Annotated in this window: 49 protein-coding genes and 1 other annotated feature (1 of these 50 running past the window's edge); of the genes, 20 read left to right on the plus strand and 29 right to left on the minus strand. The window is 45.0% G+C overall.

Going from position 1 to position 57671, the window contains the following annotated elements; translation table 11 throughout:
• Nucleotides 1–419: phage regulatory CII family protein (locus ACHA99_RS12880; protein WP_393943138.1), on the minus strand; the 419-nt coding region annotated here is incomplete at its 3' end.
• Nucleotides 420–454: 35 nt separating this feature from the next.
• Nucleotides 455–694 carry a DNA-binding protein gene (locus tag ACHA99_RS12885; protein ID WP_259578054.1) on the minus strand — a complete coding sequence of 80 codons (240 nt, stop codon included), beginning with the start codon at nt 692–694 and terminating at the stop codon, nt 455–457.
• A gap of 83 nt (nt 695–777) precedes the next feature.
• Here ACHA99_RS12885 and ACHA99_RS12890 point away from each other — a divergent pair, with 83 nt between their 5' ends.
• The 3 genes from ACHA99_RS12890 to ACHA99_RS12900 are packed head-to-tail and all read left to right on the plus strand — an operon-like array spanning nt 778 to nt 3120.
• Nucleotides 778–1479 (plus strand): helix-turn-helix transcriptional regulator, encoded by a 702-nt coding sequence (locus tag ACHA99_RS12890; RefSeq protein WP_393943140.1) that lies wholly within the window; start codon nt 778–780, stop codon nt 1477–1479.
• 25 nt (nt 1480–1504) lie between these two features.
• Complete coding sequence (locus tag ACHA99_RS12895) at nt 1505–2092, plus strand: hypothetical protein (protein ID WP_393943142.1); 588 nt, start codon at nt 1505–1507, stop codon at nt 2090–2092.
• Nucleotides 2092–3120 carry a tyrosine-type recombinase/integrase gene (locus tag ACHA99_RS12900; RefSeq protein ID WP_393943144.1) on the plus strand — a complete coding sequence of 343 codons (1029 nt, stop codon included), beginning with the start codon at nt 2092–2094 and terminating at the stop codon, nt 3118–3120. The genes ACHA99_RS12895 and ACHA99_RS12900 overlap by 1 nt, the downstream gene beginning before the upstream one ends.
• 335 nt (nt 3121–3455) lie before the next feature.
• On the opposite strand, the gene ACHA99_RS12905 is transcribed toward ACHA99_RS12900, so the two are convergent.
• Together ACHA99_RS12905 and ACHA99_RS12910 are read right to left on the minus strand one after the other, a co-directional pair.
• Nucleotides 3456–4694 carry a DEAD/DEAH box helicase gene (locus ACHA99_RS12905; protein ID WP_393943146.1) on the minus strand — a complete coding sequence of 413 codons (1239 nt, stop codon included), beginning with the start codon at nt 4692–4694 and terminating at the stop codon, nt 3456–3458.
• Between the two features lie 99 nt (nt 4695–4793).
• Nucleotides 4794–7514 carry a putative bifunctional diguanylate cyclase/phosphodiesterase gene (locus tag ACHA99_RS12910; RefSeq protein ID WP_393943148.1) on the minus strand — a complete coding sequence of 907 codons (2721 nt, stop codon included), beginning with the start codon at nt 7512–7514 and terminating at the stop codon, nt 4794–4796.
• Nucleotides 7515–8033: 519 nt separating this feature from the next.
• Between ACHA99_RS12910 and ACHA99_RS12915 the strand changes: the two genes are divergently transcribed.
• Nucleotides 8034–10451: a Lon protease family protein gene (locus ACHA99_RS12915; protein ID WP_393943150.1), complete on the plus strand. Its 2418-nt coding sequence runs from the start codon at nt 8034–8036 to the stop codon at nt 10449–10451.
• A gap of 72 nt (nt 10452–10523) precedes the next feature.
• Here the strand turns inward: ACHA99_RS12915 and ACHA99_RS12920 are convergent, their stop codons facing one another.
• The gene (locus tag ACHA99_RS12920) at nt 10524–11591 is read right to left on the minus strand and encodes an alkene reductase (protein ID WP_212600007.1); all 1068 of its coding nucleotides are present in this window, start codon (nt 11589–11591) and stop codon (nt 10524–10526) included.
• A gap of 133 nt (nt 11592–11724) precedes the next feature.
• Between ACHA99_RS12920 and ACHA99_RS12925 the strand changes: the two genes are divergently transcribed.
• Nucleotides 11725–12306: a TetR/AcrR family transcriptional regulator gene (locus ACHA99_RS12925; protein ID WP_263206050.1), complete on the plus strand. Its 582-nt coding sequence runs from the start codon at nt 11725–11727 to the stop codon at nt 12304–12306.
• 176 nt (nt 12307–12482) lie between these two features.
• Here the strand turns inward: ACHA99_RS12925 and ACHA99_RS12930 are convergent, their stop codons facing one another.
• Together ACHA99_RS12930 and ACHA99_RS12935 are read right to left on the minus strand one after the other, a co-directional pair.
• Nucleotides 12483–12707, minus strand: coding sequence for a TIGR02922 family protein (locus ACHA99_RS12930; protein WP_028760777.1), 225 nt, complete (start codon nt 12705–12707; stop codon nt 12483–12485).
• A 332-nt stretch (nt 12708–13039) separates the two neighbouring features.
• Nucleotides 13040–14608, minus strand: a complete 1569-nt coding sequence (locus ACHA99_RS12935) for a methyl-accepting chemotaxis protein (protein ID WP_393943153.1) — start codon at nt 14606–14608, stop codon at nt 13040–13042.
• A 435-nt stretch (nt 14609–15043) separates the two neighbouring features.
• Here ACHA99_RS12935 and ACHA99_RS12940 point away from each other — a divergent pair, with 435 nt between their 5' ends.
• Complete coding sequence (locus ACHA99_RS12940; protein ID WP_393943155.1) at nt 15044–15766, plus strand: YebC/PmpR family DNA-binding transcriptional regulator; 723 nt, start codon at nt 15044–15046, stop codon at nt 15764–15766.
• Nucleotides 15767–15831: 65 nt separating this feature from the next.
• On the opposite strand, the gene ACHA99_RS12945 is transcribed toward ACHA99_RS12940, so the two are convergent.
• Together ACHA99_RS12945 and ACHA99_RS12950 are read right to left on the minus strand one after the other, a co-directional pair.
• Nucleotides 15832–17508, minus strand: a complete 1677-nt coding sequence (locus tag ACHA99_RS12945) for a carotenoid oxygenase family protein (protein ID WP_393943157.1) — start codon at nt 17506–17508, stop codon at nt 15832–15834.
• Nucleotides 17509–17522: 14 nt separating this feature from the next.
• Nucleotides 17523–18029, minus strand: a complete 507-nt coding sequence (locus ACHA99_RS12950; protein ID WP_393943159.1) for a DUF2141 domain-containing protein — start codon at nt 18027–18029, stop codon at nt 17523–17525.
• Nucleotides 18030–18212: 183 nt separating this feature from the next.
• Between ACHA99_RS12950 and ACHA99_RS12955 the strand changes: the two genes are divergently transcribed.
• Both ACHA99_RS12955 and ACHA99_RS12960 read left to right on the plus strand, forming a co-directional pair.
• The gene (locus ACHA99_RS12955) at nt 18213–19406 is read left to right on the plus strand and encodes a sensor histidine kinase (RefSeq protein WP_393943161.1); all 1194 of its coding nucleotides are present in this window, start codon (nt 18213–18215) and stop codon (nt 19404–19406) included.
• Between the two features lie 29 nt (nt 19407–19435).
• Nucleotides 19436–20086 carry a response regulator transcription factor gene (locus ACHA99_RS12960; RefSeq protein WP_105249831.1) on the plus strand — a complete coding sequence of 217 codons (651 nt, stop codon included), beginning with the start codon at nt 19436–19438 and terminating at the stop codon, nt 20084–20086.
• 93 nt (nt 20087–20179) lie between these two features.
• Here ACHA99_RS12960 and hpf (ACHA99_RS12965) read toward each other — a convergent pair whose 3' ends face one another.
• Both hpf (ACHA99_RS12965) and ACHA99_RS12970 read right to left on the minus strand, forming a co-directional pair.
• Entirely contained in the window at nt 20180–20536 is a 357-nt protein-coding gene (gene hpf / locus ACHA99_RS12965) for a ribosome hibernation-promoting factor, HPF/YfiA family (protein WP_028760784.1), read from the minus strand.
• A 248-nt stretch (nt 20537–20784) separates the two neighbouring features.
• Nucleotides 20785–22353, minus strand: a complete 1569-nt coding sequence (locus ACHA99_RS12970) for a PAS domain-containing methyl-accepting chemotaxis protein (protein ID WP_263180822.1) — start codon at nt 22351–22353, stop codon at nt 20785–20787.
• Nucleotides 22354–22781: 428 nt separating this feature from the next.
• On the opposite strand from ACHA99_RS12970, the gene ACHA99_RS12975 reads away from it, so the two are divergent.
• The 5 genes from ACHA99_RS12975 to ACHA99_RS12995 all read left to right on the plus strand — a co-directional run bounded on the left by ACHA99_RS12975 (nt 22782) and on the right by ACHA99_RS12995 (nt 26365).
• A complete protein-coding gene (locus ACHA99_RS12975; RefSeq protein ID WP_212600001.1) occupies nt 22782–23156 on the plus strand; it encodes a DUF3649 domain-containing protein in 375 nt (124 codons plus the stop codon).
• 1 nt (nt 23157) lies between these two features.
• A complete protein-coding gene (locus ACHA99_RS12980) occupies nt 23158–24828 on the plus strand; it encodes a PepSY-associated TM helix domain-containing protein (protein WP_393943164.1) in 1671 nt (556 codons plus the stop codon).
• The gene (locus ACHA99_RS12985) at nt 24825–25175 is read left to right on the plus strand and encodes a DUF3325 domain-containing protein (protein ID WP_113940646.1); all 351 of its coding nucleotides are present in this window, start codon (nt 24825–24827) and stop codon (nt 25173–25175) included. The genes ACHA99_RS12980 and ACHA99_RS12985 overlap by 4 nt, the downstream gene beginning before the upstream one ends.
• An 87-nt stretch (nt 25176–25262) precedes the next feature.
• A complete protein-coding gene (locus ACHA99_RS12990) occupies nt 25263–25700 on the plus strand; it encodes an OsmC family protein (RefSeq protein ID WP_131523019.1) in 438 nt (145 codons plus the stop codon).
• 224 nt (nt 25701–25924) lie between these two features.
• Nucleotides 25925–26365, plus strand: coding sequence for a hypothetical protein (locus ACHA99_RS12995; protein WP_306682751.1), 441 nt, complete (start codon nt 25925–25927; stop codon nt 26363–26365).
• Between the two features lie 106 nt (nt 26366–26471).
• Here ACHA99_RS12995 and ACHA99_RS13000 read toward each other — a convergent pair whose 3' ends face one another.
• From ACHA99_RS13000 to thrA, 5 genes are all read right to left on the minus strand, one after another.
• Nucleotides 26472–29756: a S41 family peptidase gene (locus ACHA99_RS13000; RefSeq protein ID WP_393943167.1), complete on the minus strand. Its 3285-nt coding sequence runs from the start codon at nt 29754–29756 to the stop codon at nt 26472–26474.
• A gap of 345 nt (nt 29757–30101) precedes the next feature.
• Nucleotides 30102–30959, minus strand: a complete 858-nt coding sequence (locus ACHA99_RS13005; RefSeq protein ID WP_393943169.1) for a substrate-binding periplasmic protein — start codon at nt 30957–30959, stop codon at nt 30102–30104.
• A 240-nt stretch (nt 30960–31199) separates the two neighbouring features.
• Nucleotides 31200–32483, minus strand: a complete 1284-nt coding sequence (gene thrC / locus ACHA99_RS13010) for a threonine synthase (protein WP_198572120.1) — start codon at nt 32481–32483, stop codon at nt 31200–31202.
• Between the two features lie 71 nt (nt 32484–32554).
• Nucleotides 32555–33517, minus strand: a complete 963-nt coding sequence (thrB, locus tag ACHA99_RS13015; protein ID WP_393943171.1) for a homoserine kinase — start codon at nt 33515–33517, stop codon at nt 32555–32557.
• Complete coding sequence (gene thrA, locus ACHA99_RS13020) at nt 33514–35982, minus strand: bifunctional aspartate kinase/homoserine dehydrogenase I (RefSeq protein WP_393943173.1); 2469 nt, start codon at nt 35980–35982, stop codon at nt 33514–33516. The genes thrB and thrA overlap by 4 nt, the downstream gene beginning before the upstream one ends.
• A 638-nt stretch (nt 35983–36620) precedes the next feature.
• Here thrA and slyD point away from each other — a divergent pair.
• The gene (gene slyD / locus ACHA99_RS13025; protein WP_393943175.1) at nt 36621–37277 is read left to right on the plus strand and encodes a peptidylprolyl isomerase; all 657 of its coding nucleotides are present in this window, start codon (nt 36621–36623) and stop codon (nt 37275–37277) included.
• A gap of 225 nt (nt 37278–37502) precedes the next feature.
• Entirely contained in the window at nt 37503–37874 is a 372-nt protein-coding gene (locus tag ACHA99_RS13030; RefSeq protein WP_028760798.1) for a hypothetical protein, read from the plus strand.
• Between the two features lie 64 nt (nt 37875–37938).
• Here the strand turns inward: ACHA99_RS13030 and trpR are convergent, their stop codons facing one another.
• Nucleotides 37939–38214, minus strand: a complete 276-nt coding sequence (trpR, locus tag ACHA99_RS13035) for a trp operon repressor (RefSeq protein ID WP_028760799.1) — start codon at nt 38212–38214, stop codon at nt 37939–37941.
• 190 nt (nt 38215–38404) lie between these two features.
• On the opposite strand from trpR, the gene ACHA99_RS13040 reads away from it, so the two are divergent.
• Nucleotides 38405–38854, plus strand: coding sequence for a cytochrome c (locus ACHA99_RS13040; RefSeq protein WP_028760800.1), 450 nt, complete (start codon nt 38405–38407; stop codon nt 38852–38854).
• A 73-nt stretch (nt 38855–38927) separates the two neighbouring features.
• Here ACHA99_RS13040 and ACHA99_RS13045 read toward each other — a convergent pair whose 3' ends face one another.
• Nucleotides 38928–39620 carry a cytochrome b/b6 domain-containing protein gene (locus tag ACHA99_RS13045; RefSeq protein WP_113940655.1) on the minus strand — a complete coding sequence of 231 codons (693 nt, stop codon included), beginning with the start codon at nt 39618–39620 and terminating at the stop codon, nt 38928–38930.
• A 299-nt stretch (nt 39621–39919) separates the two neighbouring features.
• Between ACHA99_RS13045 and hpf (ACHA99_RS13050) the strand changes: the two genes are divergently transcribed.
• Both hpf (ACHA99_RS13050) and ACHA99_RS13055 read left to right on the plus strand, forming a co-directional pair.
• A complete protein-coding gene (hpf, locus tag ACHA99_RS13050) occupies nt 39920–40276 on the plus strand; it encodes a ribosome hibernation-promoting factor, HPF/YfiA family (protein WP_028760802.1) in 357 nt (118 codons plus the stop codon).
• Between the two features lie 1646 nt (nt 40277–41922).
• Nucleotides 41923–42039 (plus strand) — a sequence feature (Phe leader region).
• 41 nt (nt 42040–42080) lie between these two features.
• Nucleotides 42081–44075 carry a chorismate mutase gene (locus ACHA99_RS13055; protein WP_393943179.1) on the plus strand — a complete coding sequence of 665 codons (1995 nt, stop codon included), beginning with the start codon at nt 42081–42083 and terminating at the stop codon, nt 44073–44075.
• Between the two features lie 174 nt (nt 44076–44249).
• Here the strand turns inward: ACHA99_RS13055 and ACHA99_RS13060 are convergent, their stop codons facing one another.
• The 11 genes from ACHA99_RS13060 to ffh all read right to left on the minus strand — a co-directional run bounded on the left by ACHA99_RS13060 (nt 44250) and on the right by ffh (nt 55253).
• On the minus strand, nt 44250–45524 hold the full coding sequence (locus tag ACHA99_RS13060; protein WP_393943181.1) for a cation:proton antiporter: 1275 nt from the start codon (nt 45522–45524) through the stop codon (nt 44250–44252).
• A gap of 43 nt (nt 45525–45567) precedes the next feature.
• Complete coding sequence (locus ACHA99_RS13065) at nt 45568–45903, minus strand: hypothetical protein (protein WP_028760805.1); 336 nt, start codon at nt 45901–45903, stop codon at nt 45568–45570.
• Between the two features lie 156 nt (nt 45904–46059).
• Nucleotides 46060–47235 carry an FAD-binding oxidoreductase gene (locus ACHA99_RS13070; RefSeq protein WP_393943184.1) on the minus strand — a complete coding sequence of 392 codons (1176 nt, stop codon included), beginning with the start codon at nt 47233–47235 and terminating at the stop codon, nt 46060–46062.
• A 74-nt stretch (nt 47236–47309) separates the two neighbouring features.
• Nucleotides 47310–48974, minus strand: a complete 1665-nt coding sequence (gene hcp, locus ACHA99_RS13075; protein ID WP_393943187.1) for a hydroxylamine reductase — start codon at nt 48972–48974, stop codon at nt 47310–47312.
• Nucleotides 48975–49190: 216 nt separating this feature from the next.
• The gene (tyrA, locus tag ACHA99_RS13080) at nt 49191–50330 is read right to left on the minus strand and encodes a bifunctional chorismate mutase/prephenate dehydrogenase (protein WP_263160814.1); all 1140 of its coding nucleotides are present in this window, start codon (nt 50328–50330) and stop codon (nt 49191–49193) included.
• A 27-nt stretch (nt 50331–50357) separates the two neighbouring features.
• Nucleotides 50358–51449 (minus strand): 3-deoxy-7-phosphoheptulonate synthase, encoded by a 1092-nt coding sequence (locus ACHA99_RS13085; RefSeq protein WP_113940660.1) that lies wholly within the window; start codon nt 51447–51449, stop codon nt 50358–50360.
• Between the two features lie 260 nt (nt 51450–51709).
• Nucleotides 51710–52063 carry a 50S ribosomal protein L19 gene (gene rplS / locus ACHA99_RS13090; protein WP_006080791.1) on the minus strand — a complete coding sequence of 118 codons (354 nt, stop codon included), beginning with the start codon at nt 52061–52063 and terminating at the stop codon, nt 51710–51712.
• Nucleotides 52064–52097: 34 nt separating this feature from the next.
• Nucleotides 52098–52844, minus strand: coding sequence for a tRNA (guanosine(37)-N1)-methyltransferase TrmD (trmD, locus tag ACHA99_RS13095; RefSeq protein ID WP_028760810.1), 747 nt, complete (start codon nt 52842–52844; stop codon nt 52098–52100).
• A gap of 15 nt (nt 52845–52859) precedes the next feature.
• Nucleotides 52860–53390, minus strand: a complete 531-nt coding sequence (gene rimM / locus ACHA99_RS13100) for a ribosome maturation factor RimM (protein WP_006080789.1) — start codon at nt 53388–53390, stop codon at nt 52860–52862.
• 20 nt (nt 53391–53410) lie between these two features.
• Complete coding sequence (rpsP, locus tag ACHA99_RS13105; protein WP_006080788.1) at nt 53411–53662, minus strand: 30S ribosomal protein S16; 252 nt, start codon at nt 53660–53662, stop codon at nt 53411–53413.
• A 217-nt stretch (nt 53663–53879) separates the two neighbouring features.
• Nucleotides 53880–55253, minus strand: a complete 1374-nt coding sequence (ffh, locus tag ACHA99_RS13110) for a signal recognition particle protein (RefSeq protein WP_006080787.1) — start codon at nt 55251–55253, stop codon at nt 53880–53882.
• A gap of 289 nt (nt 55254–55542) precedes the next feature.
• On the opposite strand from ffh, the gene ACHA99_RS13115 reads away from it, so the two are divergent.
• Both ACHA99_RS13115 and ACHA99_RS13120 read left to right on the plus strand, forming a co-directional pair.
• Nucleotides 55543–56331, plus strand: a complete 789-nt coding sequence (locus tag ACHA99_RS13115; protein WP_028760813.1) for an inner membrane protein YpjD — start codon at nt 55543–55545, stop codon at nt 56329–56331.
• Nucleotides 56332–56430: 99 nt separating this feature from the next.
• Nucleotides 56431–57671, plus strand: the 5' portion of a protein-coding gene (locus tag ACHA99_RS13120; protein ID WP_113940661.1) for an HlyC/CorC family transporter. It continues 34 nt past the right edge of the window; 1241 of the gene's 1275 nt are visible here — the first part of the coding sequence; it begins with the start codon at nt 56431–56433; the stop codon falls past the right edge of the window.

Below are 57671 nucleotides of genomic sequence, written 5' to 3' on the forward strand. Positions count from 1 at the left end.
GCTTCATGGCGCATGCGTTCGGTGATGCCACCGCGCCGCGCTTTTACGTCTAATGCCATGTTGCCCAGCCATCCCGCGTTGGCGCTGATTTCTAGCGCGCGATCGGTCAGTGACATGCGCTCACACTGGTTTAAATCTTCAATTACCATTGATGGCGCGCAGCCCAGTTCAAGCAACATGCCGTCGATAATGCAGCGATTGCCGCTGGCTTTAGCGATGTCCACAGCTTCGTGGATGCTGAGTTGATGTGGCTGGCTCAGTAGCAATTTATTGCGCAGCATTTGCGGCTTATTGAAGTGCGCCGCTTTGGCGATTTCGCTCAATTGCTCGCCGTCGGCAAACTGCCTCAGCGCACCCGCGATATGTGGCTGGTGCGCTGCTTTGGCTGGGCTTTGTGTGCATGGGCTGGTGCTATACATGGCCGCAAATCTCCGTTTTGCTTATGCTCAAATCACTAAGCTGACTTAGCGTTATTTGGCATAGTGACCGCCGTCATATCTGCGGCCTGTTGTGCCATTTGGTGTAGCGCGACCATGTTGATGTATGGCGTGTGGCGGGCGTTGGTTTTTGGCATGCATGGCAAACGACCGTGGCGAACTAAATAGCGCACGTTATCAACGGTTGTGCCAGTTCTACGGGCGAACTCTTCGTAGCTTAAAACTGGTGTGTCAATATTTACGATTACTGTGCTCATTGTGGTAATCTCGCTCTTATCTTCGTTTCATGTAATTGGCGTTACATGGTGTTAAGTTTCAATGTCGAGACATAATTGATCATATGAAAAACTTTGTCAACATTCAAAATACACAATTTAGAATTCCTTTGAATTCTTTACCTGCTTACGACGGCGGCGATACTGTGATAGTGCGGTTATTAGCCATGTTTGGCGTGCGCAATAGGCTTGAGCTTGGAGACGTTCTAGGCATAAGTTCTGGTACGTTTGCGACATGGAAAACCCGCAATACAACTCCATTTGAATTGCTGATCAGAATCCATCTAGCCACTGGTGTTCCTATGGAATACCTATGTTTTGGCCATGAAGGTGAAGCAGTTGATTTAATGAAATATGGTGTGTCAAAGAAAAATGAATATATCGATGGGAAAGTCATTGGTATTGAAGATCGATTAGCTACTTATCGCTTGCCCTCGTTAAAGATTTTTTCAATTGAAAATGGTCATTTGAAACCTAAATCCGAGTTTTTTGCAGATAAATCATTTATGCAATTGGCTGGTTTAGTTGGTGTAGATGCTGATTTGACAGTGCTTGAATCCGGCAATCTTCTCTTTATTAACTCAAATGAAATTACCGTATCTAACGGTCGCTATCTTTTTTCGATTAATGAGATTTACCAAATCGGTAATTTACGCATGCTGCCAGATGGTCACGCCTATCTTTTCCATGAAGGTGATAAGTATCAAGTCGACCCGAACACCACCAAGATCCACGGTAAGGTAGTATCAGTTTTAGAAACGGTTTAATTAACGTTAAACAAGGAAGTGATATATGAACAACAAATTTAAAAATGATCATTACGACTCTCCAGCCCAAGCAAGAGCGCGCAAGTTAATGAAGCCCCTTTTTTATACCGCTATTGGTATTTTTGTGTTGCTATTTATTGTGATGATAATCGATATCAATAACGACCCTAAGCCTGTATCAAATGCTAATTTGCAGTCAGTTAGTAATACTGCTAACGATTCTAAATTTCAGGCTTTCAACGGTCTAAGTGATTGCCAAATGGCAGTCACCATACTTAAAGAATATCCTCCGATAATACAGTCTCTTAAGTCATTAATCGACACTCCAAATTTAACTTACGAAATGGCTAATAATTGGAAATCAAAAACTAATTTTGATGCCACATTAAGCAAGTTAGATGGTAAGTTTCCTGCAATTACACGTGCTGATATGTATAACTCACGTTTAGCTAAAGGTTTAAATTTTAGAATTGGGCAGGTTTGGAGAGATATTTTTTCTAGTCTTAGACAAACTAATAATCAAGGCCCAATAAAAACTGAACAAATGGATTTAATGCAAAATGAACTAAGTCAGATTCTATCTAACTGCAAAGCGGAGTTTGATAAAAAGTAATGTCAGTTCGCAATCTAAAAGACGGCAGTAATTTTCCTTGGCTTTGCGAGTGCTACCCGAACGGCCGTGAAGGTCGGCGTGTGCGCAAGAAATTTGCGACAAAGGGCGAGGCGACGGCGTTCGAGTTGCACACCATGAAAACCATCGACGAAAAACCATGGCTTGGTGAAAAGGTCGATAACAGGCGCTTATCTGAATTAATCCAGCTTTGGCATGATTTGCATGGGCGACAACTGGCCGAGCCCGAAAATCGTTTGCGTAAGTTGCAGCTGATTTGCATTGGCTTAGAGGATCCGATAGCCAGCAAGTTAACCGTGAATGATTTTGCACATTATCGCCAACAACGCCTAAGCGGTGAAATTGTCGATATGCAAGGTAATAAGACTGTGGTTAAACCTGTGACGGTTAACCATGAGCAAGCCTATTTGCATGCGGTGTTTTCTGAACTTAAAAAGTTAGGCGAGTGGCGGCACCCTAACCCGATGGAAGGGCTTTCGGCTTTTAAGATTGATGAAACTGAACTGTCTTATTTGTACCCCGAGGAAATACCGCGCTTATTAGATGAATGTCGCAATGCCAAATATGAACATTTAGTCACGATTGTGATGATTTGTTTGTCGACTGGTTGCCGCTGGTCTGAGGCTGAAGGATTGCGCGGTAGTCAGATTGCCAATAACCGCATCACCTTTGTAAAAACTAAAGGTAAGAAAAATCGCACTGTGCCGATTTCTGATGCACTGATTGAACTTATCCCGCGCATGCGAGGCCCATTGTTTAGGCCTTGTCGCCGTTCGTTTGACCAAGCCATCAAACGGGCAAAGATTGAGTTACCCGAAGGCCAGATGACCCATGTGTTACGCCATACTTTCGCCAGCCACTTTATGATGAACGGCGGAAACATTTTAGTGCTTAAGGAAATACTGGGGCATTCTGATATTAAAGATACGATGCGCTATGCCCACTTTGCGCCAACGCATCTTGAAGATGCGATCACAAAAAACCCGCTTGCTCAATTACGAATTACTTAGCCACAATGGCGACAAAGTGGCGGCATTGATTTACATCGGCTAACGCCATTTAACACAGATAATCATTTAACTTACTGTTTTTAATATAAATCATTGTTTTTATAATAGTATGAGTAAAATGTAGGTGTTCTGGACGCGGGTTCAAGTCCCGCCGCCTCCACCAATTTTACCAGAAGGGCTTAACCGCAAGGTTAAGCCCTTTTTGTTTGAGCTTTCAAGATTACTATCGATTCAAATGTGGCGGCGGGAACTGAACTGGCGTCGACAAATAAATCATCTAACCACTTGATCTAAAATTTATTATATTCAGCCATTCAGACGCCGCACCTAAAAAACTACCTTTTCCCCTTCCCACCTAAAGCGCGCTTTTTGGCACGTTGTTTTTGGGCCGCTTTGCCGTTACGTCTTGGTTCTGCGTCCATTTTATTAAAGTCGGGTTCAAAGCCGGGTAACCATTGCTGTGGTAAACGCTTGTCCAATACGACTTCGACTTCTTCCAATAATAGGGCGTCCTCTTGACTAAAGAGGGTGATGGCAAGCCCTGCACTACCCGCTCGACCTGTGCGACCAATACGATGAATATAATCTTCAGCGATAAAGGGTAGCTCAAAGTTGATCACATATTTAAGCTCGACGATATCTAGGCCTCTGGCGGCGACATCCGTTGCCACTAGCACTTGAATTTTGCCTTGTTTAAATTCCTGCAAAACTTTCTCGCGCGCGCCTTGAGACAAGTCACCGTGAAACGCCTGAGTGATAATATCGGCTTTATTGAGTTGCTGAACCAGTTTATCGACGCCTTGCTTAGTGCGGCTAAAAATCAACACTTGATGCCAGTTTTTACTGCGTACCAGATGGCTGACGAGTTCGATTTTACGGTCGGCGTCGACGGCATAAACCACTTGTTCAATTTCGGCAGCGGTCGTGTTGCGCTTGGCAACTTCAATCAACTTGGGATCGCGCAGTAAGGTTTTACTTAAGCTGAAGATAGCGGCATCTAAAGTGGCAGAAAATAACAGGGTTTGTCTGTCACTCGGTACTTGCTTGAGCACGGCTTGAATTTCATCCATAAACCCCATGTCGAGCATGCGGTCGGCTTCATCAAAAACAAGCACACTCAATTGCTTAAGATTTAATGCACCTTGCCTAAGGTGGTCAAGTAAGCGACCCGGTGTTGCGATTAACACATCAATCCCTGCATTAAACACAGCGACCTGCGCATCGATACTCACGCCGCCGTAGGCGATACCGATACGAATATCAGTCCCTTTAGCGTACTTAACAAAACTCTGCTGTACCTGCACCGCCAGTTCACGTGTCGGCACTAAGACTAATCCGCGTACGGGTCTCACAGCCGTTAACTCTTGCGAAGGGCTGAGTGTCATCAAATGATGCAAGATAGGCAAGGCGAACGCAGCGGTTTTGCCTGTACCCGTTTGGGCGCCAGCCATCACATCCCGTTTAGCTAAGATGGCAGGGATCGCTTCTAACTGGATAGGCGTTGGCGATTCATAGCCAAGAGCCGCTAAGGTATTCACTAACGTGGAGTTTAAGGATAAGGCACTAAAAGACATTGCGGTTAACCACTGAAAATAATGGCTAGAATTTTAGCAGACACAAACCCAAGCGACTAGCGGCATAGCGCTAGTCCTATTGTAATATGCAAACTTGTTTTACGATAAAAATGCGTCGAGATCTGCAGCTAGTTGCGGACGACTAAAAAGGTAACCTTGGGCTTGATCGCACTGGTTTTGTTGTAGGAAATCAGCTTGCTCTTTAGTTTCAACCCCTTCGGCGATAATTTCCAGCTTCAACGCATGTCCAAGCGCAATCACAGCCTTAGCGATAGCGGTATTGTTGGTATCGAAGGGAATGTCTCGCACAAAAGATTGATCAATTTTCAATTTATGAATAGGCAGTTTTTTCAAATAGTTGAGCGATGAATAGCCAGTACCAAAATCATCAACCGATAATTCGATACCCAGATCGCCAAGTCGCTTTAAGTCACGGATAGCAAGATCAGGATTCTGCATCATCACACTTTCGGTCACTTCAAGCTCTAAATGCTTGGCGGGCAAACCCGTTTCAGCTAAGACACGTTTCACATCATCCACAAAGGAACTGCGCTGTAACTGTTGTCCTGCCACGTTCACGGCAATGCGGCCAAAGTGTTTGCCTTCACTAAGCCAGCGCATTCCCTGGCGGCAAGCAGTTTCTAACACCCATAAGCCAATTTCATGGATAAGACCTATTTTTTCTGCCACAGGAATAAATATCGCGGGCGAAATCAAACCCAGTTGAGGATCGTGCCAACGCAGTAATGCTTCAAATCCCACGGTTTGTCGAGTCACTAAATCAAGTTTTGGCTGGTACATTAAGTACAAGGCATTTTGCTCAATCGCGCCATAGAGGGCACTTTGCAGCTTAAGATGCTCAAAAGACTGTTGAGTTAAGGACTCTGTATAAAAAGCATAATTATTGCGGCCATCATTTTTGGCGCGATACATGGCCGCATCGGCGTTACGCAGTAAAGTGTCCGCATCGGTTCCATCATTTGGATACAAAGAAACGCCCATACTCGCCGTTAAACGTAAGTGGTCGCCCGTGCTCACAATAAAAGGTTGCTCAAACACTTGGCGCAATTGATTTATGGCAACTGCGGCATCGGCACTATTGTCGATCCCTGAAATCAATGCCACAAACTCATCGCCACCAATCCGTGATAACACATCCTGATCGCCTACTTGGCTGCGTAAACGCTTGGCAAGCTCGACCAACATTTCATCGCCTATACTGTGGCCAAAACTGTCGTTGATATGCTTGAACAGATCGACATCAATCATCACAGTCGCTAATTGCAAATTCAGCCGCTTAGCTTGTCGCACTTCTTGCTTAAGCTGCATCATGAACTTCATGCGATTGGGCAAATGCGTTAGCGGGTCAAAATACGCTAAGTGCGTGAGTTGCGCTTCATTCTCTTTCTGGGCTGAAATATCGGCAAACACAGCGACAAAATAACGTACATCTCCAACGTCATCATAAATAGTGCTTATGGTGATATTTTGCGGAAAAATCGTGCCATTTTTACGCCGATTCCAGATTTCACCGTTCCATTTACCTTGAGTAAACAAGGTATTCCAGAGTTTATCGAAAAAATCTTTATCATGCCGGCCCGAACTAAAAATCCGAGGATTCTGGCCAAGTAACTCTTCCCTCACATAACCTGTGATCTCAAAAAATGCACCGTTAACGTCGGTAATATTGCCATGCCGGTCGGTCACAACCACACCTTCAACCGAGTTTTTAAACACATTGGTCGCCAGTGTCAGTTGTTCTTCAACTGCTTTATGCTTGGAGATGTTGCGAGTCATACCGATAACGCCCACGAGCTCACCCTGGGCATTGAGTGTTGGGAGTTTTAGCGTTTCTAGCCAAAGATGATTTTTAGCTTCACTGCCATCTAAACACTCAGCGACAATGATAGGTGTACCAGACTCGATAGCGAGCCTATCACCCTCTAGAAAAATCTCTGCAATATCAGCACCAAAGAGTTCAACATCGGATTTACCAACAATCTCACTACGGGGCATTTCCCACGCATTCTCAACACTACGATTGCAAAGAGTGTAAATGCCAGCGGCATTTTTCATCCAAATATGTTCGTCAAAACTATCGATAAAAGTTTGTAAATCGACCGTTTCGACACGACTCGGTGAACCTCGGCTTAATGTTTCAGCCGCATTATGTTGGCTCAACATCTCGCCTAACTGATGTTGAATGCTATCGCTGATAAGCTTAGCGAGTTGTAGCGTTTTTGAATCTACACCTTGAGCCTCGTTGTGATAGAAGCATAAAAAGCCAAAATTAGCCCCAGATGGCCAAGCGAGAGACAAACAAATCACGCTGCCGATTGCGCTACAAGTGTGCCAATCTGAGTGCTGCCGAGTATCCATAATTAACAGAGGCTCACGTACCTGCTCAGTTAGCTGTGATACAGATAATGCAGCCGTGATTTGATGACTGCCTAATCGCGGCAATGCTGAAATCGGCTCACTCAGGCTGGACAACTTAGCATTGCTTAGAGGGAAAATAGTAGATTTATCAATAACATCAAAGGGATTTGAAACGATTTCTGATGGTGTGAGCATTGAGGGCATCACAACGGACTGGCTTATAGCAGGCTGGAGGTTAGCCAAATGATTGCCACTTAAATGGCTGAGTATTACCTGTATTTCACTTTCAGCCGCAGAGTCTGAACTTAACATGCTGCTAAGTTCACCCGCAGCATTCCATGCTAATAACATTGCTTTACTGCTTGATATCTCAGCGACTAAATTTAAGTCACTCAACCAGTTATCCAGCTGTTGCTGCGTAATAGGTACATCTATCATCATCTTGCCAACTCAGATCTCGTTACTGCTCAATCGGCCTACGGCGAGAATACCGTAAGACCTTAAACACATGCCCAATATTGCTACAGAGGGAAAATGTTAACCAAGCAGTAAAATCTCATAAAATTTTACGTTTAACATCAAATCAATACATCTCAATTGGCACTATGGTTGGATCTAAAACTTACTCCATCATATCCACCTTTTAGGGTGGTAGAGGTCAAACCATCAAAATTCACACTAACTTACTCACACTCAGCAGACTGCTTGCACGGGTAAATCCAACTAACATTGCATTTGCTACTTTAGCACAAAATTTTAGTGTCAGTATCGCGATAAGTTTATTGAGTAACAATTAGTTAGACTTAATCAATTAAGTCTTCCCCCGATAATTCAGCACTTTCTTAGCGAGAGAAAACCATCCCTAGAGACATATATCAGCAATAACAGAGTTTTGATTGACAAAAATGCTATCTTATTGTCTACAATGGAAATAATAAGGCTGAAAAACCAAGGATATTTATGCCCACAGACGTCGTATCAAGCCAAGCTACCCTGCTCAACAGTAAACAATTATATCGCATTTGCGAACTCGACCAATTAAGCACAGATTGCCAATCGACAGCAGAACTCACACCTCTCAATGACATTGTCGGCCAAGAACGCGCCCAGCAAGCGGTAGAATTTGCAATGGGAATTAAAGAAAAGGGTTACAACATCTACGCCATAGGTCAGAACGGTCTCGGCAAACGGACCATGATGCTGCGTTACCTAAGCCGTCACGAGCCAAACGACCATACCCTGTACGATTGGTGCTATGTGGTCAATTTCGATGATACCCGTTGCCCTAAAGTGCTGAAACTGAGCGCAGGGACTGGGCTTGAATTTAAAAAAGCCGTCGAAAAGTTGATGCTTAAACTTGTCAAAGCTATGCCTTTAGCCTTTGATAATGAAATGTATTATGCCCGGACTGAAAAGCTCAAAAGCCAATTATCACAGAAGCAAGAAGTCGCACTCACTGAATTAACCGAAGAAGCAAAACAAAAAGGCATCAGCCTCAGTTTAACCATGCAGGGCGACTATCAAATGGTAGCGCTCAATGGTGAAGAACCCCATGACGAAGCTTCATTCGAAGCATTGACAGAGACTGAACGTAGTCAATTTGAAAGTAATATCAATGGCCTAGAAGTTAAACTGCGCGGTATTATTCGCCAAATCACTGAATGGGAAGAAGAATTCAGCGACAAGCAGCAAGAGCATGACGAACAAGTCGCCAAAGAAGTGTTAATTCATTTTATTAAGCCACTCAAAGATAAGTTCAAGCACCAGCCCGAAGCGCGGACTTTCTTAACCGGTATGCAGGCGGATATCTTAGACAATTTAGATATCTTTTTAGAAGAAAGTGAAGAACAACTGGGCCTAGCCTACGCTTCCCTTGAAAAGAAAATGCCCCGCCGCTACCAAGTTAACGTTTTGGTCGCTCAAGGGACTCAAAAATTCCCTATTGTCGTAGAAGAAAGCCCAAGTTATCACAGCCTATTTGGCTATGTGGAAAACGCTACCTTCAGGGGGACAGTGTTCACCGACTTCTCACTTATCCGCTCCGGCAGTCTGCACAAAGCTAACGGCGGCGTGTTATTGATGGATGCGGTAAAAGTGTTAGAACGCCCTTACGTGTGGGACGGACTAAAACGCGCCCTGCGTTCACGCAAACTCGATTTAAGTTCACTGGAGCGGGAAGTGTCACTGTCGGGCACGATTTCATTGGCGCCTGAGCCTATCCCCTTAGATGTGAAAATTATTCTGTTTGGCGATCATGAAACTTATCAGCTATTACAGCACTATGATCCTGACTTCAGTGAGTTATTCCGCGTTACCGCCGATTTTGAAGATGTGATGGACAGAACCTCAACTTCTGAGGCGCACTATGCCCGCTTTATTTCGAGCATAGTTCACGACAACAACATGCTACATTGCGACCGTGCGGCTATAGCACGCATCATCGAATACAGCTCGCGGGAGGCCGAAGATCAACAAAAACTGTCGCTACACTCAGCCAATATTGCCAACCTACTGCGGGAATCAAACTACTGTGCTAAATCGGCAGGCAGTCAGCAAATTTTAGTGCCGCACGTTGAGCAAGCACTGCGAAATCAAGAGCAAAGAGTCTCGCGTCTGCACGACAACATAATGCAAAGCTTTACCAACGGCACGACCTTGATTAGCACTCAGGGCAAAGTGGTTGGGCAAATCAATGCCTTATCCGTCATCTCGACCTCAGATCATCAGTTTGGTATGCCCAATCGCATCACAGCAACCACAGCGTTTGGTAAGGGTGAAGTGATGGATATCGAGCACAGAGTCAAACTTGGAGGCCGGATCCATTCTAAGGGCGTGTTGATCTTAACCGCTTATTTAGCCTCAGTTTTAGGTAAGACGGCGCAAATCCCGCTCACCACTTACCTTACCTTTGAGCAATCATACAGCGGTGTGGACGGTGACAGCGCGTCGATGGCCGAATGCTGCGCCATTATCTCGGCTATTAGCGAGCAAGCAATTAGGCAAGATATTGCCATCACAGGTTCGATGAACCAATTTGGTGAGGCTCAGCCCATTGGCGGCGTGAATGAAAAAATTGAAGGCTTCTTCGATGTCTGCAAAATAAAAGGCCGTACGCCGGAACAAGGGGTGATTATTCCTGCCTCGAACATGGCCAACCTTATGCTGCGCAAAGACATTGTCGATGCAGTGGCACAGGGGGAATTCCACATTTGGGCCATTACCCATGTGACTCAAGCCATGGAGTTACTGCTCGGTAAAACCGCAGGAAGTTTGCCGCAAACGGCCACACCTAGCCAAGGGCAATATTCTCCCGAGAGCATTTTTGGCATCGCTCAGCAAAAGCTCACCGCACTCAGATCCTTAGTTAAAGCGGATTAAGTAAAAACGAGAGAGACAAACGAAAAGGGTTAGCACATGCTAACCCTTTCTTTATAAAGCTATTAAGCGAAATTATACTAAGCTTGCAAGCATTTCGTCGCTGTAAGGAACAAGTTCAACGCCATCACGCACGCGAGCAACATAGTCAGGGTTAGCAATGAATGGACGACCGATAGCAATCAAATCAAACTTATTCGCCGCAATCGCTTCACTGGCGGTTTCAGCGCTGTAGCTTCCAACACCCACTAAGGTTTTGCCATAGTGTGCGCGCACATAGCTTGAAGCTCTGCCACCAAGATAATCGAATTCCATGCTGTCATCGAAAATCCCAATATGCACAAAAGCGATATCGCGGGATTCCAGCTCAGGCAAGAAGTAATCGAACACTTCGCGGTCACGACTATCTGCCGCCATATTGAAATAAGCCCCTGGAGAAATCCGTAAACCGGTTCTGTCTTTGCCGATACGAGCCACAACAGCATCGACAACCTCAAGCGCAAAGCGGGACATATTGGCTGGAGTGCCACCGTATTCATCGGTGCGGCGATTGCTGTCATGGTGTAAGAAAGTATCAATCAAATAACCATTTGCACCATGTATTTCGACGCCATCGAACCCCGCTTCAATGGCATTTTCCGCCGCTTTGGCGTAATCACGCACTAGGCCTTGAATATCCTCAAGTGTGGCAGGTTTTGGCGTGACATAAGTCAGTTCGCGCATTCTTGGCACGCTGCCTTCAATCTTCTGCGCTGATGCCGCAAGCACATCACCACCACCGAAAAAGTGTGGATGAGCGACGCGGCCCGTATGCCATAACTGCACAAAAATCTTACCGCCATTGGCATGTACCGCATCGGTCACTTTACGCCAGCCAGCAATTTGCGCTTGAGTAAAAATACCAGGGGTATTTGGGTAACCTTGAGCATCGGGACGAATAATCGTCGCCTCTGTGATGATCAAACCCGCTTCGGCGCGGCGTGCATAATAGGCAACCATATCATCGGTCGGCACTAAATCGGCATCCGCCATACAACGGGTTAAAGGTGCCATTAAGATACGATTATTTAAAGTAATAGTGTCATTAAGTGAGTAGGTATCGAACAGATTTACCAATGAATTTGGCGTGGTTTGTGTGGTCATTTTCTCAGTTCCATTCTTGAATATGCATTCAAGATATTATTATTTGAACGATCATTCAAGTTTATTTTTGAATGTTTGTTCAAATTTAGGTAGAATCTGGCCTAAGCGTTTCTATACAAGTGAATGAAATTCGATGCGTAATGCAGAGTTCGACCGAGAACAGGTACTTCGCGGCGCTATGGCCGCCTTCATGCACAAGGGTTACACCAAAACGAGCATGCAAGATCTTACTCAAGCCACGGGATTACATCCGGGGTCGATTTACTGTGCCTTCACTAATAAACGCGGGTTATTAATCGCGGCCATTGAGCAATATCAACTCGACAGAAACGAACAATTCAACAATCTATTCGGCAATGGCGAGAATGTGCTGACTAATTTGAAAACCTACTTAGATCATCTCGTTATTGAATGTCTGAGTTGCGATAGCGCCCAAGCTTGCTTACTGACAAAAGCGTTAAATGAAATTGCAGAGCAAGATGTTGAGATCCGGGACATCATCAATCAGTATCTACAATCTTGGCAGCAAGCACTCACGCTACAATTTGCCACTGCAACGTTGCAAGGACTACTCCAAGGCAATCGCAGCAGCGAGCAAAGAGCCCAATATTTAATGATGGGAATTTATGGTTTAAGAACCTTCGCCCACACCCATCCTAATGCCGAAACCTTACAGTACCTTGCAGACCAATTGCTGGTAGAAGTCTGCCATTAAAGTGCGTTAATTTGTGGGACAGTAAATATCTGAATGACTAACCGAATATGATTAGGCGCACAAGCGCTAACATTAATAGAAATAGATGGATTGAATAGAATTTTTGCAGAAGATGTCGGGACGATAATTTAGCAAAGCGAATTATTCGTCCCAAGAATGACGATTAGTTTAAAATGTTAACCTATATTAGCTTGAGCGAACACTCGCTCACCTAATGAATTCAATATCTTACACTCACCTTCAAGTACAGCAATGATAGATTTTCCCTTGCGGAAACTTGCAGGTATCATCACACGCCCAGCTTCACTCACTGGCAAATTACCTAATACGGCGTTGTGCATAATTAACCCTACGGGCGCATCATAATATAAAACAGTTACAGTCGCTTGATTTGCTTGCATCACATTTAACTCACATTAAGCAGCATCTACTGCGTTATATTTACGTCGCAAGAGAGCTCCCTGTCCTCAACATTTTAAAATATCCAAAAAGATATTTTAAACATTTTAAATCAATTGCTTAAGGTCTTATTCAAATTTTATGATTTTTTATTGGATACAATACTGTCTTATACTGTACACCTTGGGCTATTTAAGCACTTCGGCAAAAAGATGCCAATCTATTTCTATTATGTTAATCAATTACCCACTATCGATCACATATAAGACACAAATAAAGATGCGTTTTTATGCATTTTTTAGAGTAAATAACCTAAATTTGAGTTATCAGTAATCTACTTAGCTTTAAATCCCACTCGAAATCCGCCCCAATGTTTACCGTTTACAAAAATGGGCACAGACAAGTCGTGCATCACTTCGCCCGTATCGCGTTTATAAGTTTGCAATAGCACAGGTTCAGTATGGGCGCCGCAACGGATCCCTGTCGGATCATTAAACAAGCGTTTGGTTCGATTGTGCACCATATCAACCTCAACTTTGCCTGTCAGTGCTTGGCTAAAGCGTTTATTATGGGTCGGAAAATAACCTTTCCTATCAACGGCTCCCGCATAAATAATTTCGCTGTGTTTTGCCAGAATGGGCTCTTGAATTGTTGGAAAATGCTGATCGGTATAACGGTCGAAAGCCGTGCTGTATTTCTGTGGCTGAGTATTGGCAATAGGTTGATATTTAGGATTAAACAAATCCGCCTCGCTAAAACTGCCACTGGCTAAACCTTGTGCTAACTTGTCACCGCACGCTTTAGCGGCAACATTCGCCAATTGCAAAACCTGCTGATCGAAGGTTTGTGTATCCCATTTAGACAGCGCTTTAAAAATACCCTCAGTGGTCAAGGATAAAGTAAAGGCCTGCTCGGATACGCTATGACTCTGTTTACCCGTCGAATTTAACGAGTCACGTATTTGAGTCACCGAGCGGCTAATGTCGTTAGTAGTGTTGTTATATTGTTTGAGTGAATCTTCCATATCACCTAAGGCATGGGCCGATTGGGTCACAGAAGCCGAAATCTCAGTGAAGTGCGCGTCTAACTCGCCCATGGCGGCGACCACATCGGCGGTTTGCGTCACGACTCGCTCCATCAGCCCAGAAGTTTTATCCGTTTCGCTGCGGATTTCTAATAACATCTTGCCGATATCTTGGGTCGCACCTGCGGTTTTACCCGCAAGGCTGCGTACTTCGTCAGCCACTACCGCAAAACCTCGACCCTGCTCTCCCGCACGAGCCGCTTCGATGGCCGCATTTAACGCCAAAAGATTCGTTTGTTCGGCAACGGAGTTAATCACTTCGGTAATTTTTTGGATTTCTTCGGCTCTTGATTTAAGCGCCTGCACTTGCTCAGCGGCAGTATCAATATCCGTACTCAGTGAACGAATAGCCGCAACACCTTTCTGAGCTTGACTTCGTCCCTGCACGCTAACGCGCTCAGCCTCTTGAGCTTGGCCTAAAATATCGGCGGCATTATCGCCAAGTTGGGCCGTAGTGTGACTCAATTGCCCTGCAGCAACCGCAATGGCACTGGCATGCTCGCCATTTGATTCAATTGATTTATTCAATAAATCAATAAAATGCGACACCTCAGCCGAACCGATAGCCATTTTACTGGTTTGCACACTAATGTCGTGGGCGGGAATGCTTTGCTCTTGTAATGCCTTAATGTTTGCCTCATCGGTGTCGAGCTTAGCCTTAGATGCGCGCAAACACACCCACACCACTAAGCCACAGGCAAGAACGCCCAAGATCAACGCCTGCACAATACTCGGAAGATGCAGTCCCTCAAGTAATAAACTCCCCAGAGTGACCAGCGTGAAACTGATGAAAATTAAAATTTTGTGCTGTATTTCCATATACTTCCCGTAACTGCGCAAGGTAAAAATGAAAGGGAAATGCTAAGAGTCGAATCATTAGCCTTCGTTCAGCTGCTATCAATTACAGCGGCTATTGCTTACAACTGACGAGGGAGGGCTAACTATGATAGCGCTCAAGATTTATAGTTTTAGTCTATTTCTCTGAATAAGCTAGATAATTTATCTCGCTAAATAAACAAAGTAGAAGTTAGCTATCATCAACAGTCTCACGAGCGTATGGCATTAGACATTAGTATTAATCTATCGCGATATAGTCCTAGCCTATCTAAAAGCGGATCTTCCTTGATAAAACCAACTTTGCCCTGAAATGCGTGCCCCGTCGCCTTCTAGGTAATAAATCACATAGGGACGACTGCACTTATGCCAAGAAAACTGCTAATATCGGCGCAATTTTTTTGAGCTAACGAGATCAAGATGGGCAGAGCATATCAAAACAAGAAAGAATCCATGGCGAAAACAGCCGGTCAAAAAACCCGCATTTATTCACGCTACGGTAAAGAGATTTACGTTGTCGCTAAGCAAGGCGGCGTTGAGCCCGATGGAAACTTATCACTGCGTCGCTTAATTGAACGCGCTAAGAAAGACCAAGTGCCTGCGCATGTTATTGAACGCGCAATTGAAAAAGCCAAAGGCGGCGGTGGTGAAGATTACGATACCGCCCGTTACGAAGGTTTTGGTCCTGGCAACTGCATGGTCATTGTTGACTGCTTAACCGATAACGTAAAACGTACCTTCACCGAAGTGCGTCAAGCCTTCGTGAAAAACGATGCCAAACTCGGCAGCCCAGGTACAGTTGGCCACATGTTTGATCATCAAGCCGTGTTCGTGTTTGCGGGTGATGACGAAGATGCGATTTTAGAACTGCTGATGATGGCTGACGTTGATGTAAGCGATGTTGAGCTTGAAGATGGCTTAATCACAGTATACGCGCCACACACTGAATACTTTAAAGTCAAAACTGCGCTGACCGAAGCGATGCCAGAGGTTAACTTTGAATTTGACAATATCACCTTCGTACCGCAGGACATGACTAAAGTTGAAGGTGAAGATGTCGTTATGTTTGAAAAGTTTATTGCCGCACTTGAAGATTGTGACGACGTACAAAACGTCTATCACAATGCGGAAATTGATGACTAGACGTTTCTTTCGCCTGAAACAAAAACGCAGCTAATAGCTGCGTTTTTTATTTATAGATCAAAATATTAAGCTTCAATAAAGCAGCCATGAAACCCTAGTGGCAATACCCTGTTCATTTGAGCCGAAGCGATGGGGCCCGCACTGATATCACTGGCACGAAACAAAGACAAACCAGACTGTGCATTATGGTAATCGAGCCAAGTCATCAGTAAATAGGCTTCGTGCTGCTCAGTGGCGGGGATATAGAGCGGCTCTTCGGCAATTTTGCCTTTGCCAAGATAAAACTCGCTATAGCTCGCGTCGCCAAGTGTATCCGCACTGTGCTTGCTGCTGTCTTTTGCATTATGAATACAATACAGAGTGTTACTTAGCCCTGATTCAGATTCGGCTTCTGCTTCATATTTAAAGTTAGAGCTGGAGCCAGAGTTAACAGCTGAATCTGATCTTGCTCCAACGCCAAATAACGGAGCAAACGCCGAAGCCCCGCCTGTTTTCTCTGCAAACGTTTTTTCACCGCTAGTTTGTTTTTTACCCATAATGTGCTGCGAAAACTGGGGAAACTCCATCATCACGCCGCTGCGCTTAATACGTGCAGAGGAAGACAAGGTCTCCGCAAACTGCGTTTTGCTAGCTAGTGTAAATGCTGCTGTAAGTGGTGCTGTGAGCGGTACTGTAATTGTCACTAACTCGGCGTGGGGTGTCTTAGTTTTACGCTCCCCCGTCAGTAACCCCTTCATCCCTTGGGTTAAAATAGCTGAATTGGGATAGAGGCAAAGCTGCACAGAAAGTTCGTCATTCTTCTCAATGGCTTGACCAAAGTGAAACACAAATCCTGCAGGCAGTTGGTGTAACTGGCGCACGCTAAAATCGGCTTTGTCGATAACCAGTAATTGCGATGGCAATTCGGGGCGCCATTTAAAGGCATCAACATAGGTTTCGCCCTCTTCATACACGCAGGATGAAATGTAAAACACCAGCTTATTCTCACTCTGCGCGAAGGCATGTAAATAGCTAGCTTGAGGTAATTCAATCACTTCCATTCTGGCAATGCTGTCATCGGCTGCCACTTGATACACAAGTAATTGCTTATCACCACCGACATACCAGACGCCAAAATTCCATAGTCCACCTTGTCCGTCATCGAGTGGGTGAGCAGAAAAGGGCAAGCCCTTAAATTTGTCACCAAAGCTTTTCACGCCAAGCGTGGTTAAGGTCTGAGCATCAAGTCGATAGGGTGAACCCGCCTCCCATAAAGCGAGCAACTCGCCGTGGCGCGGCAATAAACTAGTATTGGCCACATTCAAATCGTCGTTATTTCGAATAGGTAAAGCATTGGGGATCACTGTGCCTGCAGTCGTGTACTTAAACGCGCCAGCGGCCTCTTCCACTTTAAACTTCTTTGTTTGGATAAACTTAGCCTGATGCTGAATTTGCCTATTGCTCACACTAAACTGTTGCACCATGCCATCGCCATCGAACCAATGCTGATATGCCTTACCTGCCCGAGACATTTTCGCTGGCCCATTACGATATAGATTGCCACTCAACTGCGCTGGCCACTCGCCCGAAACCTGCATAGTGAGTGGCTGATAGTCGCCTTCAGCCCCATTAAAACCTATGGCCCATGGCTCACGGGCGACCGCTTGTGCGTTATCCAGTGCCAGTAATTTATCCACCGAACTTGCCCAAACAGCAGTCGTCATTAGGGCGGCTGAGCCTGCTAGAAATTGACGTCTATCCATGGTGCAGCCCCCTCTTAGCGAATATGTATAGTGATTTGAGTATCGGCCTGCAAACTAATGCTGGCGTCTTTAAAGCTCGCAGGTCCAAAACTGCCGGCGTTATTGCTAAAACCATAGCCTTCACTCGGCACACCTAACATATTGGTATCTAAGCTGTGATTACCGTTTTCATCGTGAAAGACCTTGACCGCATATTGGCCATCGGCGAGATCGCTAAATACCAGCCTATGCTCTGTCTTAGTGACGGGCTTTATCATAGATGCGCAGGGATTGTGGCCTGCGGCGTAATCCTCGGCATTGGCGTAGAGCTCCACCATCAAGGCGCCGGTTTGTACTTGAATATTATCGATATCCACAGTCAAGGCATGTGTCTGGCTGCCTTTGGACATGGAGCCTGCCGACATACTTCCTGCAGACAAGAGTAAGCAAGCTAAGCCTGCGCCCCAAATCGCTGATAACGTCCTTTTCGTCTTATTAGCTTGGCGAACCTGTGTTGTCATAGCCGAGTTCATGTGTTTCATGTCTTACTCCTGTTATTTGCGCTGATAAGTAACTGCGATGGAGTTAGCTTAAAAAATCACAGGACGAAAAACAGGTGCCAAAAGTCATGAAACAAAAATTTAACAAGATGACTTTTGGCATAGTGACATCTGGCGGTGATACCCTAGAATGGTCGGTGGAATTGGATTAAGGAATCGTCATTCGTGCTAGAAAATCGATTAGCGAAAGAAGAGAGCATGTTAATTGCCGCAGGAGTGCTCACTTGGGCATTAGTCGCTTGGGTTGGGATAAACCAAGCCGCATTACATACATGGCAAGGCATTCTCAATGTAACACTTTATGGGCTGTATTTAGTGCAATTTATACTGATAGCTACCGATAAAGTTGCGCATAATAATATTCGACTTCGCCGCATAACCACGCTAGCAATGCCCTTGATCGTACTGAGCTTATTACTCACGGCAAACCATGCATTGCTGCCGATCCTCTTCGTCATTTGGGCGTCACTGTTGCCTGAGTTTTTCAATCGCCGCCAAGCCATTTCACAGCTAGTGTTGGTCAATGTTGTTTATTACCTACTGCAGCAATGGCAATTTCATGAACAATGCAATGTGTTCAATATTTTGATTTATCTTGGTTTTCAATTCTTTGCCTACAGCAGTAGCCAAGCAAGGCTTTCTGAACGTAAATCACGTTTGATACAAGAACAGCTAAACCAACAGCTTATTGCCACTCGCGCGCTGCTGAGCCAAGCCAGCGAACAGCAAGAAAGATTAAGGATATCACGCGATTTGCACGACATTCTCGGCCACCAACTCACAGCGCTTTCCCTGCAATTGGAAGTACTAAGCCATACAGCGCCAGAGGAGCTCAAACCTCAAGTTAACCAAAGTAAATCCTTAGCTAAAGAGCTACTTGAAAGTATTCGCGCCGTCGTCAGGGCGCAAAGAGTGCAAGTCGGATTGGATTTAGTCCCACCTTTAGAGGCACTGATGACCCGCTTACCCAACGTGACTCTTAACTGCAAAGGGATGAAGCCACTGCAATCAGCCGAACTGACTCAGGCACTACTGTTAGTGCTGCAGGAAGGCATCAGCAACGCCGTTCGTCACGGCAAGGCGAATCAACTGCAATTGAGCATGCAAGACTCCCAAAGCGCGCTGGTATTGCAACTAAGCGACAACGGCATGGGGCTAACACGGGGATCCGCGCGAAACGCATCAGCTAAAAGCGGCACTGGGCTAAACGGTACAGGACAGTTCGGCACTGGGCAGTTCGGTACTGGGCTCGGCGGCATGCAGGAAAGGCTACAACCCTTTAATGGCACCTTGGAGTTAAGGGCAAATGACTCGGCGTCCGGTTGCCAACTCACCTTCACACTCCCTGCACTCGCTTAACTTTTTATTAAAAACGCTTTGGGATCACTATGGATACGCAAAACAACATCATCAGTGTCGGTTTAGTGGAAGATCAGCAATTGGTTCGCCAAGGGATCGCCAGCCTGCTCGCTATTTCCGACAACATTCGCGTGTTATGGCAAGCCGAAGACGGTCAAGATGCACTCAAAAAGCTTGCCAGCAATCCCGTCGATGTGCTGCTCAGTGATATCCGTATGCCAAATCTTGATGGTATCGCCATGCTCAAACAGATACGGCAAAGTGCCAATCGCTTACCTGTCATCATGTTAACCACCTTCGACGACAGTGAGTTATTCCTCAATAGTTTACAGGCGGGAGCCAACGGCTTTTTGCTCAAGGACGTGTCACTCGACAAGTTACTGCACGCCATCGAAACCGTCGCCAAAGGCGGCTACTTGATAGAGCCTTCGGTGCTCAAACAGATGAGTGAGCCTAAACCTGCACCTAGCATTGGGGTAACTAGAAATGAATTATTGTCGGAACGGGAGCGGGAAATTCTCAGTTTTATGGCAGGCGGCTTCTCCAATAAAGAAATCGCCAATGCGGTATTTTTAGCCGAGGGCACAGTGAAGAATCATGTCTCTAACATACTCACTAAACTCGATTGCCGAGACCGTACCCAAGCTGTGCTCAAGGGATTGCAACTGGCATTGATTTAACCCATTAGCATTAAACCAAACCCTATTGCCAACAAAAAGGGCCATTTAAGGCCCTTTTTGTGCTCATCTAAAGCGATGAGTTATGGCTAAAACCTAACGAAGATCCATCTCTTGGATAATTTCATGGGCAATAGCGGGCGTTGTACAGCTCGGGGTTTCATGCAAATCCGCTTTTAACTGACCTTTACGGTGCTTAAGTGCTGCATCTAATTTTTTCGATGCGGCTTTGATTGCTGGGTACATAACCTCATCGGTACCTGAAGCAGAAATACGGCTTCCTTCATAATTCGTACGAAGCTCAACCTGATACTCGCCATGCTCTTTCGCAATAATAATGTCCAGTGCGATCAGAGAGGGGAAATGGGTGGCGATTTTTGCAAATTTTTCGTTAACATCTTCTCTAATAGAATCAGTAACATCGACGTGGTGACCAGAAATATTTATTTTCATAGGTTGTCCCTTTTAGTGTCATTACTTTTATTTTTGCTTCACTAATAGAGCTTGGGGCATGCAGGATAAAACACAAGGGTTATTGGCAAATATTTCGGTCAACTCAGGTATTAGCATCTCCTAAATGTGACCTCCATCAAGAAGTCAAAAATAAAACAGCGAGAAAAACATGATTAAGTGATTGATTTATAAACAGGCATTAATAATAAATCAATCACAAAATGCAATACGACATAAGGTAAATACGCTTAATATTTACGTTGCACACTCTGCTGCCAAAACTGTTGGGACAAATGATGCGTCTTGGTCGATAAACGCGACACTTGATCACCCCGCGCTGCCGCATCGAGCGTCTGCTCTAAACTCTGCTGAGCCAAGTCGCTGATCACATGGATAGCTCGGCTAATTTCTGCGGCCACGGAAGTCTGCTGCGTCATCGCCGCCGCATTATCATCGCTCAAAGAGTTAATTCGCGAAATAGATGAAAGCAACTCGCCAAAAGCCACACTCGCATCTTGCGCTAAGCTTACCGAACGTTTTACCTGTTCCTGCCCCGCCATCATGGTCGAGGTAGCCCTTTGAGTGCTTTCCCTAAAACGGCTAACAATTAACTCAATTTGCGAGGTGGATTGGCTAGTACGGCTCGATAACTGCCTGACCTCATCGGCCACCACGGCAAAACCACGACCACTCTCCCCAGCCCGCGCCGCTTCAATTGCCGCATTTAAGGCTAATAAGTTAGTTTGGTCGGCAATGGCACGTATGACTTCGAGCACTTGGTGAATCGCACTGCTATCTTGTTCAATAGCTTGTACAACATCGGAAAAGTGGCTCACTTGCACACTTAACTGATGTATCGCATCAATAACCGTTTCTAAACGAGAATGCCCGCGTTGAGCCGCCTCATGGCTCGACACCATTTCCGAGGCTGTGCGATGAATGTTTCCCGTCACTTCAGCAAAACTGGCACTCATCTGCTCCATCGCAGTCGCAGCTTGCGTGGTTTGTTCACTCTGACTATCGGCATGCTCCCAAGTGTTTGTAATGGTTTGTTTAAGGCTGACACTTTGTGCTTGGATCTCACTGGCAGAATCAGCCATACGGCCAACAACGCCACCAATTTCAGTGATCAAAAAACGTAGGGCGAGGTCTAATTTACCGATCTCATCTTGGCGGCCGGTGTACACGCCCGTAGCAACGGGATCGTCAATAATGTTGGTTGCCATAGACACAAGCTTTTGCAGCGGCTGCATCAGGTAATACCATGCTAGGCACGCGAGACTCATCCCTACCATCGCGGCAACTATAGGGGAATAACTGGCAATCATCGCCGTAGCCGTAATCGAAACCAACATGGCCAGCAGTATTTTGCCACTGAAACCTAACCTATCTTTACGCAATACTTTAGGTTGCTTGCCCTGATTAATATCACGGTAAATACTCTCAGCGGCTTTAATCTGCTCAGGGGTAGCTTGGCGACGAACAGATTGATACTCATGAACTTTACCATCTTCATACACAGGCGCGACGTAGGCATTCACCCAATAATAGCCGCCCGTTTTGGTGCGATTTTTAACTATCCCCATCCAAGGTTTTCCCTGCTTAATTCGCTCCCAGAGGATCTTAAATGCAGCCGCAGGCATATCTTGATGGCGCACTATGTTATGTGGATTCCCTTGCAACTCAGCAACACTAAACCCACTGATCTGCGAAAAGGTCTGATTCACATATTTAATGTTTCCCTTCAGATCCGTCGTTGATAGTAAAATCGCATTATCTGACAGGTGTGTTTCACCATTTGTAGAATTTTTATGCATAGGGTTATCAGGCTAGGTCTCGGTAAAAAAGATAACGCATTCTGCCAAAACCGTCGTCTATCAAAATTGATAAAGCTCACATTGGCAGCATAAAAATTAACCTAACGCTAAACAAGCAGTAACCACTAAACACATATCAACAAATAAAAACAAACAATTGTGACAGGGCGCTCGTTACGCTACATACGTTAAACTCGTCACCCTACACTCGCTAAAGCAGATCAGCTTAAGATCACAAATTCACATTCGAATCTAAATGATATCGTTTATCATTTGAATTAACTAAGTTATACTTCTCGCGGTTAGCTATCTACTGCTATAGAAATGCATTTGTCGTTAAGCCAAAAAGCTCAAGCACACTTTGCAGAATCAACAGTAACGGATAGCCATAACAGACCCATATTGGCTCGAAATGAGAAGTGGCACTTATGTCTAATACACCCGCGTTTGAAACCTCAACGCAATCTTCTACAACCCAAATGCGCTCGTTCTCGCTGATTTCGCGGGGAATTGTGCAATGGTTTAAACAAGAGCAATCGCAGTTTGCCTTCAAAGTCTTTGCCCGTGCGAGTGCCGCTCTAGTGGCGGGTTATGTTGCGGCAGCAACCTTGGCTTGCCTGCTGACATTAGTGCTACCTATGCCGCGCTTTGAAAGCACGATAACAGCCAATATGTTAGCTTTCCTGTTTTATGCCATTGCTATTATTTATGCCTTTTGTGTGCGTAAAACCTGGCATGCGTGGCGAGATTTAGGCTTAGTGAGTTTGTTATGTTTTGGATTGATCAAGGTATGTGGGCAATAAGATGAAAGAGACATTTTTTAGAACTTTATCTTGGCTACATACCTGGGCAGGCTTGCTCGTATGTTGGGTATTATTGTTGATCTTTTTTGCGGGTAGCTTGAGCTATTTTCGCCATGAGATCAGCCTTTGGAATGAACCCGAATTACATAAAGGGGTTTATCAAGACTACCGAGCCGATACCCTCGAAAACCAATTAGATAAAGGTCAAAGTTACATAGAAGCGCATTCGCCGGCAACAGCGCAGCGCTGGATGATAGGTTTTCCAACTGAACGAACCCCCTTTCAAAGCGTTAGCTGGCAACTGCCACCAGAAAAAGGTCAGCGTCGTGGCAAGACTGAAGAACATGTAGCCTTAGCAGATGGCAGCGGCATGATCTCTGAAGTGCGTGAGAGTCGCGGCGGTGATTTCTTCTATCGTCTGCACTTTGACTTGCACTATATGTCCGCTATTACAGCGCGTTATATCGTCGGCGTTTGCACTATGTTTATGCTGATCGCCCTTATCAGTGGCATAGTGATCCACAAACGGATCTTCAAAGATTTGTTCAGTTTTAGACGGGATAAAGGCGCTCGCTCTTGGCTAGACGCGCACAATGTGAGCTCTGTCATCGCCCTGCCCTACCATTTGATGATCACTTATACAGGGCTTATTACCCTAATGCTTATCTATATCCCATGGACGGTTAATACCGCCTATTCGGGTGATAACCAAGCTTTTTTAAAAGAACTTAATCCCGCCAGACAAACCGAGAAAGCCGCGGGGATTAGTGCGCCACAGGTGCAACTGAGCCAATTACTACCTCAAGTGAAAGCCGCATGGGGCGATGCGCCAATTAAGCAAGTGATAGTGTCATACCCTAAAGATCAAAATAGCCAAGTGACCTTTTACCAAAACACAGGTAAAGATGTGACCGATGAAGCCAATATTTTGATATTCAACGGGATAAATGGTGAGCTTAAATATGCCAGCCCGCACGAAGCCTCAGGAGCCTCCGCGACTTACGATACGATGATGTCGCTGCACACGGCACGTTTTGCCGCCCCGCTGCTAAGATTTTTATTCTTTTTCTGCGGTTTATTAGGCTGCGCTATGATCGCGACAGGCACTTTGATGTGGGCCATTCGTCTACGTCAAAAACAGCAAAAATTGATCGATAAAGGCGAGAAACCAAGCTTTGGATTACGTTTAGTTGAAGGGTTAAACTTCATGTTTATCTTAGGACTACCCTTAGGCACTGTAGCCTTCTTTTATGCCAATCGTCTCTTATCGACAAGTTTTGCAAGCCGCTCTGAATGGGAAGTTCACAGTTTCTTTATCGCGTTAGCGGCAATGGGAGTTTGGGCTTTCTTGGGTCGTTCACGTCGCCAGTGGCAAACCGCATTACGACTCACAGGGATTTTGTGCTGTGCGCTGCCCGTGCTCAATGCCTTCACATCACCAAGCAATATCATCGACAATATCCAATCCCATCAATGGGCTTTAGTCGGATTTGACGTGCTCGCAGTGCTACTTGGTGGCGCTATGCTATTTGCCAGTAAAAGAGTGACTTTGATTGCTAAGGCCCCCACTAAACACCCAGAAAAAGCAAAAAATGCACGTAGAAGCGAATCCCAAACATCCCTTGCCAGCGACCTTAGCTCGTCATCTTCATTGGAGGAAGCCAAATCATGATGCCAGAATTTATTCCCCTACTTGGGATCTTAGGTTTGAGTTATCTTTCCCTCGCCCTGTTTGCCTTAGCTAAATTTGGTCACTTCAAGGATGTGTTCAATCGTCCACCAGCACAATGGCAAAGTCGTTTGCTAACCTTGTTTGCTTGGTTACTACTAGCATTTAGCTTAAGTGCCTGCGCGAGCGATCAAGGCTGGGCTTACGGGAGCATTTTGTTTATGGGAATAATTTCCCTCGCGGCAATGCTGGTCATCCTAACGTTAAGCTACAGCCCGCGCCATTTACCGATAGGAATCGTCACTGGCAGCGTGCTCACTGGCACTCTATTACTGAGTGCTGGGATCTAATGTCCAGCTAACACTGGCATGGCGATCATGGCTAAGTGAGCACCGCTAGGCTATAGTGCCCTGATGTCCTTCAGATAGGAGAAAATAATGGGCTTTAACTTAACGGTTAACTGGCAAACCTCGCCCGCCGAAGAAGGCGAATTTTGTCGAGACCACAGTATTACCTTTGGCAGCGGCCAGACGATTCAAGCCTCGTCGGCACCGGAATACAAAGGCAATGGGCAAAATGTCAATCCAGAGGAAAGCCTGTTGGCTGCATTATCCTCATGCCATATGTTGACCTTTCTAGCGATTGCGCATCTTAAGCGCTTACCTGTAACCTCCTATGTGGATAATGCCACTGCAGAGCTGGGTAAAAACGATGCGGGCAAGTTGGCCGTGACAAAGATGGTGCTCAATCCTAAGGTCATTTTCGCTGAAGGGGTCGAAGTCAGCCAAGAAACCCTTGAGAAAATTCACGAGAAAGCACATGCAAATTGCTTTATCGCTAATAGTTTAGCAACAGATATTCAAATCAAGTTTTAGGATTTGAGTAGATCTTTATGGCCCGCTGATGGTTTTCCTAAGCGGGCTTTTTTATTGCCGCACCGTAACTCAATACCTGTCCGAATCATTGCTATCACCGAATTATCCGCGCCACCTAATCATCCACAGAGTCCAACTTTTCACCATTATTCAGCTCAGGTCCAGCTTTTAAACAGTACGATATAAGCCAATCTTAGCTTGGTATCATCTGTTGGAGTTAAAAGATGCACATTCAACCACTGCGAAATTCCCCGTCTGTCAGCCCACAAAAAAATGTCTCTACTGCTGAATTTGCACAGGTTAAAAATCCAGTTCAAACCAGCGCACCAGCATCAACTGATACAGTAACGCTTTCTAGCGATGCAAAACAATTGCCGGCAAATGCGCAAAAACCAGCAGAAATGCCAGCACTGAGGGATAACATAGAAACCTTAGTCGAATTGAAACACGCGAAGATGAAGTATCAAGTGATCGCCGACATGACCAATTTAGCGACAGGAACGAGCCAAGGGATTTCAGCGCCAACGGCCTATTATCTAAGCCATAACGAAGATGCGAGAGCAATGACAGTTAATCACCTTGCCCAACAACAGCAAGTGAACACTATGCAAACCTATGCGGAAACAAGTAAAAATGGGAATAGAAGTATTAATGAATGGGCATAAAAATGGGTGTTGTCTCGGGAACCAAGAGACAACACCCTAACTTTGTACGCGGACATGCTAGCCGAGATACCTTAAAATTCGGTTAAATACTGAATTTAAATATCAATTACTTAGCTTTAATATCCTGTGCCATACCTTTTACAGGCAAAGGTTGCACTTTTAAGGCTGGGATTGGCTGTTTAACCAACTCATCCTTCAAATAACTTATTGCAGTTTCAAGCTGCGCATCTTTGCCATTAAAGGTAGCGAAAGGTAAGTTATCAACTTCAATATCCGGCGTTACGCCATGGCCTTCAAGCACCCAGCGGCCATCCATTGCATACTGTGGATACTCGGCCACCCGCGCCATCCCTTTATCGGTCAACGCATTTCGCCCAGATAACCACACACCCGCCCCTGCCGTTTGTTTACCAATTAAGGGCGCAATACCGAGTGCTTTAATCCCTGCGGAGAAGGTTTCGCCGTCGGAATAGGTCAGTTCATCGGTTAACACCACTAAATGACCACGGAAAGTTTGTTGCATATTGGTGTTTGGCGTGCCGTGGGTCGGTTGCCAAAACGCCCAAGCGCGGCGTAGTAACTTCTCAATAATCCAACTGTCAATATTGCCACCACGGTTACGGCGAACATCGATAATCAAACCTTCTTTATCGTAGTTGGCATAAAACTCACGGGCGAAACTTTCAATATCACCACCGCCCATGGCATATAAGTGCAAATAACCCATCTTGCCCTGACTTGCATCTTCGACCACTGCCGCGTTATGGCTCACCCAATCTAAGTAACGTAATTGACTGTCCACCACAGCGCTAACGGGCATGACGATGGTTTTATGGGTTTGGCTACCACGCTTAAGCTGTAGTAATACTTGCTTATCCTGTTGATTGCGTAAATGACGCGTGACGTCGGCCACATTTGCCACTGGCGTGCCATTGATAGCCAGTAACATATCACCTTCTTTAGCATCGACTTCGATACGATTTAACGGTGAAGCATTAGCAGGTAGCTCAGGATCGTTACTGTAAATGTGCGCGATTTTAACGCCATCTACCGTTTGTTGTAGGCGCGCGCCAAGGCTTGCCGCTTTAGCCGCATCGGGATCTTGAGGTATGTCACCACCGCGCACCTGTGAGTGCAAAGAATCTAACTCGCCCATCATTTGCATGAAGATGTCATTCAGTTCGTTACGATCGGTCAGGCGGTCGAGCAAAGGTTGATACTTAGCTTTGGTCGCTTGCCAATCGAGGCCGCGCATTTTTTTGTCGAAGAAAGATTCTCGGTGCATCAACCACGCATCTTCAAACATTTGCTGCCATTCAAGCTGCGGAGAAATCGCTAGCTGCCATTGTTCCGTTTGCACTTTGGCATTATCCGTATCGCCTAATTTATCGCCGCCATCAACAATCAGGAGTGATTTCTCATTACTGTGCTTACGTAGCATCAGCTTTTTACCATCGGCAGAAACCTCATATTGGCCAATGTCCTCGGCAAAAACCTCGGCTTTGGGGCTTAATCGGTCAAATTTGATGGTCATTAAATTAGGAGCGACATCGTCGCCAATAGCTTGATCTAACAAATAAAGTCTATCATCGACGACGCGCAGCTTACTGTAATTGCCTGAATCGACAGGCACTTGCCATAAACGCTGAGAGATCCCTGCCCAATCGATTTTTACTGGACTCGGTTTATCCTTAGCATCGGTTTCTTCAACTTGATTCGATTCGAGTTCATTGGGTTTACTAAAGGGGAATTTGGCATTTTTGACCAGTGCGATGGCAAAAATTTGGCTGCGTTTATCAAACACTGGGCCCATATTTCTATCGCCCCAAGGTGAACTTGGTGTTGCGCTGAATTGGCGATTCGATAGGAAATATAGCCACTGGCCGTCACTGCTAAAGGTTGGCGAATAGGACTCGTATTTGTCACTGGTGAGCGTCTCGGCCTTATTTTCATCCACAGAATACAGGACGATTTGCGGACGTTGTTTACCGATTTCCGACTTAGTTAATGCAATAAAACGGCTGTCACTGGACCAGCGGATATCGGCGTAAGGCCCAAGTCCCTCACCGTTAGTGATGATTTTTTTATTGGTATTTTTCTTTAAGTCGAGCAGCCACACGTTACCATCGTTATCGTCATGGGCGATAAATCGACCGTCACTGGACAAATTAAGACTCATTCTTAAAGTATGGCCGTCTTTGGTTAACTGTTTAGCGCCACTGCTGCCATCAGCAGGGAATTGCCAAATTTCTTGCTGACCTGTCATGTCGCTAATTGCATAAACCGACTTGCCATCTTGGCTCAACACAGCTTCCCTTACGCGATAAGTCCCCGGCAGTGCAACTTGAACTAAACGCGAGCCATCAATACCCGCGATCGCCACGTGGCTGCGGGCGGTGATCACTACTTTATCGCCAGCGGGGGCCAAATTAGTTGAAGAAGCGTAATCCATAGGATCTTTTACCCAATGCTCGCGGCGCTCGGCAAAATCGGAAATGAGTTCAATATTGAGTAACGAGTCTTTAGCGGCCGCAATATCAAACACATGGATATCCGCACCCAACTGGAATACCACTTTGCCTTGGTCCATCCGCGCACCGCGGACCTGCCAATCTTTAAATTGAGTTAACTGTTTTGCATCTGAACCATCGAGCGCACTCGACCAGAGGTTGTCGTTGCCATCGCTGTCGCTAATAAAATAGAGTCTGTCCTGCCATAGCATAGGTTGGCGCACTGAGCCGTCGTGTTGGCCGCTGAGCAACTGTGCTTCGGTTTTGCTGCCGAGTTTAAAGCGCCATAATTCACCTTTTGCGCCGCCACGGTACACTTTGGCATTATCGCCAGTCACTTGCAGACCAAAGCGGGTGAAGTACACGTATTCGTTGCGATCATCAATCACACCTTCAACTGCATCGGCTAAGGGTAAATCTGTGGTGGTGAGGGTTTGAGGATCGACGCTGCGCAGCATCCAATTATTAGCAGGACCAAAGCCCGTGTCGGTGGAATATAAAATCTCGCCTTTGGCAGTCCAGCCCTGAACTCGTACACGGCTATTCTCAAAACTCACCCGTTTAGCCACACCGCCCGTAATGGGGATCACATACACTTCGCTCGCGCCTTCATAGTTGGCAACATAAGCAACCCACTTACCGTCGGCCGAAATAGTCGCCCCTAGCTCTTCCGCAGGTAAACTCGTTAAGCGAGTCGCCGCTTTTTGACCTAAGGTCTGAGTCCATAAATCCCCTTCTGCAGTAAAGACTAAGGTTTGATCGTGCAACACTGGCGCACGGTAATACCCTTGATTGCTCACCGCATCGGCAGCGATGGTTTGGAACGCTGTTAATGTGCCAAGGGCAAGCATGCAGCAGGCGACAGAATGGCGAAGTTTCATGTATGACCTCTATCCTATTGTTATTTTTAGCAATAGACTCTTTACTACGAGATTTTGCTAGCAGATTTAGCGAAGAAATTCTTGCCATGGGCTTTTGTAAAAACCACAATCAAGTCCAAAGCATGACAATTGAGCCCAACAAGCTAGCAGAATTTGATAGAGAGTTCAGTAACTTCAAGTCAGAGAAGTTTTAGCAAATGTGTCACATCTTAAATCGCGGAGGAGCAACTGAATAAAAGACAAGATTCTTTAGAGGAAAACATCAAAGATCATAGCGTTACCATATTGCACTAGGATAAAAATATACCAGAGTCGGACATGAGTGGCTAACGTGAAGGGCTAATGTTAAGGGCTGACATACAGCGTCTTTAGCGGACTGTTTAGGCGGCTCATATTAGACTGTTTCGCCAGTGTCATTTGTTGCCATTTATTGATCACTCGTGCAATTTCACCGCTATCTATCAATGCCTTAATCGCATGATTAAACTGCTCTAACTGGCTTGTCTTGATACTCGCTTTACTGAACATTAAATGAATATGGTTTTGATCTAACACTAACTTAAGTGGTACTAGCTTGATGCGTTGATGCTGGCTGGCAATATAGGGCATGGCTAAGGTATCTCCGACTATCATATCTCCCCTACCGTAGATAAGCATTTGCACAGACTTATTTGAGTCGGGACTTAATACTAACAAGTGCTCCTGCTCTAATCGATATTGAGATTCTTGATAATCTGCACCATACCAACCGCTAGAAGGGACAAGTAGACGCAATTTTTGGGTAAAAATGTCCTCCCATTTATCGATATTAATCTGATCTTTTTGCTCATCGAGTACAAATAAGCGCAGCTCTTCATCCCGGTAATAGGTTGAAAAAAGAGCATAGTTTTGACGTTCATCCGTCATAGTCGCTCCCATCAACACATCTAACTGTCCTGCTCGCAACATCTGATGCGAGCGCTTAGCGGGCACATTAATAAAATGAACTTCACAACCAAGATACACTGCAAATGCCCGCATCAGATCCACATCTAAGCCTTGGGCTTCTCCTTGAGGATCTTGCCAAGCATAGGGAGGCCAATCGTTGTAACCGACTTTAATCGTGTTCTTACAAGGTAAAGGGCTATTGACCTGCGACGCACTTACAGCGGGCAAGACTAAAAAAAGCATAAATAAGACAGGAACGTATTTAAACCATGGCATAGGCTAAGTTACTTGCCTCTTAAGTTGATGATCCTCTCTTGATTAAGATGAAGTATAACGATTCAGCGTCAGACTTCCGCGAGGGAGTTCTACCTCAGTAAGCGTAGTTGTCACTTAGATAGCGCGCCATAAACACCGACGAGATCACAGTAATTAGCCTAAAAAAGGGAGCCAAGCTCCCTTCCTGCTTTTACGCCATGTTATTCCACTGCTAGGCAGACATCAGTAGGGCTAAAGCCCTTAAGCTAATATTTTGAATAAATGCACTTTTAATGCAGCAAAATCTGCCGCTAATTCCGCGGATAAGATGGGCTTACTCGCAACAGCTTCAAGCTCAGGCGGCAAGGGTAAGTTAAGCGTTAATTCTCTATCCACAACATCCTTAAATTTAGCGGGATGCGCCGTCCCCAAGAATATGCCCACTTCATCGGGCACTAAGGTTAAAGATAAGGCCTTAGCTGCAATCGCCGCATGGGGCTCAGACACATAACCCTGTGCATGCAACTCAGCTAATGCCTGTGACGTTTGTTCCTCCGATAAGCGAATACCCACTAAGCTACTCAGTGGCCAGCCTAATTTCTCACAAATGGCTTCCACACGCGGCCAGTTACTGGGTTCACTCACATCCATGGCATTGGACATAGTCGCTTGAGTCGGATTGGGCTGCCATTGGCCATTGTCTAAATAACGCGGCACAGTATCGTTGGCATTGGTCGCGGCAATAAAGCGTTTAACTGGTAATCCCATCGCTTTAGCGAATAAACCTGCGGTGAGGTTGCCAAAGTTACCACTTGGCACTGAAATCACAGGATCGGCTTCATGGCGTTGTTTAGACTGGGCAACCGCTTCAAAGTAATAGCAAATTTGCGCGAGTAAGCGGCTGATGTTGATAGAATTTGCCGAGTTTAAGCTCAACCCATCGCGGACTTCGGGATCATCAAAGGCGCGCTTAACCAGATCTTGGCAGGCATCGAAATCGGACGAGACGGCAACTGTATGGATATTCTTGCCCAAAGTCGTGAACATCTTTTCCTGTAGTTCACTGATCTTGCCCTTAGGATAGAGCACCACCACATTGACTTTCTCAAGCCCATAAAAAGCATCGGCAACCGCGGCGCCAGTGTCGCCCGAGGTCGCAGTCAAAATGGTTAAGCGCGTGTCGCCCACAAAGGTATTAACGCATTGCGCCATAAAACGCGCCCCAAAATCTTTAAACGCCAGTGTTGGACCGTGGAATAATTCGAGGCAGGCACGCTGCTCATCGACGGCAACCAAAGGTAAATCAAAGTTAAAGGCACGCTCAACTAATTCATCGACCGCATCTTGGCCTAACTCAGAGGCAAGCCATGCGCCGAGTACTTTTTTACTGCGCTCAACGAATGGCAACGCCAGCAGCCCTTCAATATCGTCTAGTACGGGTATTTGACTAGGAAAGAACAAACCTCTGTCTTTACCTAACCCCAGTTGTACCGCTTCTTTAAAGCTCACTTTCTGCGAAGGGTGTTTTAAATTATATAGTTCCATGCTCAACTCAACCTTTTGATGCTAAACCTTAAATGCTAATTTGGGGTACTTAGTCTTAGCTAAATTAACTATTAATCGACTCTACGCGTGCCTTGCTCATCGAGGCGACACACGTGGGCAAAGCCACCCACCTCGGTGAGATAATGCTGTTCTAACCAGGCTTTAGCGGTATTTGCCGTGGCTAAATCATCGGTAATCGAAAACAACGTTGGGCCGCTGCCAGAAATCCCCGTAGTCAACATGCCTAAATCGGCTAAAGCGGCTCTGGCCTTGTCGTAACCCGGAATCGCGGCGGCGCGATAGGGCTCGGCTAACACATCCTTTAATACGCTGATAGCAAGCTTGGCATTCTGCTGGTAAGACGCATGAACAAAGGCGCTTAAATAACGGCCAAAATCGATAGTGACACTTTTATCATATTGATCTGGCATGAGTTTGCGCATCATTGCCGTTGAAAGTGAAATCCCTGGATAGGCCACAACCCAATACCATTCTTTAAAACTCGGTATCGCTTCACAGACAGTGCCCGGCACATTGAGCATCAATTGCATGCCGCCCAAATAACAGGGGGCAACGTTGTCATAGTGCACACTACCGCTGATCTTCCCTTCAAACTCGCCCATCAGTTCCAGCAGTGCTTGCTCGTTATAGGGTCTATCAAAATGTTCATTCAGGGCATATAACGCCGCCACGACAGAGCTGGCACTCGACCCTAACCCACTACCGACTGGCAGGTTCTTTTCCAATGTCAGCGCTACGCCTTCATCTGCTTTACCAAGCGCTTCTAAATACTCCTTACTCATGGCTGTTAAGAAGAATTCGGCACATTGGTACACAATATTGTCTTGCGGATTATCAGGCAGTTTATGGGCCCAGGCGCCAGTCTGCATAAGACTCACACCCGACGCTGCCGCGGCGATAGTCACTCTATCGCCCAGTAAACTACCATCAATCGGCGCTAATGCTGCACCGAGTAAATCAAATCCGACGCCCACGTTACCCATAGAGGCTGGAGCGTAAACGGTCAAACTCATACACTCACCTCACGAGTCCAATTCAAGGTTCTTAATACATCGGCAAAGGCACCAGCAGCGGTCACTTCAGTCCCTGCGCCATAGCCGCGTAGCACAAAGGGAATGGGCTGATAATAGCGGCTATAGAACGCCAAGGCATTTTCACCGCCTTTAACGCTATAAAGCGGATCCTGTGCATCCACTTCGGCGATACGCACACGGCACACACCATCCTCAATTTGCCCAACATAACGCAGCACTTTACCTTGGGCTTTGGCCTGCGCCACTTTTGCGGCAATTGCAGCATCAACTTGCGGTAATCGTGCCATAAAGCTTTCAACATCACCTGAATCATCAAACTCGGCTGGCAATACAGATTCAACCTGCACGTCACTGAGCTCTAACTTTAGTCCCACTTCACGGGCAAGAATGAGCACCTTACGCGCCACATCCATACCACTCAAATCATCACGGGGATCGGGCTCAGTAAAACATTTTTCCCGTGCCAGACCAGTCGCTTCAGAAAGCGTCATACCTTCATCGAGCATGCCGAAGATAAAGGATAAAGAGCCCGATAAAATACCGTTAAATTTATGCAGTTTGTCACCCGCAAATAACAGTTTTTTCAGGTTATCGATCACAGGTAAACCCGCACCGACTGTGGTTTCGTATAAGAATTGGCGACGCTGTTTTAAGGCTGTTTGACGCAGTGCTTGATAATAAGCATAATCGCGAGTGTTCGACTTTTTATTGGGCGTGACCACATGCAAACCAGAGTTCATCACATCCAAATACAGATCCGATACTTGCTCGCTCGAAGTGCAATCCACCAGCACAGGATTCAGTAATTGTTGCTCTTTCACCCATGCAAGTAACGCTGGAATATCACAGGCTTGCTGACTATCGGAAAGCAAACTAGACCAGTTGCTTAAATCGATGCCTGCGCTGTCGAGTAACATCTTGTTCGAATTCACTATGCCGCAAACACGGATACTGATGTGCTGCTCTTTGAGCATGGCAGACTGTTGTTTTATCTGTTCGAGCAGGCCTGCCCCTACATTGCCGCAACCCACTAAAAACACATCTAAATATTGCTGCACATCGAAAAAGCCTTGATGACAAGCCGCCACCGCATGCTTAGTCTTACGCTGCTCGATCACTGTCGAAATCGAGCGCTCGGACGAACCTTGGGCGATGGCGATAATGTTCACGCTTGCCTGTGCTAACGCTTGGAAGAAACGCGCCGCCACCCCTTTATGGGTGCGCATGCCATCACCAATCAAGGACACAATTGCCAGTTCATGGCGCATAGCGATAGGTTCAAGCAAGTCACTTTTTATTTCTAATTCGAACTCTTGCTCTAAGGCCCATTTCACTTTGGCCGAGTCAGACGTCGCCACACAGAAACTAATACTATATTCAGAAGAACTTTGAGTGATTAAAGACACAGACACGCCGCTGCGGGAAATCGCAGCTAAAGTACGGCTCGCCATGCCAACCATGCCCTTCATGCCTGGGCCTGAAATATCGAACATGGTTTGGTTATCTAAATTGGAGATAGCTTTAACCTGCAAGCCGGTTTCATCGGCTTGGTTTGATACCAGAGTGCCGGGCGCATCGGGGTTAAAACTGTTTTTGATATAACAGGGAATATGGAACTGGGCGATAGGCGCAATCGTCTTAGGATGCAGCACCTTAGCGCCAAAATAGGAGAGTTCCATCGCCTCTTGATAGCTGAGTTGTGATAACAGCTTAGCATCGGCAACTACCCTAGGATCGGTATTATAAACACCGTCAACATCGGTCCAGATTTCGCAGCTCGAAGCATCCAAACAGGCGGCGAGCACGGCAGCAGAATAGTCAGAACCATTACGGCCTAACGTCACCACTTTGCCCTGTTCATCGGCGGCGGTGAATCCCGGCATCACCCATACGCGTTTTTCACCTAATGCCAACGCGCGAAACCTTGGCTTACTCACAGCGATATCAACGACAGATTCTAACGGACGACCACGACCTAAAAATAAGGCGCGTGGGTCAAGCTGAGCCGAAGTGATCCCCTTTGATATCATCACTTGTTCCATCAAGGCTGCAGATAAACGCTCACCTGCGACCACGATTTCGGCGCGGATGCCATCGGGACACTCTTGCAGTAATCCGATACCACGTAATCTATCCTGCCAGATCACTAGCTGGGCATTGAGTCCAGAAAAAAGCTGTTCGCTTTGCTCACTCGACAACACTGAGTTAACGGCGTCTTGGTACAGCGAAGTAAATACCCGCTCAACGTGCTGCAGCACAGGTAAATATTCTTCACCTTTAACGGCTACGTCGACCATTTCTAATAAAGCATTCGTCACAGTTGCAGGGGCCGATAGCACTGTGGCTACGGGTTCTAGCTTAGATGACTTGGCAACGATATCCGCAGCCATCGAGAATCGCTGCCAATTTGCAAGCGAGGTACCACCAAATTTCATTACTTTCATCTTGTTCTCCTGTACCGCGCCCGACTTAGAAATAAGAGCTATAAACAAAAAAGCCCGCTTCTTTGTGGGAAGCGGGCTCATTGTTAAAATTCTTTAGGGTGTATCAGCCCGCCCCCACTGTTGTAGTGGTGGTTGTAATAATGGTAGTTACTACGAAACCTAGGCTATGCATGTGTTTGGGCTAATCCATGTTAATTTCTTGATAAACAGAATTGCTTTTTTTACCCGCGCTTGTCAACCCCTAAAATGGATTATTTATCCGCAAATCTTCACACTCAATAAAATACTGTATCAAGATTAGTTAATATAAAGTTTTCTAGGGGTAAAAATGCGATTTATGCAATAGATAACTGTTGACGTTAACGTAATAAAGCGAGAAAGCTATTGGATAATCACTTATTTTTCAGATAATTATTTATAGTTCACTTTTAACTAATGCGTTATTTGTTCTACCTCATCACTCAGGCCAAATTGACAGGCTAATGAGCAAAAATCACATTACACATGCTGCACCGCGTAAAACAGGCTTTAATCTGCCGAAAAAAAAGCTGTGCGATATCTAACATAAGCCACTTCAAATTATCGCCAGCACTAAAAAAGCACGTTATTATGCGCGCACATTCCGAACCGGAGGCGATATGAAGATCACTCAACACAGCGCGGTAACCATTCATTACCGTTTATCAGATCAAGAAGGCAGACTATTAGAAGACTCTTTCGACTCTGAACCTATGCTATATCTACACGGCACTGAAAACCTGATCCCAGGTTTAGAAGCCGCATTAGATGGTAAAACCAAAGGCGAAAAACTCGATGTCACTATTAGTGCCGAAGAAGCCTATGGCCCTTATCATGATGGCCTACGTCAAGCCGTGCCATTAGAAGCCTTTGGTGATATCGAAGATATCGTCCCAGGTATGCGCTTCATCGCTGAAACTGAAATGGGTCAGCGCCCAGTTCAAGTCATGGAAGTGAAAGACGATGTGGTTATCGTCGATGGCAACCATCCTTTAGCGGGCCAATCGCTCAATTTCAGCGTCGAAATCGTTGACGTTCGTGAAGCCTCAGCCGAAGAAATCGCTCATGGCCACATTCATGCCCAAGGTGGTTGTGGAAGCCATGGACATGATCACGACCACGGCGGTGGATGCTGTGGCGGTTCAGGCAAACAAGAAGCGGGCGGCTGTTGTGGTGGTTCAGACCACGATCATGGACACCACCATGAAGAGCACGAAGCCTGTGACACACCTAAAACAGGCTGTGACGGCAATGGCGGCTGTGGTTGCCGCGGCTAAACAAAGCCTGATACGAGAAGTTGTTTATCCGTAAGTGATTAAACTGCCATGGTTTAACCTTTTAAAATGCACGCCCTTAATTTAAGGTCGTGCATTTTTTATACACAAGCGTTTATAATATTCGTAATAGATAAATAACTGACTGGTAAATTGAAATATTCAAATTTTATATGAATATTTTCAATTAGATATTGATATCAACCTAAGTTAAGCGACGGAGTGCTTATGTTAACCAAACCACTTTACGAAATTTTGCCTTTTGGCTACATGGCGCTCGGTAGTTCGAGTTTTATTGCACTCGACATCAACTATGCCTTGATAGCGGCAACTGTGGTATTTGTATTAGGTGCGAGGATCTACGTTATGCGTTCTCAAAACCGTCGAACAGACTCGGCTAAGCGGCGTAAATCGGGTTATCTTCCCGAGATAATTTATAACTTTCTACCTTTTATCTATCTCTTAGCGGCGCTGGCTATCTTTAAATTCCTTCCCAAGGATCTTTACCCAATTCTGGCTATCTGTTTACTCAGCTACGGCTTATACATTCTGGTTCGTCGTTCCCTCTATCGTCGTCATAAGCTTCCCATCACGCCTTAAGGCTTAGTTCTATTCACCACAGTAGGAGCAGATGATATTCACAAGAGTTGTATCCACATGAACACTAACCAATTAATTTTTGAACTTTCGCCCTATGCTCAGAAGACATATTCTTCAAATAATTAGAACAACGTGTAATCGTTGCAATACTGACTTCATATTCCGCAGCGATATGCCTTTGACTCATTTCCCCGTCTAGCAGCAATTGAAAGACCTTCAAACGTCCGGCAACGGCACTACGTTCTTCTTCGGTTAACAGTAAATGAAACAACACAGAAAGATCTTCATAATTGCTGTGGCTCAAAATTTTTTCTAATACTAGATCCCAGTTAGCTCGCATAATCACCCTCATAAGTACTGTTCAAGCATTACATTAGCAGTCTAACAGATTTAGCCTACTTACAAATAAATTGTTACGTTTAGCCGTCTTATCCAGACAAAAACTGACAAAATTGCTTCTAGTACATCAAGTTAATTTGTGTACAATAGGAGTGCGATGTCACACTTCGACGCTAATTTGTGAGAATACGATGAAAAAATTACTACTTACTCTCGTTGCCAGTACCTTATTGGCTTCAACTGCTCAAGCACACAATTTCGAAGACTCTAAAGATGCAATTGAATACCGCCAATCTGCATTTGGTCTTATTGCTTATAACTTCGGCGATATGGCTGCCATGATGAAAGGTAAAAAACCTTTCGAAGCAGAAACCTTCGCAATGCGCGCAACGAATGTTGCTGCATTATCCAAAATTCCTTTCGAAGGTTTTATTGATGGCTCAGACAAAGGTGATACCGAAGCCCTAGCCAAAGTTTGGCAAGACAGAGCTGATTTTGATGCAAAAATGAAAACCTTCCAAGAGAATGCTGCCATTCTGGCTACTGTAGCTCAAAAAGGTAATCAAGCTGAAATCAAACAAGCCTTTATGGACACAGGAAAAAGCTGTAAAAGTTGTCACGACATTTATAAGAAAGATTAATTTGACGTTGTTTTTCCCATCAAAAAGCCTGCTAAATAGCAGGCTTTTTGATGTTCCCAAACTAAGTATAAATCTACAGAACCTGCACTATTGGCCACATTAAATAGCCAAAGACCACAGCCGCGCATACTGTGAACAGCACTAAAGCAAGCCACTCAGACTTGAATCGAAGCTCGCTCTTCGCACTTGATGAAAAAGCAACCTTCGAGACTTTCTTGTAGCCACTGATCATAGCACCAACTAACTTATCCCCTTTCATGGCATGAATAATCACAGCCAGTACATGAATGGCACTCAGCAAGAGAATAAGGTTAAAGTTCGTTTTGTGTAACCAAGTCAAAAACCCACTGGTATCTGAACTGACATAGCTATATAGCGGACCTTCGGTAAAAATATCATCGGTCGCAAAAAGGCCTGTAACTAATTGAAGGCTAATGATCCCAATCAACGCGATGACCATATAGCCACCGATAGGATTGTGTCCAAGTACCACAGACATCCCTTTAGTTCGAATCGATCTCAAGTAATCGAGTACAACTTTGGGGTGATGAACAAAGTGACTAAACCTTGCCGTATCGCTACCAATGAGCCCCCAGAGGATCCTAAATCCAATAAGGATCAGCAAACTATAAGCAAAAATTTGATGCCACTGCATTTCGCCCGCATCGGCACTCCACCATAAAAGCGCTAACAGACACACCATACCCCAATGGAAAATTCGCGTGGGTAAATCCCAGACCTTAATTTTAACGTGTTCAGTATTCATAAAATGGGCAAACTCAAAGTGACCGAATGGAATAAGTAGAGGTATTTTATCGGGATTCGGGATGAAACTTAAAGTAAATATAAGTAAATAAGGACAAAGATTGCGGAGTTATCCCATCGAATATGGCCTCATTTAGCTGGCAATACAAGGCTTTTCGGCCAAGAATTATTGATATTTGTCTAAGTGATCAAATATCCAACGAACAGTATCTAATGGACATAAAAACGTGATCTACATCTCGTTTTATAGTTCGAACCTTGGTAATCTGAAATCCAAGGAAACAACAGAAGGTTCGAAATATGCTAAAGATTACTAGCAAGCAACTTGAAGTCACATCTCCTATTCGCGAACGCATTGAAAGCCGTTTTGAAAAACTTTCAAGGCATGATGTGCAAATGATAAATCCCCATGTAATCATTACGGAGGAGAAACCTGGTTTCAAAATTGAAGCATCGGTTGGCATCCCAAATGGAGAACTCTTCGCTCAAGCAAAACATGAAAATTTATATACTGCGATTAACGCTATGGGCCAAAAATTAGAGAAGCAGCTCAATCGCATAACACACAAACCTGAAGCTCAACGCTCCACATCACTAACACCGACTAATAATGTTATTGAAATTGACGACGAGTACGAGGAGGAAGATGCGGCATAATTTAAATCTGGTGAGTGCGAGAAACGCATCACTTTGAGAGCAATAAAGTAGAAATATTTAATCAGATCACAGTTTTTACAAAAGCTTAGTGCAATCATTTTAATGATGAAAAAAACAGTTCTTTTGACTAAATACCTACTACACTTTACAAAGTGACAGCAAGAATCGAAGTGGTGCGGATTTAAATCGTTTCAAATGTTGATTTACTTTAAATTTTGATTTACAAATATTGATTAACAGAACTTAAGTTCTAAGTAACGTTACTGGATATAACTAAGGAGCACGACCAATCTAAGCCTTATAGTTTTAAGCACTAAGGTTTTAAGTACTAAGGTTTACTATTAATGATTAATTTTACTTATAATTTCTACGTTTAAAAGTTCAATTTTTATTTTCAACTAGGTTCCACTTTCAATAGCAAGTTTGGGAAGGAGGCAACACAAGAGCGAACAATTTGATTTTAGAAACAATCAAGTATGTTGGCATTCACTAAAAGCAGTACTCAATTTTGACCCAATATCAGGATGACCACCAGAAACAGGCGGCATTGCTGAATACCAGAGTTTACATAAGGAGCCGAGTACAGTACAACGAGTACATTAGCAAAACCTTTAACTATCAAATTTTTTATATCCACAATGGAGGCTCAGGTAAACATAAATCACATTAACAAAAGCTACATGAATAAAAGCGTTTATTGTAAAACGGGTCAGCACCAATACGTGCTAAACACTGAGATAAATGAGGTAACAACTGTCACGTTTAGTTAGATGTAGATTAGTTTGAAGAGAGTCATATTTACACTGATATGTTAGTTAGCGTTTTTAGCGTGTGATTTAATGTAAGTGCAATACGTTGGTTTGATTAAAAGTCATTAGTTTACTTAGTGTTATTTGTATAGTAAAAACTGTAAATCGTATAAATGTTTATTTATGTAATGTGTTAACGTTTACCATTAGTTGAGTTTTGATATTTATAGACACCTTAAATAATGTTTACTTATCAATTAAAAAGGAGGAAATCTAGACTTGACGAAAATTGTAATAACAGTAAATGAGAGCTTTTTATACGTTCCATGTATTAACATGTTAGATTTTAAAGTAAAAAGTAATAATGGTAATAATGGTAATAATGGTAATAATGGTAAAAATGTAAGTAGCAAGACCTAAACGCGTGACAAGGCTAAGCTGTTCTTACAGCAAAATGTACCTAGTACAACCAATGAGCCGTAAATCGTTTATTTTTAAATGTTCGTTTTGTTAGTGTTATTTTTTAATGTTATAGCTCCATGCAAGTGTTAATTGTTAAAATATAAGTGCAAGACATGTCAACGTAAGTTCGCTGGTACTGCAAACTGCATAGTTTCAAGGTTATACGCTATGCTGCATAAAGTACTTGTTAATGTTCATTATAAATGCAAGTCGTTATCTAGTGAGTTGTCAACGTTTTACTGTTACACGTAAATGTAAGATAAACGAATGTGTTACCTTGTCCCACACTGACCATAAGGAGGATAAACTCGCTTGACCATATATACATACTTGAACCAAACCAGCGCACCCTCGGGTGCGCTTTCTTTTTAGATTACCTTTAAGAAAGTTTTGATTGACAGCTAAGCCCTAGCCCTTTAGTTTTAAGGCCATGAAAATGATAACAGCAGCTTTTTTTACTTTCTTTTTTACACCCCCACTCTAGGAGGCGGATTTACTGTGTAAAAACGAAAGTAAAAATCCAAAGCCTCCCAACTGGGAGGCTTTTTTGTCTTAAACGATTGATAAAATACATGGCGGCAATTGAGGTCAGAATGCATACACCACAGCCTTTAAATCAAACCCGAGAGCAGATCACCCATCTGGATAATGAACTGCTGGCATTACTCGCAGAGCGCCGTCGCTTAAGTTTAGAAGTAGCCCGTAGCAAAGAAGTGGATGTTAGACCCATCAGAGATACCCAAAGGGAAAAAGAACTGCTCGCTCGACTCGTGAAAGAAGGCAGAGAGAAAGGATTAGATGCCCACTATGTTATCTCCCTTTACCAGAGCATCATTGAAGATTCAGTATTGAATCAACAAGCTTACCTTCACGGCCGCGCCAATCCAGAGACACAAAAACAACAGTATTGTATCGCTTACCTCGGTGCTAGAGGTTCATACTCTTATCTCGCAGCTACACGCTATTGCCAACGTCGCCAAGTTGAAATGCTGGACTTAGGTTGCCAAAGTTTCGATGAAATAGTGCAAGCCGTTGAGTCTGGACATGCTGATTATGGTTTCCTGCCGATTGAGAACACATCTTCAGGTTCAATCAACGAAGTCTACGACGTGCTACAGCACACCAGTCTGTCGATTGTTGGCGAAACGACGATTGAAGTCAGCCATTGCCTACTAGGAAAAGCTGGCAGTAAATTAGCTGATATCAAAACTGTCTATGCCCACCCTCAACCTATTAGCCAATGCAGCAGATATTTAACTCAACACAAAGACTTGAGACTGGAATACTGCTCAAGCAGCGCAGAAGCAATGGAAAAGGTAAACCAAAGTCCAGATAACAGTGCAGCAGCGATTGGCAGCGCCGAAGGTGGTGCACTCTATCAACTTGAGTCCATAGAAGCAGGTTTAGCTAATCAGAAGATCAACCAAAGTCGCTTTATCGTTGTTGCTCGCAAAGCCGTTGCCGTACCAGAGCAGTTACCCGCTAAGACTACATTGATCATGGCAACAGGCCAAAAAGCCGGTGCTTTAGTGGAAGCCTTACTGGTTCTAAAAGCGCATCAGTTAAACATGAGCAAATTAGAGTCACGCCCGATTCCAGGGACTCCTTGGGAAGAGATGTTCTATTTGGATATCGACGCGAATATCTCCAGTGAATCTATGCAGGCGGGTTTAAAGCAACTCGAGCGGATCACCCGTTTTATCAAAGTATTAGGCTGTTATCCTTGTGAAACAGTCAAGCCCACACAGCTGAGCAACAGCCAGCTACTGATTGAGCCCAGCACCTCTAAGGATCAAGTCATCAGCGAAAATGGTGCTAATGCCAGTCCAGTTCGATATAGCAAAGCCTATAAAGAGCAAGCCAGTGAAATCAACTGTGGCGCAATGACAATCGGTGCAGGGCATGTCGGTGCCATAGCCCAAATCACACTGAATAATGACATTTCACATTTAGCATTATCGGCTTTCGAGCAGCAAGTGAAGCAGCTTAAAGAAGCGGGATTCCAAGCCGTTTTGCTCAGCGCTGTTAATCAACTGACTATGGCAGAAGTTACTCTCGCTAAACTACGCCAAATCCTGCATCAATATGGCCTAGTGTGCATTATTGCCATAGCGCAAGAAGCTGATATGCCATTAGCAGTCCAGCACGCCGATATGTTATTCCTCGCAGGCAAGCAGATGTTTAACCAAACTTTACTAACTCAAGCTGGAACCCTACCGATACCATTAATACTTGAGCGTAACGATATGGCAAGTTTTGAAGAATTACTCACGGCAACAGAAGTCATTTTAAGCCAAGGCAATCAGCAACTGGTTCTGTGTGACTCAGGCATTAGAACCTTAAATAACGCTAATCTACCTTCACTCGATTTAGCGAGTCTGATCCAGATTAAAGCCACGAGCCATTTGCCGATTTTAATCAACCCAAGTTATGCCGTATCAGATGATGCCCTATTGGTTCAAACACAAGGAATTAAACAGCTTAAAGTGGATGGATTGATACTCAATTGTCCACTATCTAGCAGTGATGACCATGAGTCGCTTAACTTAATAAGCGCTGTGGTACGGGAATTATATCGGGCGAACTAAAGCTTTGATCTTGAGTGATTTAATTTAAAGTGAAATGTGGTTAGTTCGAAATGTGTTAAGGGATAAATGAGGCTTCTTTTATCCCTAATTGACTCAGACAAGCCTGCTAGCCAGTGTGATGACTAGCAGGCTTAATATTGTTTAGTATTGCAGCGCAGTGATCCTTTATGCATTTTAAGAAGAGCTAACGGCATTACTCCTACGGATAAGCCCTGTCATAGTAGAGCCCTGCACTAAAATCGAAAATACGACGACGGCATAGGTCATCACTAACAACAACTCCCGCAGCTCTACACCACCAATAGCATCTATGACGATACCCTCAGGCAAACTCATCGCCATAGCGAGGGCTAATCCTCCCCTTAAACCACCCCAAATCAAAATCGTCTCTGCATAGGGGTTGTATGACTTAAACAATCGAAAGCCTAAATAAGGTAATAACACACTCATTGCACGCGCCAACAAGACTATTGGTATAGCCACAAACATAAACCACCATAATGGCGCTTTAAAAGTGACTAACAAAAGTAATAAACCAAGCAATAGGAAGAGTAAGGCATTAAAGAAGGATTCAATCAGCGACCAAAAAGTAAATAGTTTCACTCGCTCGTTACGAGCAAAAAACTTAGGCACGCTGAAATTTCCTATAATGATCCCCGCACTCACCATAGCTAAAGGACCAGAAACACCAAGCACATCCGCCATGACATATCCCGCGGTTGGGATCAGCAGGGTAACCAGCATTAATTGCGTTTCTTCCTCGCAGTAGCGGAAAAAATGATGCAGCAGAAAACCAAGCACGCCACCGTAAATAACCCCACCTACTGCCTCACGAATAAATAACTCAGAGATATAGATAAACGTCAGTGGCTCTGTGGAGAAAGCCAATTGCGATATTGCCACAAAAATCACTAACCCTATGCCATCGTTAAATAAAGATTCTCCTTCTACTTGAATCGCGATATCTTCCGGCGCACCCATTTTCTTTAAAATAGCCAAAACAGCGATCGGATCGGTGGGCGAAATCAAGGCGCCGAACAGTAAGCAGTGGCTGAATTCTAGCGGGAGACCCAGCATAGGCGCGAACCAAAATAACAGCCCACCTATAATAAATGTCGACAATAAGGTGCTTATAAAAGCAAGGATTAGGATCTCCCACTTTTGATGCCTCAGTATTTTTAAGCGGATTTGTAATGCGCCGGCAAAGAGTAAAAAACCAAGCATGCCATTGAGCAGTAAAGCTTGAAAATCGAGTTTCTCTAAGCCAGAGACAAAATAAACATAAACGTCCCCACCTAAGGCCTTTCCCCCAAGGAGCAACAACAAACTCATTCCTAGGGCAATAGCAGTAATGGCCACAGTTTCCTGCAGTTTATGGACGCGAGAGGAGATAACCGAAGTCACTAGCGCCAACGCGCAGAGGACACACAGAATTTGGTAGCTGGACATAAGAGCCTCTAAAAATCATCAATTTAGAGACTCTAGCACAAGTTTAGATTTCTAAACCATCCAATAGACTTAACCACCCTTTAATGATCCTGTGGCAAAACCAAATGATCCCAAAGAGATAAATCGAAAGACTGAGCCAAGTCAGTGGAACGCAATAGCCGAGCACTAGCAAGCCAAGAAAGGCGAGATTAGAATGCCGTTGCCAACGCAAATGCGACGCCAATAATGGATTACCATGGAATTGGCGTTGGGAAAGATTAATGAACAAACTTAGCAGCACAGGAAGTAATAATAAGGGAAAACCCGACATCAAGGCGTACAACAAATGTCCCAGAGTACGGTCTTCAATTTTTGCGGCATAAGTGGTTGTCATTGTCATTGAGAGACTCCAGCCAGACTAATAGACTGGGCGCAAACATCATACGCCCTTGTCATTAACCTTACGTTCTCACTGAGATAAGCGCAACTAAGGATTAGAAATATTTCCATCCATTTAAAAATAAGTCACAAGTAAATGATGCTAATTAGCAGCACGTTAAAGTTTAAGTGTCACGTCGGATGCTAATGTTGTGGAGCAAGCGAGTACAAAACCGGCTTCAATTTCTGCAGTAGTCAGTGTCATCACGCTTGTCGATACCGTTTCGCCCTCCAAGACTTGGCACTTACACGCGCCGCAAACGCCCGAACGACAGGCCGCAATAATCGGCAAACCTTCGGCCTCAATTCCCTCCAGCAGACTTTGTCCTTGATTTAGCATCGTGCTTCGATCGCCAATAGACAAGGTAAAAGCCACTTCTGGTGGGTTTTCACTCGTTCCATCTGACGAGTTTGCTTGCATAAGCTGACTGCGGGCAACTTTCTCGGCCGTGGCAAAACTCTCATGGTATAACCGACTCATATCAAAATTGAGTTCGACCAATAAGGTTTTCACCGCTTGCATATAAGGTTCTGGCCCACAAAGGTAGATAGTACGCTCTGCAAAATCAGGTACTAAGGTTTGTAGCATCTGTGCACTTAACCGCCCGAAATCGAATGCTATCTTTGGTGAACACCCCAGTGTTTCAATGACAGTCTCAAGTACGTATCTGAGCTTAAATGCATTGAAACGGTTGGCCATAGTCGCCAATGATGACTTAAAAATAATATCATTCTCTGATCGCGCACTGTGCACAAAGGCAATATCAGCATCAATTTGCGTATCAGTCAGATAACGCGACATAGAGTACATGGGGGTAATGCCGCAACCAGCACTCAAAAAAAGGTATTTCTGCGCCGTTATAGCTAACAGATTAGCATCTAACTTTTCAGTCTCTGGCTGTTTATGGCTTAGCCGAGCAATATCAAACAGATTAAATTGCCCCGCTGGCGGCAGCACTCGCACACTCTGGCCGAGTAATAGATTGTCGATAAGATAATTAGATACGAGTCCACCCGCAACACGCTTAATCGTCACCATCAAGGAATAGGGCCTAGATGGCGATGATGACAAGGTATAACTGCGGCACACTTGCTCGCCATTAATCTCAAGCACAAAGGTCATAAACTGACCGGGTTTATAGTCAAACTTCATCGGCTCGCCCGCTTGAAAACGAAAACTCACGACATCCGAGGTTTCATTCCAGCGTTCGACGCACACTAATTGATTAACACTTCCGGGTTTATGGGGCGAAACCGATAATGCCCGCGCTCCCGCTATCACACTCATGTTCATAGCATTTACCCACAAAACACTGCGGCCTCAGTAAACAAGCCAAAACCGCAGTTCAGCAACAATTCTTGGTTGATTTAAGCCACGTTTAACATATTTTTTAAATCGGCTTCGACTGTCGTGGTATTACGCAAGCCAAACTTATCTTCCAAAATTTTGGCTAAATTGGCCGTAAGGAACGCAGGTGGCGTCGGGCCTGTTCGAATATTTTTAACGCCAAGTGACAACAGTGTCAGCAGTACTACAATGGCTTTTTGCTCAAACCAAGAAAGCACTAAGCTCAGAGGTAATTCATTGATATCACATTCAAACACTTCAGCTAATGCAATCGCTAACTGAATCGCTGAATAGGCATCGTTACATTGGCCCACATCGAGCAAACGTGGAATACCGTTAATGTCACCAAATTCGAGCTTATTGAATTTGTACTTACCACAGCCTAGCGTCAGGATTATTGAATCCTTAGGTGTGGATTTAGCAAGTTCAGTGAAGTAGCTTCTGTCGGCTTTGTCGCCATCGCAACCGCCAACAAGGAAGAAATGCTTAATCGCACCACTCTTCACATTTTCAACCACGGCGGGCGCTGCGGCCATCAAGGCATTACGGGCAAAACCAATAGTGATAGTGTGTGGGATTTCATCATAGATAAAGCCTTCTAAGGCTGACGCTTTATCAATGACAGCCGAGAAATCATCTCCTTCGATATGCACCACACCAGGCCAACCCACTATGCTGCGAGTAAAGATACGATCACTATAACTACCCACATTTGGATCGATAATACAGTTAGATGTCATCACCACAGCACCAGGGAAATTGGCAAATTCTTGCTGTTGATTTTGCCAAGCACTGCCGTAATTTCCTACAAGATGTGCATATTTTTTAAAGGCTGGATACGCCAGTGCAGGAAGCATTTCACCGTGGGTAAACACATTGATACCCTTGCCTACCGTCTGCTCGAGAATAAGCTCTAAATCCTTCATGTCATGGCCAGAGACTAGTATGGCTTTGCCCTTAACTGACTTAGTGTTGACCACAGTTGGCTCAGGATGACCAAAGGCCTGAGTTTCACCCGCATCCAGCATTGCCATTATGCGGTAGTTCAACTGACCTATGTCCATAGCCGTAGTAAACAGCTTATCGCCATCTACACTCGGCTCACCTAAGAAAGACATGATTTCATGGAAGCGCCCTGCCACATCAGCATCAGTCTGACCCAACACGCGAGCATGCTCCATATAAGCAGCTGCGCCCTTAAGGCCATATAAACACAATAACCTCAATCCCATGATGTCTTCATGAACTTCATGCTTATCTTTATTCAGCAATGCAATCGGTGCCTGCGCTAGCATTTCAATCTTACTGGTCCCCAGCACTAACTGAGCGACTTGCGGCACTTGCTCAGCAACAATGCCCGCTTGTTCACAAGCCGCTTCGTAGGATGCCTTTAGCTCAGTTCGATACTTAGCCGCCTGCTGCGCATAGGCCATAATGCGCTCGTCATCAAAGTTGACGTTGGTAAGGGTAGAGAAAAAGGCTTTAGGCACGAAGCTGTCAATTTCAGTATCGATAATGCCTTGCTCACGGGCTTTAACGGCATAAACAGACACGCCTTGCAGCATGTAAATCAGCAAGTCTTGCAGATCGGACGTTGCCGCCAACTTGCCACACATACCTTGGGAATAACTACAACCATTGCCAGCGGGTGTACGAATGGTTTGCTCACACTGAATACAGAACATGGATAGACTCCTAATTTAAATTCATGCTTTATTTTTGCATGTTTAAAACTAGTCTACCTAAACGTGCCATAAGCAACAGTCATTTCTAAAGTGAGATGCTAAATGTTAGAGAAAGATCACCTTAAGCAATTACTAATAAATACAATGTGACCTGTTAAAAATCCATAAAAAAATGCCCATCAATGATGGGCGTTTTAAAGAGTAACTGTTTATTTATTAATTGGTTTTCATATCATTTACCGATTGCAGCATAATACGGCTTTCGCGTTGGAATTGAGGGGCAAAATCCCCAAACCATTTGGCGACACTTTGGAACTGCTTAATAAACTCGTTCCTGTCACCCCGTTTTAGTAGCTCTAACGCTTCACGGTAGTTGTCTAAATAATCACCAATAGCATGCTGACTATCTTGCTGGGCAAAAATAATATCGGCGTAAAGCTCTGGGCTTTGGGCGAATAAGCGCCCTACCATAGCCAATTCTAATCGGTAAATCGGCGAGCTAAATTGCAGTAAAGTATCAATATCGGCCTCTTCCTTACACAGATTCAAACCATACACAAAGGTCGAGAAATGACGCATTGCCTGCACTAGCTGCATCGCATTGTCGTGACGCTCTGGTTCTGCTTCGACAATCCGCGCTCCCCAAATAGCGATCTGCTCAAGCAACCACTGGTATTTTTCTGGCGAGCGACCATGACACACCACCACGACTTGCTTCGCCAGACTGCCCACATCAGGGCCAAACATAGGATGAAAACCAACGACGGGACCAGAATGCGCCTCAAGCATGGCTTTAACCGGCTCAGTCTTGATGGAGGTCAAATCTGCCAGAATGCAGTCGGCTGGTAATTGGGTCAGTTTTTCACGAATAAGCTCACAGGTAATCGCAATAGGCACTGTCACTAACACCATCCCCGCATCGGCAAATAAGCTATCCGCTTGCCGCCAATCGTCTTTATCGAGCAAATTCACTTGGTAGCCGGATAAGGTCAGCATTTGTGAAAATAGTCCACCGAGTTGCCCTTTACCGCCGACAATCACCACTGAGCCAAGATCTTTTTTAACTTGCTTAAAACCAACATCTTTTTCATTGAGGTAAGACTCACGCATCAAGCGACGCAAAATATCTTCGATCAACTGCGGCTCGATCCCCATAGTTTTTGCTTCTTCACGGCGTTTAGCCAGCATGGCGGCTTCACGCTGAGGTGCATAAATAGGTAAACCGGCGCCGTGTTTCACCGTGCCCACTTGCGCAACGAGATCCAAGCGCTTACGCAGTAAGTGCAGTAATTGCTGATCAACACCATCAATCAGGCCGCGAAGGTGTTCTAATTCGGCCGTTGTTTTTTCATTCATACCTGAGTCCATTAAGCTGTAACCAATTTAAGCGTTAGCTACTTTCAGCATATCGAAACGCGTTGGAAGTATTGAAGATAACTTCGCTGCACCTTCCCGTAAAATGGTTTCTGTTTTTTCCCAATTAATACAAGAATCTGTTACAGAAACACCGTAAGCTAGCTCGCTTAATGGCCTATCACAACTTTGATTGCCTTCATTTAAATGACTTTCTAGCATGACGCCAATAATCGACTTATTGCCGTTATAAATCTGCTCGAACACATCTTCACAGACAGGCTTTTGGCGGCTGTAGTCTTTGGATGAATTGCCATGGCTGCAATCGATGATCAAACGTGCATTGAGTTTGGCTTTATGGAGCTGCGTTTCACACTCTGCCACACTCGCCGCATCATAGTTGGGCGTTGCACCACCGCGTAAAATCACATGGCCATCGGGATTACCTGCAGTTTGCAATAATGCGACTTGGCCCTGTTGGTTTATGCCCATAAATCTGTGGCTACTGGCCGCCGATTTTAGCGCATTAATCGCTACATCGAGCTTACCATCGGTGCCATTTTTAAAGCCCACCGGCATAGAAAGACCCGATGCCATTTCCCTATGAGTCTGCGATTCAGTGGTGCGAGCGCCAATGGCAGACCAAGTGACAAGCTCAGAAATGTACTGAGGACTGATAGGATCGAGTGCTTCGGTGGCAACAGGCAGTCCTAACTCGGCCAACCAAATCATTAGCTCACGGGCCATTTTCAGGCCTTTTTCGACATCGAAGGATTCATCCATATCGGGATCGTTGATCATGCCCTTCCAACCTACCGTGGTACGCGGCTTTTCAAAGTACACTCGCATTAAGATGTAAAACTCATCACTGAGTTCATCGTGCAGGGTTTTAAGCCTTAAAGCGTATTCCTTAGCAGCGGCGATATCATGGATGGAGCAAGGCCCCGTGACAATCAATACTCGATTGTCACGCTTATGAACAATATCAGCCACGGTTTTGCGGGCATTGAGGATATAGCGATAAGCATGCTCAGAGAGTGGCAAGGCATTTTTAAGCTCTTGCGGCGTGATTAAGACTTTCTCTGAACTGATGTGTACGTTGTTAATCGTATCTTGTTGCATGCTTACCACCTAAGACTTAGTGTTTAACCCAGTTATCGAAGCAGGACTTCAAGTCAGCTTGGGCATTCATTTCGGATATAAAATAGCGTAAATCCATCGCAATGTACTTTTGTAATGCTACGCCATTACAATCAGGCGACCACTATGCCTGTTCATTCTCTTTAGATCAAGTATAAATACTCAAAAAACAGCAACAAAAAACCGCCACTAGGGCGGTTTTCTGTGCGAACACTACGTCTTGTTTTCTGTAGCGGTAACTATTACTTAGTTGCCAGCTTCTCACGGATACGTGCAGATTTACCTGAACGATCACGCAGATAGTACAGTTTGGCGCGACGAACGCGACCACGACGCTTAACTTCAATGCTAGCGATCAGTGGGCTGTGCGTTTGGAAAGCACGCTCAACACCTTCGCCATTAGAGATTTTACGTACTGTGAATGCAGAGTGCAGACCACGGTTACGCTTAGCAATTACAACGCCTTCAAAAGCCTGTAAACGCTCTTTATCGCCTTCTTTAACACGAACCTGAACGACTACTGTATCACCAGCACCAAACGCAGGTACGTCTTGTTTCATTTGCTCATCGTTGAGCATTTTAATGATGTTGTTCATAACTTACTCCGTTCTAGAATTAACTGAGCTACGACTAAGCATGCTTGTTCATTGCTTCAACGAACTGCGCTAATAGAGTCGTTTGTTCGTCAGTCAGAGCTAGATTTTGCAATAATTCTGGCCGTCTAAGTAAAGTCCTACCAAGGCTTTGCTGTAAACGCCAGAGTCTAATTTGTTCGTGGTTGCCACTTAGCAGCACTGCCGGTACGTCAAGACCATCCAAGCTTTCAGGGCGAGTGTAATGTGGACAATCCAGTAAACCGTCGGAGAAAGAATCTTGCTCCGCCGAAGCTTGTTTTCCTAGCACGCCAGGAACCAATCTCGATACTGAATCTATCAGAGTCATCGCCGGTAATTCGCCGCCCGAAAGCACGTAATCCCCTATCGACCACTCTTCATCCACTTCCGTTTGAATGATGCGTTCATCAATACCTTCGTATCGACCACAGACCAAAATCAAACGTGATGATTGAGCCAACTCAGTGACGCCTTGCTGATCCAGCTTGCGTCCTTGAGGTGACAAGTAAATCACCTTCGCACCTTCACCCGCTGCGGCTTTCGCTGCATGGATGGCATCGCGCAAGGGTTGCACCATCATCAACATTCCGGGACCACCGCCGTAAGGCCTGTCATCTACCGTATTATGTCTATCATGGGTGAAATCACGGGGATTCCACGTGTGCAACTCGAGCAGGCCGTTTTTCACGGCTCGACCCGTAACACCAAAGTCTGTCACGGCACGGAACATCTCTGGGAACAGGGTTATTACCCCTAACCACATCTGTTGTACCTCGACTTAGAAGTCAGGATCCCAATCCACTAAAATCTGTTTACCTTGCAGATCCACCGTTTTGATGAACTGCTCAGGGACAAAGGGGATCATACGTTCCACTTTGCCGAAACTATCTTTAGCGTTGGCTTTAACGAGTAATACGTCGTTCGATCCTGTTTCCACGATCTGATCGACAATCCCCATGTTATAGCCTGTTGTATTGACCACTTCGCAACCGATGAGATCACGCCAGTAGAATTCATCTGCTGGCAAATCGTTCATCTGTTCCGGCAAAATCGCAATCTCACAATTTGTGAGCATTTGCGCTTGCTCCCGTGTTTCTACGCCATCAAGTAAGGCAACAACGGCCTTGCCTTGATAACGCCACTGGGTGACCTTTATTTCGCGCCATTCACCATTTTCTTTAATAAGCCAAGGTGAATAGTCAAAGATACCTTCAACAGAATCGGTATAGGCGGTGATTTTCAGCCAACCTTTAATGCCATGACAGGAGCCTAATTTCCCCAGTACGACTGGCTGTTGGTTACTGCTCATCAATCTATACCTTAACGCTATTAAGCTGTTGCTTTACGAGCGTCTTTGATCAGTTTTGCTACACGTTCTGTAGCAGCTGCGCCGTTAGAAACCCAGTGCTCAACGCGAGCTAGGTCTAAACGTAAAGTTTCTTCTTGGCCACGGGCCAATGGGTTGAAGAAACCAACACGCTCGATGAAACGACCGTCACGAGCGTTACGGCTATCAGCAACAACGATGTTGTAAAATGGACGCTTTTTTGCGCCGCCACGAGCTAAACGAATGGTAACCATGCGTTTTCAATCCTCTAATGATTTGCTTGAAGCAAAAATAAAAACTGGAACCCCGTGTTCGCGAAGAGTCCCAGATAGAAAGCCGGAAGATTTTACCTGACTTTCCAACGAATGCAACCAAAGATGGCGATTATTACGCCTGCGCCCTCAGTAAGCGGTTCATTGTTGCCAGAGTCAACCGACTGATAAAGTGCTAAGTTTAACTAAAAATGCCCGATTAACGTCCCGGAAATTTCATTCCTGGTGGCATCATACCGCGCATTCCGCGCATCATTTTTTGCATGCCGCCCTTAGCAGACATTTTTTTCATCATCTTTTGCATTTGAGTAAACTGTTTCAATAAACGGTTTACATCTTGAATTTGCGTGCCAGAACCGGCAGCGATGCGACGTTTGCGTGAGCCCTTGATTAAATCAGGGTTCTTACGCTCCTTGGAAGTCATCGAATTAATAATGGCTTCCATTTGACCTGTCATCTTGCCGTCTTGGATTTGCGCTAAGGCTTCTGGGGGCAATTGACCGACACCGGGCAGTTTTTCCAGCATATTCATCATGCCGCCCATGTTTTTCATTTGCTGTAACTGCTCACGGAAATCTTCTAAATCGAAACTGCCACCTTGCTTCACTTTCGAAGCCAGCTTCATGGCCTTTTCTTTATCGACGCCGCGCTCAACTTCTTCGATAAGCGATAACACATCGCCCATGCCCAAAATGCGTGAGGCAATACGGTCTGGATGGAATGGCTCTAACGCGTCGGTCTTTTCACCCACACCGAGGAATTTAATCGGCTTGCCCGTAATGTGGCGAATCGATAACGCCGCACCACCGCGCGCATCACCATCGACTTTAGTTAAGATAACCCCTGTCAGTGGTAAAGCTTCATTAAAGGCCTTAGCGGTGTTTGCCGCATCTTGACCTGTCATAGCATCAACAACGAACAAGGTTTCGATAGGCTTGACCGCTGCGTGTAAGCCTTTGATCTCGTCCATCATGGCTTCGTCGACATGCAGACGACCTGCGGTATCGAGGATCACCACATCGATAAACTTTAATTTAGCGTGGGCAATCGCCGCTTTCGCAATGTCGATTGGCTTTTGGCTAACGTCCGATGGGAAAAACTCCACCGCCACTTCTTGCGCTAACGTCTCAAGCTGTTTAATCGCCGCGGGGCGATAAACGTCAGCACTGACGACTAATACCGATTTTTTATGGCGTTCGCGTAAAAATTTACCCAGTTTTGCCACACTGGTGGTTTTACCCGCACCTTGCAGACCCGCCATCATAATCACAGCTGGCGGCTGAGTGGCTAAATCTAGGGCTTCATTCGCCTCGCCCATGGATTTTTCAAGTTCACTTTGAACTATCTTAATAAAGGCTTGGCCTGGGCTTAAGCTTTTAGAGACTTCTTGGCCAACGGCACGTTCTTTTACGTTATTAACAAATTCGCGCACCACAGGCAGGGCAACATCGGCCTCCAGCAGTGCCATACGCACTTCGCGCAGGGTTTCCTTAACGTTTTCTTCAGTTAAGCGACCACGGCCACTGATATTTTTCAGTGTGCGTGACAGTCTGTCGGTTAGGTTCTCAAACATCGTCCTGTTCTATACCTTTAAGAATCTCGATTGATGGGTTGTATTATAACGATGCATGCGCATTATGCTACTGCTGCACCCATCTTGATTGTGGTTAAGTGTTTTACTTGCGCTGAGTCATGTTTTATTGTCGTCGACACACTATTTAACCCTAACAATAAGAATCTGCTAAATTTTGCAACTCATGTCACTGCCCATTTGCCGACAGCTCATGTTATTCTAGGGAAAATATTGATCTGTATGCCCCGTTTTTAAGGCACCTTTAACTACACAAATAGGTTAATTACCCATGGTCATCTTTTCTGCCTCAGCCATGTTTTTTTATTGCATTGCATTGGTACTAGTGACGAGTCGATTGTTTCACCCAGACGGTCCGAATCGCCGTGCTGTCGCAGGCTTTGCCGCTATTGCGGTTATTTTGCATGCCGCAGCATTGTCACAAGTGATTTTCACCACAGATGGCCAAAACTTTAGCCTGACGAATGTGATTTCCTTAGTGAACTGGATTATCGCTTTTACTTTTACGATATTGATGTTCAGGCTGAAAGTCATCGTCGTCGTGCCCGTGGTTTACGCCTGCTCAGTGCTTTCGGTTGCCCTACTCTGGTTATTGCCACCTAAGTTCATCACGCATTTTGAGCTTTATCCTGAAGTATTAGCCCACGTCGTATTGTCACTCATGGCCTACAGCGCCCTGATGATTGCCGCCCTGTATGCGATACAACTGGCGATGATCCAAAATAAACTGAAGAAAAAACAATTTATGCTGAGCCCTGGCATTCCGCCGCTGATGACAGTTGAAAAACAGCTTTATCATCTGGTGATTATCGGCGTTATCTTGCTCAGTTTGTCGCTCGCGACTGGTTTTATCTTCCTTGAAGATATGTTCGCCGATGGTAAAGGTCATAAGGCAATTCTGTCGATAATGGCTTGGTTTGTATACATTACTATGCTGTGGCAACAGTATTGGGTCGGTTGTAAAATTCGTACCGCAGTCATTTATACTCTGACTGGCGCATCCTTACTTTCGCTCGCATATTTTGGCGCGCGCATTGTCAAAGAGTTAATCCTCAACTAAACATTTATGTCGGCTGGGGCAGTTATTGCTGCGGCCGACTTGACACTTTTTTTAAATGTCGGTATTTACTTAAGTTTACTGGCCACATTGGAGCCTTTTTTGGACGCTATATCGACAAGCGCACTCCTGATCGTTTTACTAGTGCTTATCCTATTCTCTGCCTATTTTTCAGGCTCAGAAACCGCAATGATGACTCTCAACCGTTACCGTTTACGCCACTTAGCCAACAATGGCCATAAAGGGGCGATTAGAGCCTTGAAGTTACTTGAGCGTCCTGACCGTTTGATTGGATTGATCTTAATTGGCAATAACTTAGTCAATATTTCCGCATCTGCTATTGCGACTATCATTGGTATGCGTCTTTGGGGCGACTTAGGGGTCGCTGTTGCAACAGGCGTGCTTACGTTAGTCGTGCTCGTTTTTGCTGAAGTCACGCCAAAAACCATCGCAGCGCTAAATCCTGAGCGCATTGCTTTTCCCTCTAGCATACTGCTACTTATACTTTCCTCGACCTTTGCCTATGTTGTCTCAAGCGTTAATTTGATAACCACAGGTATCTTACGTTTGATGGGGATAAAAACAGTTAATAGTAGCGATGCACTAAGCCAAGAAGAGTTGCGCACTGTGGTACATGAGGCAGGGGCACTCATCCCCCGACGCCACCAAGAAATGCTGTTATCTATCTTGGATTTAGAGAAAGTCACCGTTGAAGATATTATGGTGCCACGCTCAGATATCTACGGAATTAACGTCAATGACGAATTTAAGGTTATCAATCGTCAGGTGATCCAAAGTCCACATACTCGAGTGTTAGTGTATCGCGACACCATAGACGATGCAGTGGGCTTTATTCATTTACGCGATGCCCTGCGCCTCCAATCTAAAGAGCAATTTAGCAAGTCATCTTTGCTACGCGCAGTGAAAGAACTCTACTTTGTGCCAGAAGGTACGCCACTCAATGTGCAGCTAGCTAACTTCCAACAAAATAAAGAGCGCATCGGCTTAGTCGTTGATGAATATGGTGATATTCAAGGTCTAGTGACACTCGAAGATATTCTCGAAGAGATTGTCGGCGACTTTACCACTTCTATGTTGACCACCCCGAGTGAAGACATTAAGGTCCAGCAAGATGGCAGCTACTTAGTTGATGCGGGCATTACGATCCGCGATTTGAATAAAGAAATGAAGTGGAACTTTCCCACCGATGGCCCTAAAACCCTCAATGGTCTGATTCTGGAGTATCTGGAGGAAATTCCTTCTGCGAATACCAGTTTACGTTTAGCAGGTTATCCATTAGAGATAATTGATGTGTCAGAAAATATGATTAATACAGTGAGAAT

This window comes from Shewanella sp. S23-S33, assembly GCF_043359565.1.
GTDB lineage: Bacteria > Pseudomonadota > Gammaproteobacteria > Enterobacterales > Shewanellaceae > Shewanella > Shewanella oncorhynchi.

What these genes read in the sequence shown, in the direction of transcription:
- ACHA99_RS12895 (WP_393943142.1), top strand. Translation starts at nt 1,505, where the DNA reads ATGAACAACAAATTTAAAAATGATCATTACGACTCTCCAGCCCAAGCA.
- ACHA99_RS13045 (WP_113940655.1), bottom strand. Translation starts at nt 39,620, where the DNA reads ATGAATACTGAACACGTTAAAATTAAGGTCTGGGATTTACCCACGCGA.
- trpR (WP_028760799.1), bottom strand. Translation starts at nt 38,214, where the DNA reads ATGCGAGCTAACTGGGATCTAGTATTAGAAAAAATTTTGAGCCACAGC.
- ACHA99_RS13115 (WP_028760813.1), top strand. Translation starts at nt 55,543, where the DNA reads ATGGTCATCTTTTCTGCCTCAGCCATGTTTTTTTATTGCATTGCATTG.
- ACHA99_RS12990 (WP_131523019.1), top strand. Translation starts at nt 25,263, where the DNA reads ATGGGCTTTAACTTAACGGTTAACTGGCAAACCTCGCCCGCCGAAGAA.
- ACHA99_RS12945 (WP_393943157.1), bottom strand. Translation starts at nt 17,508, where the DNA reads ATGGATAGACGTCAATTTCTAGCAGGCTCAGCCGCCCTAATGACGACT.
- ACHA99_RS12985 (WP_113940646.1), top strand. Translation starts at nt 24,825, where the DNA reads ATGATGCCAGAATTTATTCCCCTACTTGGGATCTTAGGTTTGAGTTAT.
- ACHA99_RS12890 (WP_393943140.1), top strand. Translation starts at nt 778, where the DNA reads ATGAAAAACTTTGTCAACATTCAAAATACACAATTTAGAATTCCTTTG.
- ACHA99_RS12980 (WP_393943164.1), top strand. Translation starts at nt 23,158, where the DNA reads ATGAAAGAGACATTTTTTAGAACTTTATCTTGGCTACATACCTGGGCA.
- hpf (WP_028760784.1), bottom strand. Translation starts at nt 20,536, where the DNA reads ATGAAAATAAATATTTCTGGTCACCACGTCGATGTTACTGATTCTATT.
- ACHA99_RS12960 (WP_105249831.1), top strand. Translation starts at nt 19,436, where the DNA reads ATGGATACGCAAAACAACATCATCAGTGTCGGTTTAGTGGAAGATCAG.
- ACHA99_RS12900 (WP_393943144.1), top strand. Translation starts at nt 2,092, where the DNA reads ATGTCAGTTCGCAATCTAAAAGACGGCAGTAATTTTCCTTGGCTTTGC.
- ACHA99_RS13060 (WP_393943181.1), bottom strand. Translation starts at nt 45,524, where the DNA reads ATGTCCAGCTACCAAATTCTGTGTGTCCTCTGCGCGTTGGCGCTAGTG.
- rpsP (WP_006080788.1), bottom strand. Translation starts at nt 53,662, where the DNA reads ATGGTTACCATTCGTTTAGCTCGTGGCGGCGCAAAAAAGCGTCCATTT.
- hpf (WP_028760802.1), top strand. Translation starts at nt 39,920, where the DNA reads ATGCTAAAGATTACTAGCAAGCAACTTGAAGTCACATCTCCTATTCGC.
- ACHA99_RS12925 (WP_263206050.1), top strand. Translation starts at nt 11,725, where the DNA reads ATGCGTAATGCAGAGTTCGACCGAGAACAGGTACTTCGCGGCGCTATG.
- ACHA99_RS12920 (WP_212600007.1), bottom strand. Translation starts at nt 11,591, where the DNA reads ATGACCACACAAACCACGCCAAATTCATTGGTAAATCTGTTCGATACC.
- ACHA99_RS12885 (WP_259578054.1), bottom strand. Translation starts at nt 694, where the DNA reads ATGAGCACAGTAATCGTAAATATTGACACACCAGTTTTAAGCTACGAA.
- ffh (WP_006080787.1), bottom strand. Translation starts at nt 55,253, where the DNA reads ATGTTTGAGAACCTAACCGACAGACTGTCACGCACACTGAAAAATATC.
- ACHA99_RS12950 (WP_393943159.1), bottom strand. Translation starts at nt 18,029, where the DNA reads ATGAAACACATGAACTCGGCTATGACAACACAGGTTCGCCAAGCTAAT.
- ACHA99_RS12995 (WP_306682751.1), top strand. Translation starts at nt 25,925, where the DNA reads ATGCACATTCAACCACTGCGAAATTCCCCGTCTGTCAGCCCACAAAAA.
- rimM (WP_006080789.1), bottom strand. Translation starts at nt 53,390, where the DNA reads ATGAGCAGTAACCAACAGCCAGTCGTACTGGGGAAATTAGGCTCCTGT.
- ACHA99_RS13005 (WP_393943169.1), bottom strand. Translation starts at nt 30,959, where the DNA reads ATGCCATGGTTTAAATACGTTCCTGTCTTATTTATGCTTTTTTTAGTC.
- slyD (WP_393943175.1), top strand. Translation starts at nt 36,621, where the DNA reads ATGAAGATCACTCAACACAGCGCGGTAACCATTCATTACCGTTTATCA.
- ACHA99_RS13000 (WP_393943167.1), bottom strand. Translation starts at nt 29,756, where the DNA reads ATGAAACTTCGCCATTCTGTCGCCTGCTGCATGCTTGCCCTTGGCACA.
- ACHA99_RS13040 (WP_028760800.1), top strand. Translation starts at nt 38,405, where the DNA reads ATGAAAAAATTACTACTTACTCTCGTTGCCAGTACCTTATTGGCTTCA.
- ACHA99_RS13085 (WP_113940660.1), bottom strand. Translation starts at nt 51,449, where the DNA reads ATGCAACAAGATACGATTAACAACGTACACATCAGTTCAGAGAAAGTC.
- ACHA99_RS12910 (WP_393943148.1), bottom strand. Translation starts at nt 7,514, where the DNA reads ATGATGATAGATGTACCTATTACGCAGCAACAGCTGGATAACTGGTTG.
- thrC (WP_198572120.1), bottom strand. Translation starts at nt 32,483, where the DNA reads ATGGAACTATATAATTTAAAACACCCTTCGCAGAAAGTGAGCTTTAAA.
- ACHA99_RS12905 (WP_393943146.1), bottom strand. Translation starts at nt 4,694, where the DNA reads ATGTCTTTTAGTGCCTTATCCTTAAACTCCACGTTAGTGAATACCTTA.
- ACHA99_RS12935 (WP_393943153.1), bottom strand. Translation starts at nt 14,608, where the DNA reads ATGGAAATACAGCACAAAATTTTAATTTTCATCAGTTTCACGCTGGTC.
- ACHA99_RS13030 (WP_028760798.1), top strand. Translation starts at nt 37,503, where the DNA reads ATGTTAACCAAACCACTTTACGAAATTTTGCCTTTTGGCTACATGGCG.
- thrB (WP_393943171.1), bottom strand. Translation starts at nt 33,517, where the DNA reads ATGAGTTTGACCGTTTACGCTCCAGCCTCTATGGGTAACGTGGGCGTC.
- ACHA99_RS13065 (WP_028760805.1), bottom strand. Translation starts at nt 45,903, where the DNA reads ATGACAATGACAACCACTTATGCCGCAAAAATTGAAGACCGTACTCTG.
- ACHA99_RS13070 (WP_393943184.1), bottom strand. Translation starts at nt 47,235, where the DNA reads ATGAACATGAGTGTGATAGCGGGAGCGCGGGCATTATCGGTTTCGCCC.
- trmD (WP_028760810.1), bottom strand. Translation starts at nt 52,844, where the DNA reads ATGTGGTTAGGGGTAATAACCCTGTTCCCAGAGATGTTCCGTGCCGTG.
- ACHA99_RS12940 (WP_393943155.1), top strand. Translation starts at nt 15,044, where the DNA reads ATGGGCAGAGCATATCAAAACAAGAAAGAATCCATGGCGAAAACAGCC.
- thrA (WP_393943173.1), bottom strand. Translation starts at nt 35,982, where the DNA reads ATGAAAGTAATGAAATTTGGTGGTACCTCGCTTGCAAATTGGCAGCGA.
- ACHA99_RS12930 (WP_028760777.1), bottom strand. Translation starts at nt 12,707, where the DNA reads ATGCAAGCAAATCAAGCGACTGTAACTGTTTTATATTATGATGCGCCC.
- rplS (WP_006080791.1), bottom strand. Translation starts at nt 52,063, where the DNA reads ATGAACAACATCATTAAAATGCTCAACGATGAGCAAATGAAACAAGAC.
- ACHA99_RS12975 (WP_212600001.1), top strand. Translation starts at nt 22,782, where the DNA reads ATGTCTAATACACCCGCGTTTGAAACCTCAACGCAATCTTCTACAACC.
- tyrA (WP_263160814.1), bottom strand. Translation starts at nt 50,330, where the DNA reads ATGAATGAAAAAACAACGGCCGAATTAGAACACCTTCGCGGCCTGATT.
- ACHA99_RS12970 (WP_263180822.1), bottom strand. Translation starts at nt 22,353, where the DNA reads ATGCATAAAAATTCTACAAATGGTGAAACACACCTGTCAGATAATGCG.
- ACHA99_RS12915 (WP_393943150.1), top strand. Translation starts at nt 8,034, where the DNA reads ATGCCCACAGACGTCGTATCAAGCCAAGCTACCCTGCTCAACAGTAAA.
- hcp (WP_393943187.1), bottom strand. Translation starts at nt 48,974, where the DNA reads ATGTTCTGTATTCAGTGTGAGCAAACCATTCGTACACCCGCTGGCAAT.
- ACHA99_RS13055 (WP_393943179.1), top strand. Translation starts at nt 42,081, where the DNA reads ATGCATACACCACAGCCTTTAAATCAAACCCGAGAGCAGATCACCCAT.